A 57,671-nucleotide genomic window follows, 5' to 3' on the forward strand; every position below is an offset into this window, starting at 1 on the left:
CGAGTCGTCGATGATGCGTGTGTAGTCAGGTGAAACCTGATTGCAGGATGTCGAGTCGTCGATGATGTGTGTGTAGTCAGGTGAAACCTGAGTACATTGCGACAAACCGTATACATAACAAAACGCCCCGCGTAAGGCAAGAGATCCAAACTCTCTCCTCGTCCTCGCGGGGTGTTTTTTTACGTTCGTTTAAGCCTTAGGTTCCTCGCGGAATTGGCTAAGGAAAGGCTTTGGTACGTCCGTCTCGAACCGCATAAGCTTGCCCGTTACGGGATGCTCGAAGGCGAGCACTCGAGCATGCAGGCCGAGGCGGGAAAACGGCTTCGTCTTCGAGCCGTATTTCTTGTCGTTGGCGATCGGATGGCCCAGATCCTGCATGTGGACGCGGATTTGATTTTTACGTCCGGTTTCCAGATCGACTTCGAGCAAGGAGTAGTTGCGGCTGGCGCGCAGCACCTTATAATGGGTTACCGCATGCTGGCCGTCGTTCGGCGTGAAGCTCGAGTACATCTTGAGCGTGGAAGTTTCCTTGAGCCACGAAGTAATCGTGCCTTGGGTTTTCTTGACCATCCCTTCGACTAGCGCGACGTAGGTGCGTTCCTTCACGACGTCCTTCCAATTGTCTTGCATCTGCTGCTGAACTTTCTCGCTCTTGGCGAACATCATCAGACCCGAGGTGTCGCGATCCAATCGGTGCAGGACGAAAATCCGGTTAGACGGATTCGCGATCCTTACATGCGCCGTAAGTTGGCGGTAAGCGGTCAGCTCGGTTTCCTGCTCGGTCGCGATGGAAAGCAGGCCGGCATCTTTGTTCACGACGATGACCGCGTCATCTTCGTAGACGATCTTAAGGCCGACGAGCGGGGGAGCTACGGTCGTACGATCCTTGCGGACAGTGACGACTTGGCCTGGCTTCAGCGGATGGTTGTACAGCTTCTCTACCCGGTCGTCTACGGATATTTGTCCGTGGGCGAGCAGGGATTTGACGGAATTCCGTCCTTGCGGGGCGAGCTTGTCCAGGAGGAAAACGAGTAACTCTCCCGGTTCCGTTACCTTGAATGTCTTCGGAGGCGTGCTCGTGCCGCCTCTGTTAAAAGCCCCGCCACGCGGGCGGGGCGATGAATGGCCTTTTCTCATCGGAAACTATCGTTCCTTTCGCATACGCTCGCTATTGCACCATTATAACCTATTTAGCGGCGCTCACGAAATTAACGTTATAAGAGACGATCCGGCTTTTCCCGTCAATCCCCTGAAGCCCGGTCACGGTAACCGTATAACGGTCGCCCGCCTTGTATTCCTTCACCCCGTCCGGGCGAAAAATCAAGGCCGAACCCGAGCCGTAGCCGTTGTTTTCCACGTTGAAGTAAGCTCCGGTTTCCGTAACCTTGCGGTTTTTCAAGCCGAGGCTCCACATCTTGTTATCGCTTAATCTCTTCATATAGACCGTCACGTTCTTGTCGACGGGTTTCTTGAATTTCTGCATGTTCAAGCTGATCGACCAAGCATACGAAGGAGCGAACACCTCCGTCGGGAAAGCTCCTTGCGCGGGATAGGCGACGTAGTTATAGTCCACCTTCTTTTTCCGGCTCTGATCGAACACTTGCAGGGCGGAATACGTCCAATCTTCCGCGCCTTCCGCCATCCCGATGCCGATGTTCTGCAATTGCGGATTCAATAGCCATCTGCGATGGCCGAGCACCGGGAGATTGCCCTTATCGGAATCTTCCATATAAGCGTCGATAGAACGAGGGATAATCGGATCGTCATAGCCGAACGATGCGTAGATGTTGGCGCTGGAAGTGGACGCCAAACCTTTGTCGTAGAACGCTTGGGGCATCTCCGCCGGCTTCGGGGGCTTATGGCTGAAGTTGCCTTCCGAGGCGAGCAGCACGGAGCCGTACTGAGCTTGGGTATTCAGAACGGAGGAGGAGACGATATCGTAAGGCAAACCGCTAAGGAAGCGGTAGAAGTTAACGGCGTTTACGCCCTCTTGAATCCGACTCGTTTTCAAGGAACCCGGTGAATAAGTACCGGAAGCTTGAGGAACGACGACGTAAGGTTGATCATCATCCAAGGAAGGCTGCATAAGCTTCTTCCATTGGGCGGCGATTTCCAGAGCCGTATGAACGGGGAGTCCGCTGCTTACTGTCGAGGGAGTCGCAACCGCAGCAGCGGCGATAGCCTGGGGACTCGCGGTATAGCCGGACAGGGGGCATATGGTCAGAGTAAATGCGATTGCGAAAGAGATTCGCTTAAGGTTCATGTTGTCAGCTCGCTTTCGAAAAAGATACCTATACCCTGTATATCGGCTGCAAGAAAATTTTTCCTGTGGGCTTGACGACCTATTCCTGCATCCTGTATAGTGTGTATAACAATATACACACATGAACACTGTGTGCGAGGGGAGACGGCCATGGACCGGAAGCAAGGTAGAAGGTATATCGGAGCTTACTTGTGGAAACGCGAACGACACGGCATCGTTTTCACGTTTCTGTTCGCCCTCTATATCGGAGCGGTGTTGAGTCTTAGCATTAACGATCTCGTCGGAGGCGACGAGGCTCCGCAATATTACCATGGAATGATCGATTGGATTTACGTCACGATGTTGCCGGTATTCGGCACGGTCATGAACAAATCAGCCTTCGGGATGTGGAGAGACGACTTCTATTCGAAAAGGCTCGCCCACTGGCGCACGATGCCGATCCCGATCGCGTCCATCGTTCAGATCAGATACTTGCAAGTCGGTTGCTCGTTGCCGATCATCGGAGCTTGCTTTTTTTTCCTTCAATACGTCGTCTCCCCTCATTTGCGCGAAGCGGTAACGCCTTTGCAATGGGGCGCATGCGGATTGGCATGGCTCGTTTATGCCTTCGCCGTTAACTCGTTGTTCGTCTGGCTGGAACTCGGCTTCGACGGGAAACGATACGTAATCGGTTATCTCGGGTATATGGCACTTATGGCGGCCGTCTGTGCGTTGCTCGCTTGGCAAAAGGTGTACGTGTTCGAAAGCGTGTTGAAGCTCGTGAACGACGGTTACGTATGGCAATTGTTCCTGGTTACGACGGTTGCGGCATCAATCGCGACAGGGGCGGGTTATCGGACGACGGTCAAGCGAATTCGATCAAGGTCGCTGGCTTTGTAACGATACCTGATAGATATAGAAATGAGGTGAGCTTGTGTGGCTGCCGATACGCATAGACGAACAACGTCCCGAGCCTCTTTACCATCAGATTGAAGTGCAGCTTCGCGGGCTCATCCTCGGCGGGCAACTGCAGGAAGGGACGATGCTGCCATCGATTCGGGAGTTGGCCGTAGGTTTGAAATGCAGCGCGATTACGATTCGGAGAGTGTATCAGGATTTGGAGAACGAAGGGCTGATCCGAACCCGTCAGGGAACGGGGACGTTCGTGGCCGGCGTCGAGACGTCCGTTCGCGATGAGCACCGACTGGAACGCGCGAGCGAAGAGTTAGAGCGCGCATTGGAAGCGGGGTTGCAGCTGCACTGCACGTTCGATGAGTTGGAAGGCCTGTTTCGGGACTTGATCCGCAGGAAAAAGGATAGTAAGGAGGGCTCCTCTTAATGACGACGAATGTGACGGAAGCGGCAATCTCATGGCGCGGGGTTAAGCTGCGCAACGAGCAGTTCACGCTCGGCCCATTGGACATCGAGATTCCTCGCGGCATGGTGACCGCGATCGTCGGGCCGAACGGATCGGGGAAAAGCACCTTGTTCCGGTCGCTTCTGGGGTTGGAGCCGATTCGCGAAGGAGAGGCCACCGCTCTCGGAGTTAGGCTGAACGGATGCGAGGACGAGAGCTACAAAAGGGAAGTCGGCTTCTTGCCCGAGAATCCTTACGGGCACGAGAACTCGCTGACGGCGGACGAGAAAGCGAAGTTCGCGTCCGGCCTGTATCCGAATTGGGATTGGGAGAAATACCGCAAGCTGTTAAGGCATTTCGACGTGGACGGCAGCGTAAAGTTGTCTAAGATGTCCAAGGGGATGCGACGGAAAGCGGAACTCTCGATCGCGATGTCGCACGACCCCGAGTTGTTGCTCTTGGATGAACCGTCCTCCGGACTCGACCCATTCGCCTGGAAGACGATGCTGGAAGAGCTCCAGCGCTACATGGAGCCGGGAGACCGGACGCTCGTGCTGGCTACCCATATCCTGGAGGAAATCAGACGACTCGCGGACTATATTCTTTTCCTCTATCGCGGGAAAGTACTCGGATTATACGAGAAGGATCGTTTGCTGGACGATTGGCGCACGTTGGTCGTACAGCTGAGCGCTTCGGGGCCAGGCATCGAGAAGTTAGATGCAACTCCCGGTCTGCAAGGGCTGACGGAAGCGGGACCCGGCCTATACCGGCTGGAAGTCGATAGCCCCGAGCAAGGGGAGCAGTACTGCCGCGCTTGCGGATTCCAGGTGCTAGGCATTCAGCGCATGGAACTGGAAGATATATTAAGCTGTTTGATTCGGAAGGAGGAAGCTAGACGATGAAAGCATTGCAGGTGGAACGCATTATTAAGAACTTTGGGGACAAAACGGCCGTGAACGGCCTAAGCTTCGAGGTGTCGCAGGGCGAGATTTACGGATTACTGGGTGCCAACGGCGCTGGCAAGACGACGACGATGCGGATGATTCTTGGACTTATTTTGCCCGATGAGGGAGATATCCGTTACGCGGGAAAAGCTTATTCTAACGAGCAACTTAGCATGCTAGGCTACTTGCCGGAGGAACGCGGCATGTATCCGAAAATCAAGGTCAGCGATCAGATCATCTACTTGGCGCAGCTTCGCGGAATGTCGCGCAAGGATGCCGACCAGAATCTGAAACGGTGGCTGGATAAGTTCCAGGTACCCGAATATTACAACAAGAAGGTCGAAGAGCTGTCCAAAGGGAATCAGCAGAAAATCCAGTTCATCGCAGCAGTTATCCATAATCCTCGGGTTCTGATTTTGGACGAAGCGTTCAGCGGTCTCGACCCTGTTAACGTGGAGTTGCTGAAATCGACGGTCAAGGAGCTTCGCGACGGGGGAACGAGCATCGTATTCTCCACCCATCGGATGGAACACGTCGAGGAGCTATGCCGCAACATCACGATCATGCACAAATCGAATCCGGTTCTTCAAGGGCCGATCAAAGAGATTAAGAAGAAATTTCCTCAGGAGAGGGTCGTCGTCGCTTCCGAAGGCGATATCTCCGGTCTCGAAAATGTGGCCGGCGTAGTGAACGTGTTGCGGCATGAGCACGGAGGATACGAACTGAAGGTGGACGATCCACAAGCGGGGCAGCGTATTTTGCAGCATGCTTTGGCTCAAGGACCGATAAAGCGTTTCGAAGTATTGGAACCGACGCTGAACGAAATCTTCATTAAGACGGTAGGTGAGAACCATGAATAACAGCTTATGGACGGTGTTGGGATTTACGGTCCGCAATAAACTCCGCAGCAAAGCTTTTATTATTCTGACGGTTATTCTGGCCGTGCTGCTCGTCGTCGTGGGGAACCTCCCCTACTTGATCGATAAGCTCGGCGGCGGAGACAAGGCGACGAAGGTCGGTTATGCGGAAGGCCAACAGCCGGCGATCGTTCAAGGGTTGAAGGATTATTACGCGCATCTGCCCGAGCCGGCCGTCGAGCTCATAGCCGTGAAGGGCTCGGAGCAACAATTGAAGGATGCTCTGGAAAAAGGAGATATTAGCGGATATTTGGCATTCGATGAACCGTCCGAAATCCCGGCGGGTTATTTCCCGAAAGCGACCTATAGCTCGAAGAGCGCTTTCTCGGGCGGAACCTCTTCCTCGTTGACGGCCGCGCTTCAGAAGATCAAGACCGATAAAATCATCAAGGATGCCGGGATGACCGAAGAGCAGAAGCGGCAGCTATCCACTCCGGTTTCCCTCGCAACCCAGAAAGTCAGCTTCTCCAACGAGAAAGGCAAGACGGAAGAGGAGCAAGGCATGGCGATCGGTCTGACTTACGTCATGATCATTCTCTTGTTCATGTCCGTCATGATCAGCGGACAATTGATCGCGACCGAGATTACGGCGGAGAAGAGCTCCCGCGTCATGGAGATTATCGTCACGAGCGTCTCCCCGCTGAAGCAGATGTGGGGCAAGATCCTGGGCACGTTCATCGTAGCCATGCTCCAGCTAGTCATTCTGGTCGGCGCGCTCGTCATCAACCTTCTGAGTCCGCAGAACAAAGATTCGCTCGATAAATTAGGCATCGACTTAAGCTCGATCGATCCGACTCTGGTCGTCTACGCGATTGGCTTCTACTTGGCGGGATTTTTCCTATACGCGACTTTGTTCGCCGCCGTCGGCTCGATCGTTAGCCGCACCGAGGATCTCGGCCAAGCGGTGCTTCCGATCACCATGCTCACCCTCGTCGGCTTCTACGTCGCGATGTTCGGTCTTACGCATCCGGACCACATCTTGATCCAAGTGTGCCAATACGTTCCGTTCTTCGCGCCGTTCCTCATGTTCCTGAGAATCGGCTTGTCCGAACCGGCTTGGTGGGAGATCGTCTTGTCGGTCGGCATTCTATTCGTATCGATTCTGGCGATCGGCTGGCTGTCGGCGAAAATCTATCGCGTCGGCGTGCTAATGTACGGCAAACGTCCTTCGGTGAAAGAGATCGTTAAGGCTATGAGAGCTTATAAGGTTTAGGCGGTTCCTCCGCAGACTCATTGTTCTCTGATTGCATGGGTAACGTCTATAAATGAGACAAATGGTGGGACATGTTTGAGATAAAATGAAAAGTCTTGATTGCCAACAATGTTGGTATATCAAGACTTTTTGCTCTTTTTATACACAATTTTTAGGTGTTAGTCAAATGTGTTTAAATAAGATTGCACCAGATTGGCACACCATTGTTGCTATTGGTAAAAGCATTGATTTTTGAAAGCGAATACATTAAACTTAAATAATGATTAACCGCTTTACTTAATATAACTAAATGCGTTAAGTCTTTCTGAAGACTACTTTGGCAATGAGGTGATATATAAGCGGCTCTCCTAATTTTCCGGTTGATTTCACAATTCAAAGGACGGCGGAAGCTACACGACTGTAAAGACGGTGACGAATCAAGCCAATCCTGCAGATTTTCCTGTAGAATATAATTTTGCTGCAACTACAGGCAGATATGTCAGAATTCTGGTTACCAAGCTGAGAACTCCGGCTCTAGGCGAATCCAGTAGCTACCGCCTGCAACTCGAAGAGATTTCAAGCGATTCAATATTCCTATTAAATACTAACGAGGAGGAGTTTATTTGCGATATTTAAGAACCTTAATTCTAGTGCTTGGTATAAGCTTGATGCTTGGTATAAGCGCATCCTTGGCCATGGCCTCATCCTCACAAACAGCTAACATAGGTATAACCAGCTCTACCGGGTGGGATATATTCACTCCAAACAGCTCATTGAGTGCGGATTACCGTTACGGTCCTTCATTTATTGTGAATGCCGATGCAAGCATCGACATGTGGTCGTGTTCGCCAGGCAGTACAACGAATAATTACCCTTGGGACTACCTGCGTTATACGCGCTCGACCGATGGCGGACATACCTGGTCGGCAGATCAGCTTGTCAGCTTGCCGACTGCAGGCTCTATGGACGCGCTTTCTACGTGTGATCCTGGAATCATTAAGTTTGGCGGCTATTATTATCTGGCTTATGACTCTACAACCAATCGCGGCGGGGTGAACAACCAGATATACGTTGCCCGCTCAAGCAATCCCAATGGACCCTTTGATAAATGGAACGGAACCGGGTGGGGAGGAGAGACACAGAAGCCGCAGCCTTTTATTGCTTATGACGGCAGCCCGTTGGTTTATGGTGCAGGAGGAGTTTCGTTTGTGGTAAATGGAACTACACTCTATATTTATTATACCTGGGTCGATAATAATATGAATCAGACTAGATTGGCAACGGCTTCGACAACCGATGCCAATTGGCCGGGAAGCGTATCTCTTCAAGGCGTTGTACTTAATAAGGGACCGGGTGAAGATCATACCGATATTAAATATGTGGACTCGCTTGGTAAATTCGTAGCCCTTACGACTAATCAATGGGGGAGCGCCAATTCCTACTTGAATATGTATAGTTCAACCGATGGATATACGTTTACGAAAGAATACCAAATGAATGGCGATCCTGTTGCGAAGGCGAGCAATAGCGGTTTAAGCGGAGATGCCAGCGGGCATATTAAGGCAGCCGATCAAAAATTTCTTAGCTATGCAGTGGGTGATCCAACGAATTATCATTGGACGACCCGGTTGTCGCCCATTAGCTTTGCATCATTAAACAGCGGTTATGTTAAAGATGATTTCCAGGCGGGGCTAGGCAATTGGACGACTTATGGGGGGGCATGGACGGTAAGCGGAGGCGAGCTTGTGCAGAGCTCAACGGCGGCTGATCCCGGTTACGCGGCAGCGTCCAATTACGTGTTCGGCGATGCAACCTATGAGACTGATCTCCAAATAACAGCGGCCCCGGATACGGGGAACTGGGCCGGCATTCAGCTCGGTAAAACAATTGCGAATGATACCTGGAGCGCTAGCGGTTATCTTGTATTTTTGCGGGCGAATGGTAATTTGGGCTTGTATAAAGCGGGAACAGGTCAGGTGGTCAGCGATACAGCGACTGGATACAATCCGATGACCGGCAGGGTTCATTTAAAAGTCGTAAAAAGCGGAGATAATATTAAGGTGTTTGTCGGAACGGCAACAACCCCGCAAATCAATTATACGGATAGCGGTGTACCTTTCACTAGCGGTTTTTTTGGAGTCGTGACTAAATTGGTGGGTGCGCACTTCGATAATTTGACGGCTCAGAATAATATTGTCGAGGATTTTCAGACGAGCGCTGCGAATTGGACAGCGAGTGCAGGAACTTGGGCAGTTTCTAGCGGCGTGTATAGACAATCGAATACGGCTTCAGATCCGGGCTATAGCACCTATAATAAAGCGATTTATGGGGATAGTGTCATTGAAGCCGATTTAAAAATCAACAGTGTGTCGGCAGGCGGTTGGGTCGGTGTAAGCTTTGGGCAATCAAATATAGGGGATGCTTATTATACAAGCGGATATATGGTTTTTGTAGATGCCAGTGGCAATGTCTCTATGTATAAAGGAGGCATAGGAGGTAAGGTTGCGTACGTTCCTCAACCAACAGGCGTGAACCCGCTAAACTGGTTTCATCTCAAAATCGTAAAAAGCGGCAAAAACATTCAAGTTTTCGTGGGCAATGTTTCATCCCCTCAGCTTTATTATAACGACCCTGCGGATACACCGGTTTTCGGGAGCGGTTATGCCGGAGTTGTAAATGTCAAAAGTGATGCCAGCTTTGATAATTTCACGATCGATACGCAAAAATCCCCTGGAGGGACAACTGGCATGGGAGCATCGGATCTGCCCAATGTTGCACTTGGCAAAACAGTAACCTCTAACGATTCGTTGGTTCTAACAGATTGGGGACTTAACAAATTAACAGATAACATTGAAGCACCTGCATTTGGTTCCTACGGCTACACAAGTAGCGCGTATGGTTCAAATAATGTAAGCAGCAGCCCGATTTATTTGGAGGTCGATTTGGGCTCCAATCAAAGATTGATTGACATAAAGCTGTTTCCGAGAATTTATGTAGCTGCAGTGGGCGGAGGATCACCCAATTACCCGGTTGATTTTACGATACAGGTAAAACCGGATGGTGGAAGCTACAGTACGGTTAAAACAATTACAAACGGAGCCAATCCGGCCGATTTCCCAGTTGAATATTACATTACCCCAACAACAGCAAGATATGTCAGAATTGTCGTGACCAAGCTAGGCACGCCCTCGGTGGATGATCCAGGCAGTTATCGCTTACAGCTGGAAGAAATTCAAGTCATTCAGCATTTTGCAGATTAAGCTTGATGTTTTCACAAATAACCTAGCTGGCTGCAAGCTGGGTTATTTGTGGTAGGCTCATAATGGATTAATTGTAATCGTTTATGTAAGGAGTTAGTTGCCATTTTCCAATATAAATGGTATCTTAATTATTAGTAAAGCGGTTTAGGAGATGTGGATGATGGTTAAAATGCGTGATGTAGCAAGAGAAGCCGGCGTATCTGAAGCAGCGGTATCTTTTGCTATTAATGGCACGGGTTCTTTATCCGAGGAAACAAGGCAAAGCATACTAAGTGTAGTCAAACGACTTAATTATAAACCAAACTCTACAGCTCGGAAATTGGCTACTAAGAAAACAAACACCATTGGGCTTATTATTCCTAAGCCTGGTCAGGAATTTGTTGATTTTGTAGGGATGGATATTATAAGTGGCATCGGCAAAGTAGCCAGCGACAGAGGCTACAATATTCTGTTGGCGTGGGAAGACGAAATGGGCAGTTCCAAGGTATTGGAGCTTGTGGAGAATGGTTCTGTCGGAGGCTTGACTTTTTTTCTTCCGCTAAATGACCAGAAAACGTTTCAACATTTGAATGATATGAATTTCCCTTATGTTCTGATGAGCCGTGCTCCAAGTGGGTTGCCGTGCAACTGGGTCGATGTCGACAATGTAGATGCGTCCTATCAGGCAACACTCTTATTGATTAAAGCAGGTCATAGGCGCATTGCATTCATCGGCCCAGGCCCAACGGATTTATTAGTGAGCTCGGATCGGCATACAGGGTATCGCCAAGCTTTGCTCAACTATAATATACCTTATGATGAATCAATCGTCTTTCTGGGATTAGGCAATATTGAAAGCGGCAGGCTTGCTACCGAGGGCTTTATGGCTCTTTCTGAACCGCCTACGGCACTAATTACAGGCTCAAGCATGCCTGCAATGGGTGTAATTGAAAAAATAAAAGAGCTGGGGTTAGAGGTTCCTAAGGATCTGGTCATAATTACTTTTGATAATTCATATATCTCAGAAAACTATGGAATAACGGCAATTGATATTCCTACCCATGAGATTGCTCAACAATCCGCAAATCTCTTATTTAAGAAGATTCCAATTACGCACAGAACAGAACCGGAGAATATAGTAATTAAACATAAGTTGGTAGTGCGGAATACGTTTACACCTCTGGAATGAAGCCTTAAGCCTAGATGAAAGCTGTCCTATGAAAAATGGGGCAGCTTTTTTAATTTCCCTAAACAAAGCATTGACAAATGAAAGCGGTTCCCATAAACTTAAATTAAATAAACCGCTTAACTAAATTTATTCAAGGAGGCATGCAAATTAAACGATAGCGGTTTAAAATAGCAAATTAAATATATTTAAGGGGATGTAGTATGAAAAGAAAAATTGGAATATTTGTGATAGCGGCTATACTTGCGATTTCCATGGTTGGATGTAATAAAGCAACGAAGGACTCTGTCCCTTCTTCTTCTTCTTCTGTAGCACCTGCAACTAATGCAGCGGAAACATCGAAGCCCGCCGAGAAGAAAGAAACCAAAACGGTTGTGCTTGCAACCATATCGGGCTACTACAGCACTGCGTTGAAGGAAGCCGCCGAAGCCTATACCAAGCTTCACCCTGAAACGAAAGTAAAGATTGATATTATTAAAGATAATGCAGCCTATAAAACTAATTTTGATGCCAAGATGGCAGCAGGCGGAGATAATGCCCCGGATATTGTTCATACGAACCTGGTTGTTCAGCCCGATCCAACCGAATATATCAATAAAGGTTGGTTATTGAAGCTAAATGACTTTGTGAATGAGCCGAATCCATATAATGACGGAAAGACGGTTTTTGAAGGAATTGATCCGGCTTACCATCAAAATTCTTACGATAACAATGGCAATGTGGCTAACGTCCCATTTGATCTAGTCGGAACCGGCTTTTACTATAATAAAGATATTTTTGACAAGCTTGGCCTAGAAGCTCCGCAAACATGGGAAGATTTATTGGCGGACAGCCAGAAGCTTAAGGATGCAGGCTATATTCCGTTAGCCATGCCGTACCAGTCATCTGAAAGCTGGATGCATACCGCCTTTATTGACTGGAGTGCTCAATCCGTTTACCCTGAGCTGTTAATCTTGCCAGGGGACGCTCGTTATGATGAGAAAGTCGATAGCAAGAATACGTCGATTAAATATTCGGCGGATAACCCGATGTTTGATTTCGGTGCCGTGTATGACCCTGAAAAAGTGCTAAATGTGATTAAAGACAAAAAGTATGACAATCAAGGGCCAGCTGAGAAAAAATGGTGGACCACACTAAAGGATTTATCGCAATTCTATGAACCAGGTTATGCGACAATGGATGACAATTCCGTATATTCCTTGTTTATTTCGCAAAAAGCGGCAATGTTCTGGAGCGGAAGCTGGCAGGTGGGTACCTTGCTTGTAGATCAGCAGAAGCTTAAGGATAAATCATTTAAATGGGGGACCTTTAAATTTCCGAAATTTGCGGCAGAGGATCCATTGTTCCCTGGCAGTCCTCGAGGTATCTTGGTACCAGGCCATACGCTAGGGATAACAGCGAAAAAAGACCAAGAGCAGGTTGAACGCACGAAAGATTTTATGAAATACCTGTACTCCAAAGATGTAGCTCAGAAAATATTCGAACGTACGCTTGAGGTTGGAGAATTTGTACAAGGGCCAAGCTTGGTGCTGGGTGTTGAATTGCCTGCTGCCGTGAATGATTACTTAACAGGCTTCAAGGTTGCCGGAAATATGTCCTACGCGTTGACTAATATTTCAGAGGGTGTTTCCGATGACAAGCCAGCTTCGGATGCCAATCGCCTTGATTTCTATCAAGGAAAATTAACGGTTGAGAAATTCCTCGAGAATAAAGCAAAGTTCGCTCAAAAGCTTGCAGATAAGCAAATTGCTGAGAACAAATATGATCTGGATCCAAAAACAAATCCATAAATAACTAATGGGGTAGGTTATAGTTTAAGCCTGCCCCTTCAGGCTTGGTAAAAACAAATGCATTTAACGGTGGTGGTTTCTATGAAGAAATATGCGGTTTCCTATACATTAATTTCTCCTTCGGTAGCCTTTATTCTGATTTTTATGTACTATCCGCTTTTGTCCGCTTTGTTTCATTCCTTCACTAAGTGGGATATGGTGACTACCCATTGGATTGGGTTTGCGAATTTTGGGCGTGTATTCTCTGATTCTATTATGGGTCTAAGCGTGTCGCATCAGCTTATTTTTACATTGACAGATCTATTAAAAAGTATTATTCCTCCACTGATTGTCGCTGAGCTGATTCATTTATTGAAAGGCAAACGGGCCAAGTATTTGCTGCGTACGGGCTTTGTGCTCAATATGCTGGTTCCCGGCATGGTGGGAACGCTTCTCTGGCTATCCATATACAATCCGAGCTATGGTCTGCTCAATCAATTGTTGAAATTTCTCGGACTCTCGGAATGGACCAGAGCCTGGTTGGCTGAATCCGGTACAGCTTTATGGGCGATTGTAATGTCGGGTTTTCCGTTTATTTCGGGAGTATCGTTTTTAATTTTTTATGCAGCTATCGGGAGCTTGAACAATGAGGTAATTGAATCTTCGCGGATAGATGGTGCAAACGGCTGGCAGGTGTTTACGAAGCTTCATATTCCCATGCTGACGCCGCAGTTTAAAGTGCTGATCATCCTAACAATTATCGGAAGCTTGCAGGATTTTGTGAAAGTCATAGTGTTGACGAATGGAGGGCCCGGGACTGCAACGGTAATTCCGGCCTATACCATGTATGGCGCTGCATTTGCCAGCTCCGAATATGGGTATGCTTCGGCAATTGGCACATGTTTATTTGTAGTTATTTTGGGACTTACTCTGCTCAATATGAAATTTTTAAAAACGAAATGGTAGGGAGTCATATATGAAATTAGGCTGGTTTCCTAGAGGTATTGTTGTAGCTGTTTTGCTCATTCTGCTGATCTTGACTTTAGTTCCCTTATTTCTTTTGTTTTTCTTGTCGGCTAAAGACAATTTGGATGTGCTGATTGATTTCTGGGGCATACCGGCGAAAATTAAATGGGAAAATTATCAGCTTGCTTTTGAGGCGATTAAACTCAGCTTATGTCATTCTTTATTTGTTTGTATGGTTACGATTTTTGGATCGCTTTTATTCGGGTCTCTGACCGGATATGTGATGGCCAGACATACCTTTCCCGGCAAACAGCTGATTTATATTATGCTCCTTGGCGTTATGATGATTCCCGGCATACTTACCATTGTTCCCTTATATTCACTTATCGTTATGCTGAAATTGGATCATACATTCTGGGGTCTGATTCTGCCTTATGTTGCAGGCTCTCAATTATTAGGCATATTGCTTTGCCGCACATTCTTCGAGGGTATCCCTAATGAATTGTTTGAGGCAGCAAGAATGGATGGGGGAACTGAATTATATCTATATCGTAAAATTGCACTGCCGCTAAGTGTATCCATACTGATTACAATCGGTTTAGTAACCTTTCTCAGTGTTTATAACGATTATCTTTGGCCGCTGCTTGTGCTTGATCAATCGCAGCAAACCTTTACAGTTGCTGCGGTTAATCTTTCCAGCGGGGGCAGGCAGGATATAGGGTTAACCTTTGCGGCGTATGTACTGGGAAGTATTCCGACGATTATTTTATTCTCATTCGGGATGAAATATTATGTCAATGCGATGCTGAACGGTGCTGTTAAAGCTTGAAAATAGAAACGAAGCTGAGTAAAGCGGGGAAGCGAAATGGGAGTTGAGCGCTACGGAAATTATACGATGAAAGAGCTTTTATTGCCTATTTGGAAGAACGATATCATGTACTATGAATCTTTACTGCCGATGGCAGCTCTTGATGATCAGGATATTCCCTTTGGACGCCTGTTGTTTGAAGCATGTGAGATTGTCGAGGTTCGCAATGCGGCTTTGGATACGAGATACGAAGCGGGCAAAGATTTCATTTGTCGAGGAAATTTGCTTTTTTTTCCAGAGGGGTCGAGCATTCCTTTACTCACGAGCCAGGAGTTGTATCCAGAGGATAATAAAGAAGGCTGGGTTCAGGAGCGGGTTGGAGGCGGGTATGTCTTATTCAGGGAAGGGCATTTTTTTCATGATAAGCAGATTACCGTAACTTATAAGCATTTGAATAATGAATGGGCAGGACCTGTGCCAGTCTTTTCGAAGAATGGCCTGCTTAAAACTGTTCATAAATTGAAGTCACAAATTCCACTTAAAATCATGCTGTTTGGCGATAGTATTTCCGAAGGGGCAAACTCCAGCGGAATGATGAATACAGCACCTTATTTACCTATTTGGGGAGAGATGGCTGCCGGGTTTTTACGAGAGCATTACCATACGGAGATCAACTTGGTAAACCCTTCTGTAGGCGGAGTAAGCAGCGAATGGGCGGTGAATAACCTTCCCCAATTACTAGCCGAAGCTCCGCCTGAGCTAATTATCCTTGCTTTTGGGATGAACGATGGGACGAATAAAGTGTCGAAGGAGCAATTTACCGCTAATATCCGAGCTATGATACAGGCAGCGAAATCCCGAAATGCTGAAGTGGAGGTTATTGTAATTGCTCCAATTCTGGCGAACCCGGAGACGTTTTTTGCTGGAAATCAAGCATTGTATAAGAATGAATTGCTTCAATTGGCTAACGAGGATATAGCATTAGTGGATATGACCGGAATTCATGAAGAGCTGCTTCGCCATAAGTCTTATGCAGATCTAACAGGGAATAACGTAAATCACCCCAATGATTTTCTGGCTCGATTATATGCGCAAGCGGTTTTGGCCCATTTAATTGAAGAAATATAAGGGTATTCACAAGAAAAACAACATAGAGGAGCTGTACGATGACTAATCTGCCCATGGACGAGATTTTGAAGATCCCTAGGTGGATCTGGGATAAAGAAAAAGCAATGAATCTACATGTCACCTTAAAGACCAGCTTTTATGCAGAGAAAGAGATTAACCATTGCCGGTTGTTTCTTGCTATGACTGGTGGAGTTACAGTTAGATTGGATCAACAGGTCGTTGGACAGCTTGCAGAGGGCGGCGATCAGCTTGCTTCATTCATCCAACTGGATTCTTTTCCAGAAACCCTGAGCGAAGGAGAGCATGTAATTGAGCTGGAAATCAAATGCAGCGAAATCATGCCGGTATCCCCTGTCAGTATCCATCTTTCTGAGCGGCTAGTTGGGTGTGTGGGTTATTTGCAAGGAGACGGCTTCTGGATACCAACGGATGAATCATGGCAATCCAACGGGGAACAAGCTGCATTGGTTTGTGTCTATGGAGACGAACCCTATGGCGATTTGGAGAATAGCCCGGAGTGGTTTGCCAGAGGGGGATTTGAAGATATTGTCACAGAATCCATAGTAGATTTTGAGGTTCATGCTGCAGCTGGTTTGGCTAGCAAAAGAAAAAATGAAGGCCTAAGTGTGGAGGGTATCCATACAATGGAGCAGCGGCCAATTGAGATAACCAGAGTTGTAAAAGATATCTTCTATCATTTGCGCAAGCAAAGAGAATGGCAGGAGCTGCGGCTGCAAACCGCATCCTGGGAGTTGTCTAATTCACCTTCGTTAATCGTGGATCTGAACAAAGAGTACAATGCGCGGTTTCACTGCAAGAATAATTCCGATCACCCTGTTCAGGTTATTTGGCATGGAGCCGAGTCGTTATGGGAGCTGGAGCATTATGAGGGGTGTATTACAGAAGCTTTTACACTTCCGGCACGGGCAGATTTTGTGACTTTGCCTCAAGGAAACCGCTACTATAAAATACATCTGCTAGGCGAGATAAATCTTCCTTTCTCCCTTGAGTTTCAATTCGAAGCGCTGCAGGTTGCCTTAAACCAAAAAGGCCATATTCAATCCAATCTTCCCATGATTGATCAAATTTTTGAAGTATCCGTTCACACGAATCGGATTTGCCACCAGATCGGCTTATGGGACGGCGTCAAACGCGACCGGTTAAACTGGGCTTATGATTTCTACCTTGCGGGCAAGGCGGATTATGTACTGTGGGATGATCTTTCCGTACTGAAGAGGTCAATTACCGAAATCGGAAAAGGTACGCCTTATGGCTATTGGATGAATTCAATTGCCTCTTATACGTTATGGTGGATTAATAATCTGTGGGAGTATTATTTCTACACGGGCGATCGTCAATTTGTTATAGACAATAAAGCTGATCTGCAAAAACATATAAGTTGGATTGAAGCTAATATAGATGAAGAATCGGGCGGTTTAATTAAAAACCTGACGAATTTAATAGAGTGGATTCCGATTTCGGACGAAGAAATGCAGATAAGCATGGATGCTTTATTCAAGCTGACGAGCATGAATATCGAAAAGCTGATGAAATGGATTCCGGAGCTTGAAATTGAAGTCGATTGGAAGTTTCCGCTAATTAATGAAGCGCAATTCCTGCAAGCCGAGACGCTTATTACGCCATTATTAGGCATCTTAAGCGGTTATGTCTCTTCCGGTAACGCCCGGGCTTTTTTGCGGCAGCGTGAAATAAATGATCCTGTTACTCCCTTGTCGGCGTATTGGTTTGCCGAATGCTGCTCTCAATTTGGCTTGCACGAGAAAGCTTGGAGCACCATTGAGCTGGTGTGGGGTACGATGCTTAAAGAGGGGGCATCCACCTTTTGGGAAGGGATAACTTTAGCTAAAGGCAGCGACTATCATCGGGCATTGACAACATACACGGCTTACAGCTCCTATCGGATGAGCCTTTGCCACAGCTGGTCGAGCACACCCGTACAATGGATTTCAAAATATCTGATTGGCGTTGAGCCTTTGGAGCCCGGATACAGCAAAGCGCGGTTTCTTCCCAATTCTGTAGGGGGGATGAGTCGTTGCCAAGGTACGGTAAACACACCGTATGGCGTTATTCAGGTTTCGTGGCATATGAATGAGCAAGGAAGCATTTTATCTGATATCACGGCTCCCCCGGAAGTTGAGCTGCTGCAAGCTATTCCTACTAAAGGGTAAAGCTGTGAAGAAGGAGCATTCTTATGGACAAGCAATTATTCAATAGTCCAAGTGTAGATTTCCGCCCTGTACCTTTTTGGTCGTGGAACGGCAAGCTGTCCAAGGAACGGCTGCTTCAGCAAATCCATTCCATGCAGGAAGCGGGGATGGGCGGCTTCTTTATGCACGCGCGGTCGGGACTGAGTACCCCGTATCTGCAGGAGGATTGGTTTGCCTGCGTAAAAAGCTGTGTAGATGAAGCCGATTTGCTCGGGATGAAAGCCTGGATTTATGACGAAAATGGCTGGCCCAGCGGCTATGCGGGGGGAGCGGTTCCCAGGATGGATCGCGCCTTCCGGGCGAAGGCCTTGGTCATGGAAGCTGTGCAACGGGCAGAAGACGATGAATATCGCTTGATTGCCAGTCGGCCGGCCGAAGACGGAAAAGCTGCGAATTATTACTACGAGTGGGTACAGCCCTTGGGGCAGGAGAGATTTGAGTTAGCTTCTTACGTGGATTTATTGCATCCGCAAGTCACCCAAGCATTTATTGAAAGCACCCATAATCGATATAAAGACGAAGTCGGCCACGATTTTGCGGGTACGATTCCTGGTGTGTTTTCGGACGAGGCTTGTGCTTTACTCTGGTTGGATCCTTCACGACCGGCACTGCCATGGACGGAAGGATTTGCAGCCATTTTCTACAACAGCTATGGCTATGACTTGATTCCGCTGATTCATTATTTGTTTATTGAAGAGGAGTCTTATAAAAAGGTACGCTACGATTATTGGCGTCTGGTTATGGACCTGTTCGCAGAAAATTACGCAAAGGCTGTTTATCAATGGTGTGAAGCCGAGGGCTTGTTTTTTACCGGACATTTGATGGCTGAGGATAACCTGGTATATCAAATGGAGTGGGTTGGAGACGTCATGCGCCAATATGAATACATGCATATCCCCGGATTGGACCATTTGGGGCGCCAAATTCACAAAAGCAGCATGGAATTGAGCGAGGCTTCCTATACGACTGTCCTTTCCGCCAAGCAGGTGTCCAGCATTGCGCATCAATTGGGCAAAGAAAGATGCCTGTCTGAATTGTTTGCTTGCGCGGGTCAAGGGTTTGATCCCGGGCTGCAGAAATGGATGATCGATTGGCATCTGGTGCATGGAATTAATTTGTTCAGCCCGCATTTGCTGCCCTATTCGTTTGCGGGCGAGGGGAAACGCGATTATCCTCCGACCATTGGGCCTCAGCAGCCGTGGTGGAAGGATTACAAGGTGCTTTCCGATTATCAAGCCAGAATGTGTTACGCCCTCACCCGGGGAAAAAGGGTTGCTCATCTCCTGGTGCTTCACCCTATAGAATCAGCCTTTGCAGAGTACTCGCCGCTGAATGCCAATTCCGTGAATCAGAAGAATGCCGACCTTGAAAGGCTGTCTCTCCTTCTGTTGGATCATCATCTTGATTTCGATTTCGGAAATGAACATTTTATGGGGCGTTATGGTGAAGTGACTGAGGATGGGATTCGTGTGGGGGGTTGTGTTTACCGTACCGTCATTATTCCGGATTGCTCCAGGTTTCGTCCGTCCACGCTGCGGCTATTGCAGCTTTTTGCCGAGAAGGGCGGTAAGATCTGGGCAACTACGGCGCTTGAAGAGCTGCGAAATGGAATGCCTGATATAAACGGATTAGCTATACATCCTTTTTCCGTTTCCGAGCTGGCCGTTGAATATCCGCAGGGCGCAGTAATAGAAGGGGCAGACAGCCGGCATATTTGGATGCATGAAAGAATCGACGGCGATGATAAGCTGTTTTTCATGGCAAATCTATATTTAAGTCACGAACCCGTACAGGTAACGATTAAGCTTGAGGGGTATGTAAAACCGCTGCAATTAAATGCAGAGACTGGTGAGACACTGGAAGTGCCATTTCTGCATCAAGAGAATAAGACGATAATCGAATGGGTGTTCCTGCCAAAGCAATCGCTGCTTATTCAAGCTGTCCCATGTGAGGTACAGCTTAAATCTGCTATTTCCGGTAAAAAAAGAACGAATCATAGATCAGCAGCTTCTGCTGCGTTTACGTTCAAGCCCTTAGACCTGAACACGGTCGTACTGGATACATTCTTTAGAAAAAATCAAGCGGATCTGCAATGGGAAGCTTCGGCATCGCTGGCTCATTGGAGGCGAAATCAACAATCCGAAGTAAGCGGCGAACAATACAAAGCTTATTTTGCCGTTGATGATCAAGCCTTGTCCATCCCGCTTTATGCCGTAGTGGAAGCGCAGTTAGGGAATCGCATAAGCTGTAATGGGCAAGATTTGCAGCGCTCTTCTCTTACCTGGCTGGATGCAGATTGGATTTGCTATGAAATTCCCCGCGATTTATTAATTGCAGGCGACAATAGCTTGGAGCTGGAGCTCATTGGCAATACGTGCGGGCTAATGGAGAATATCTATGTGATTGGCGAGTTTCAAGTCTACTTCACCGGCGAAGGACTTCCGTTAATTGTAAAACCGGATTATTCCAGCCTAAGAGCGGGAAATTTAACGGATCAAGGCTTCCCTTTTTATGCGGGAAGAATGGAATTGCTTACTCTTTTGAATATAGAAGACTATGGTGTAGATCCTGAAGAGGAAAAATGGTGTATTCGAATTTCGCAATCATCAATTGCCTCTGCAGTGCTCTGGGTCAATGGAGTGGAATGTGGAGTAAGAGCCTGGGATCCATGGGAATGGGAAATTAACAAAGCTGAGTTGGGAAATAGCTGCGAGCTGCGTTTAGTCATCAGCAATACTTTGCGCAACCTGATCGGACCTCATCATTATCAGAATGATGATCAATTGAATTTTATAACTCCATCGCATTTTTGGGATATGGATCATTGGTCAGAAGAGAGGATTTTAGTGCCATTTGGAGTAGACAAGCTGTATTTGGAAAAGGAGATTTTGGAATGAGCGAGCTCCAGAATGATTTACTAATTGAGCATGAGAACATGTTCATCCGATATGTTAACAGTGAGAATGGACTTAAGCAGCTGAGCTTCAACCCTGAGAAGACGCCCAAGGAACCGGTGCAGGCTGTGCCATTTCCCAATTTCGAGGTTGCCGTTGCAGGAAGACCCTATGGACATGCTTCTGCACTCGTATCCGGGCTGACTAATCTCCCGTCAGAGATGGTACTGAAAGATATAAAAACGAGCTTAGAGAATGTTCAATTTACTTACATCCATCCGACACTTGGTTTGCGCATCCAGGTAGATATGCAGCTTATTCCGGGTTCATCCGTTATTCGCCAGCAGACAACAGCATACAATGATAGTCAAGCTCCTATTGTGTTGACCCACTTATCCTCCATGTGTATGCAAGGAATTGCAACCGACGGCTGTCGTCCTTGGCATCACAGCGATAAAATCAAAGTGCATTATTGTCTGCAGACTTGGAATGGCGAAGGCCAATGGCGTTCCGGTAGTTTGGAGGAGCTGGGACTGTACCCGACCTCTACCCATCCAAGCTCCTCAACCGTTCATTTCTCATCCATTGGCACTTGGAGCACAGGACGTTATCTTCCTATGGCAATAATTGAGGATTTGGAGACAAGCAAAACGTGGTATTTTCAAATTGAAGCCTCGTCCGATTGGCAGTTCGAAATTGGACATCGCGGTTCGTGGACAGACGAAAAAGGAGCCTTGTTCATTCATGCCGATGGAGCGGATGAGCGAAATGGGGGATGGACGAAAACGCTGGCTCCCGGCGAAAGCTTTACTTCCATCCCTGTAGCTTTCGGTTGCTGCAAAGGCGACTTGACAGCAGCCGTTAAAGAATTGACATCATATCGCAGGTATATTTTGAAACAGCAGTACTTGGACCAACGGCTCTGTCCGATCGTTTACAACGACTACATGAATACATTGTGGGGAAATCCAACGAGGGAAAAGCTTATCCCGTTAATTGATTCCGCTTCAGAGGCCGGGTGTGAGTATTTTTGCATCGATGCCGGATGGTTTGGGGGAAAAGAAGCTTCATGGGGAGACGGATTGGGTGATTGGAACCCCAGCGATGACAGATTTGGCGAAGATGGCCTTCAAGGAGTTCTGGAGTACATAAAATTGAAAAATATGCATCCAGGATTATGGCTGGAAATGGAAGTTTGTGGCGAGAAAGCGGAGCTGGCCAAAAAACCGGATGCTTGGTTTATTCAAAGGTACGGGGTTCGCATTGGCGGCGGTGCACGCTGGTTTTTGAATTATGAGAATGCTGATGTACGCTCTTATATGCATCATGTCATAGAGCGATTAGTCGCTATGGGCGTACGCTTTATCAAAAATGACTATAATTTGGGAATGAATGCAGGGGATGAAAGGGCCGGCTTATCCGCTTCAGAAAGTCTTATGAATTCTGTGCTGGCTTTTTATCGGTTTATAGATGAGGTTAGGTCACGGCACCCTGATCTGATCCTCGAGAATTGCGGTTCCGGTGCCATGCGTTCCGACTATGGAGTCTTGTCTCATTTTCATATGCAAAGCTCTAGTGATCAAGAGGATTATACCCAATATCCATCTATTCTCGGTGGCAGCTTGGCCGCTGTTTTACCTGAACAACTAGGGATCTGGGCTTATCCCTATCCGTTGCTGCATGGGGATATAGCACATCCAGAACGGATGGAGCAGGGTTATTACATGCAGTCTATGCAGGACGGAGAGCAAACTATTTTTAATATGATCAATGGCATGTGCGGCAGCTTGTATTTATCCGGACATCTCAATTATGCGGATCCCTTGAACAAAGCATTAATTCATGAAGCTGTCTCTTTATACAAAAAGGAAAGGGAGCATATTCAGAGCTCTTATCCGCTCTGGCCTCTGGGATTTACCCGAATTAATGCCAAAAATTCTTGGGCTTGTGTGGGCTTATCCTCTTGTAACAATGATCGTATTCTATTGGCGGTCTGGCGTTTGGGAAGCTCGGAAGCTTATCAAACCCTTCCATTGCAGATGTGGCAAGGTAAGTCAGCCACTGTTAAACAAATTTATCCTTCCCAAGGATACGAAAGCCAATATTATTACAATGAAGCTAAGGGCTGTCTGACTGTTCATCTGGATAAAACGTACCAAGCCCGCTATTATGAAATAAGGTATGATGGGATATATTTTCAACAAAATTGAAGAAGTGTTGAGAGCATGAAATCATCATGTTTATGTTCAAATTGTTCAGTGAAAACAAATCAAAAGATGAGTTTCAGGTCTCATTTATAACCAAAAAATCGCCTGTTATGGCAACCTTTTTGTCTCAGCTATAGACGTTACCCACAGGTACCTCAGTATGAGTAACGGGTATAGTTGATACTCTTTACCCCGATAATTGAGACATTTCAAGTCATATGTTTGAGATAAAATTCAAAACCAGTAACAGCAAGATTCCTTGCTATTACTGGTTTTTTTCTTTCGGATATAAGATGTTCTGGTATTGAATATCGATTCTAGAAGCACACGAGAAATTGATTCTTCTATTCTTGATTTGGGTTATACTTGTAAAAACAGATTTTGTTGGAGGTGCATTGTGAAGCGTTGTTTTCCATTTTTAATAGTTTCTGGTTATTTTTGGGCAGGTGCTATTTTTCAAGGTTACTTTTATGGGATTTCTTATCTGACAGCAAACATTATTCTGATTATTGGATTTATCATTACCGGACTATTAACTAATGAAATTAAAGTCCATCGATTTCACCTAATCCTATTCCTATTTGCGGCAATCTATTGGATTTCATTGTTATACGCGGCTGACTTTGAACAAGCTCTGCTGGAAGCCTCCAAAGTGAGCATTTTAGTATACCTGTCACTGTTTATTATGATGCTTGATCGTAAGGGGATGGAAAGTGTATACAAACACTTCATCTGGATCGGGTCATTTCTTACTGTCCTTGGCATTTTGTTTGATATGTTTCGGAACAACCGTCTCGAATCAACAATGCAGTATGCAAATTCGTTAGCGATTTTTTTACTCGTTTGTTTGAGCTTATCGATGCTTTTTTACCTATCCACCAAGAAAAAAATATATTTGTTATTCCTATCGATAAACTGCCTGGGGGTGTTGTTAACTTTCTCAAGATCTGTTTGGATTCTTTGGCTATTGGTTTTGATTGTCTTGGTATGCATATACCCTCAAATCAGGAAAAGAGCCCAATTAACTTATATTGCCGTTGCGCATATTACGGGCGTAGTATTAGCTTTCGTAATTAGAAAGGATCAATTCGCCTTTTGGAACAGAGTGAAGAGTATTCAACCTCAAACCTCAGAACTTCAATATCGCTTTTTGAATTGGCATGACAGCTTGAATATGCTTCGGGACTACTGGCTGACAGGTTCGGGTGGCGGTGGATGGAGTTTACTCATGCATCTTTACCGTTCTCAAGATTACTATGTGAAATATGTGCATAATCACTTATTGCAATTGTTACTGGATGTTGGAATTATTGGACTCTTTCTTTTTGGTTGCTTGATTGCAATGTTTTATTATCAATCGGCCACTTCTAAATACGTGGCTGAGCAAGACGCATTATGGAATTCTGGCGGTATGGTTATCACAGCTTTGCTTATTTTGCATGCCGGATTTGATTTTGATTTTAGTTTTCCTTTTATCTTCGGCACATTCATTTGTATCATGACTTCGGCGTTTAGGAACGATAATGCAGAAAATGTCGGGTACAGAATCAAGATCCGCTCCCAATGGGGGTATGTTGCGTTCGGTGTCAGTTGTACTCTTATTATTTTGTTCATTTGGTTGTGTGTTGGATACTACAACAAAGAACGCGGAATGCAACTTATTGAAGGAAAAGAGTGGGCACTGGCTCAAAAACACTTCACTCAGGCAGAATCCATTATTCCATGGGCGAATACGGTTTATTACGAATCCGCAAAAGGATATGTGATACTTGGAAACGAAACGCAAAAAATAGATATGTATAAAGCAGCTGAGGAACAATTGCAATCGGCACTAAAGTTTGTACCAGAAAATGACCTATATCGAGAATTATTGAATGATGTCGAAAAAACACTTCACAATAAGTAGATAGCCATGATAAATTGTAAAGGATAAATATTCCAAATTAGATAAGGAGAAGATGCATTTGAAAGGATTGCTTAGAAAGATATCTGCACTAACTGCTTTTACAATTCTAGGAATTATGCTGTTCCCGTTATTTGCTTCAGCAGCAACTATGATTCAAACTACTTATAATCATGACGCAAAAAAGCTTTATACCAGCGTGTATAGTACGGATCCATCAAAGGTCAAAGTTGAATATAAAGACCAGAATGGATTATTGCATCAAATGTCAAGCTCTAATACAGATTCTAGCACTGATATTGTCGGATATGATGATGCGAATGTACCTTATTACTCCAAGAATTATCAAGTAGATTTGAATGTGGCTCCGGAGTGCGTCAAGGCCACGGATGGAAATACCGTTTATGTGCCCAAGAAAGAATATTCTGAAAACCCTTGGGGAAAGTTTACTACTTATGATTATTCCAATGTGAATTTGGATGCCTATCGTATATCGGGAGAGCAATATTTTACTGAAGATCAAATGGGATATTATCTTAACCCAGGAGATGATTTATTTAGCTTTACTCCAAAAATAAGCAATAACGAAACCTTTGACGCTATTCAAGTAGAGTTTCCGTATGACTATATACAAGGCATTGAAACTGAAGTGGATTTTGAAAATATAAACGCAGATGATTTTGTGTTAGAAGATGTGACAGATGGTAAAACTGTTCTGATAGACGATTTGATTCGATACAGTGAAGGTTATAATAATGTCTTAATAATCAAATTTGCTGATGAATTAGTCGATGGCCACGAATATAAATTGAGTTTATCGGAAGATAGCATGAATGATAGCTTAATCTATCTGCCTGATGCTTCCGGTCTTGCAGCAAATGTTTATGCGGGGAAATATATTGAAGGTAACTACGAGATCAATGGTGAAATTTACTCCTACCATTTTGTCGACGGATATAATCTAGCTCGTTTTGCAGATGTTCCGAATACGCAGGGATCAGTACCTCTTGCTGAAAATGGGGAAACTACGGGGTGGGGCGAACTTGAGCAGCCCGGCAGTTGTGTTCAAACTTATACATCGCCAATCACGACAACTCCGACAGACACGACTCCCCCCGTGTCTAAAGATAATCAAGTAATTAGCGAGAAGGATTTAAAAAATTCGCAAAATGGTAAAGTGAAAGTCGAGCTAGAAAACGGCAAGAAAGAAGTAACGCTGCCTGCCAACGTCACGACCGCGCTTGGAGATAATAAACTCGAAGTGCGTAACGATAAAATTTCAATCGAAATTCCAACCGATGTATTAAAGCAGCTTGAAGGATTGGTCACCCCCGAGGAATTGAAAAATGCCAGCATCTCTTTTAAGTTCGATCAAGTCTCACAAGAAGATGCCGGGAAGCTGATTAAAAATAAAGACGGCATAACATTAGCTGGGGATATTTATGAATTTCAGATCTCCATCACGACAAAGGATGGTAAGGAATCTAAACTTAGCAGCTTTAATAAACCGATTTCAATCAAGCTGAAAGTAAATAACAATACAGACAAGAACTTACTTGGTATTTACTATATATCGGATAGCGGTCAATTTGAGTATGTTGGAGGGGAAGTCGTTGGCGGTGAAATCGTTGCCAATATCCAACACTTCAGCAAATACGGGGTATTGGAATACAATAAAATATACGTTGATGTTCCTTCCTCTCATTGGGCAAATCAAGCGATCAAAATTTTGTCTGCCAAACATATCATTTCAGGGGTCAGCACAACGGAGTTTGCACCATCCCGAAATACGACACGAGCCGAATTCGTATCATTGCTTGTTAATGCATTAAATCTCAAAGCTTCCGGAAAAGCTGCGTTTACGGACGTGGATTCGTCCAAGTCGTATGCTTCCGCAGTGGCGGCCGCGTATGAAGCTGGAATCGTAAGAGGAAAAAGCGAAAACCTGTTTGCGCCTGACGCTTTAATCTCCCGTGAAGAAATGGCCGTGATGATTACTAAAGCGTTCGAAATTAAATCCGGCAAAAAAGCGGGCGAAGCTGCTCAAAGTTCTTTTACTGACAATGCGCAGATCAGCTCTTGGGCGAAATCATATGTTAATGTAGCAGCCGAGTTGGATTTAATGAAAGGAAGCGGCGGCAAATTCTCGCCTCGAAATAACGTAACTAGAGCAGAATGCGCACAGATTATTCTAAACTTCATAACAAAATAGATATTTGCAAATAATCTTCGAAAATGATGAAAAGTGGTTGAGTAGGATTGAATTCCATTCAACCGCTTTTTCAATTGCCGATATATTCACAACTAGTAATGCTACTGAGCAGGAAGTGAAACCAACGCTTCTAAGAAAAGTGGCGATCCATCATGCCAGGAGTGGCAGACCAAAAGATATATTCCCCTTATTAGGACAAAGAAGCAGGTGTAACCTGCTTCTTTGTCCTTTTTCGCTTCCAACTTTCGGCTTCTTTATAAACTGTCTTCAGTCGATTATGCCTTTACGCGGAGGTTATTTCTTCATCGGCAGAAGAATTTCCACTGTAGTGCCTCGTCCTGGTTCACTACTGAAATGAGAATGGTGCCTTGTTCTTCATCGCTTTCCAGAATTCCATGAACAATAGCATTCTCCACGATCGGCTGCAAGGTAATTTTGGAGATGGGGCAGTCGAGGAGTTTTTCGGGCACATCGATAATCAGACGGATCGAATCGGGATATCTCAGATTTTGAATGGCCGCGTAAGCTTTCACATGCTCGAGTTCATCCTGCAAACTTACGTAATCCTGACCTTTGTTCAGCCCCAGCTTATAGAAAGAGACGAGCTTCTGCACCATGTCCGAAATGTCCGGCAGCCGATGATTGATAGCTACGCAATTGATATAGTCCAGCGAATTATAGAGCAAATGAGGATTGATCTGGGCTTGCAGCGTGCGCAGTTCGGAATGTTTCAGTTACTGGCCGAGTTGAAATTGCTCCGTCAGCAGGCCGGATATTTTTTGCGACATATAGTTATAAGTTCGTACCAGCTCCCCCAGTTCATCTTTGCTGGAATATCCTTGTAAAAACGATTCACCCTTGCTACAATAAATCGTGTACGATATATGAGAGAGGTACAAAGAAATGAAAAAAATGCTGAATCGCTACGTACTGACGGACGAAATCTATTCCCTCTTGAAGGACCGTATTTTGAACCACGATATAGCACCAGGCGACAAAATCAATATCGATCAATTGGGCCGCGATCTAGAAGTCAGTAACATTCCGATTCGAGAAGCTTTATCCAGACTCGCTGCGGAAGGTTTAGTCGATAACGTTCCGTTTAAGGGCATGTACGTGGCCAAAATGTCGTTGCAGGAATTGGACGAAATGTTCGAGCTTCGCATGGAATTAGAAGGCTTGGCTATCAGAAAAGCCGCGTCGAGAATACCTGTTTCCGAGTTGGAAAAACTGCAATCGGAAATGCAAAGACATTCTAACGTGGAAATCGCGGAAACCGAAGAGAGAATTCAATTTGTGGCGGATATGAACCGAGGGTTACACGGCTTAATATTAGAATACTGTAACAATGAATCCTTAAAAAATCTTGTCGAAATGTATATTGAAAAAATCCAAAGATACTTGTCGATGTGTCGGAAGGATCTGGGTCAAAAGCTGATTCATGACGAATGGGATGAACATATGCTTATCGTCCGGCAACTGATAAATAAGGACATTCAAGCGGCAGAGCAAGCTCTGAAGAGGCATCTGGAAAACTCGTACAAACGGACAAGAGAGTTCTTTGTATAAGTTTTTTTAGGATAAATCATGTACGATATATTATAAAGGAGAGTGTGCTCATGATTCTATCCGGGAAAACGACTATCGTAACCGGAGGCGCATCCGGAATAGGCGAAGCCATCGTCCGTTTATTCGCGGCGCAAGGGGCAAACGTTGTAATCGCCAATCGGACGGAGGCGGATGCCTCCCGTCTTACCGAACAATTGCTCTCCTCGGGAGCAAGCGTCATGGCCGTAAGAACCGACGTTTCCAAGGAAGAAGACGTTAAGGAACTCATACGTCAGACGATTGAGCGATTTGGTCAAATCGATAGCGTGGTGAATAACGCCGCAGCGATCATGCCCAAATACTTAGAAGAGTTTGAAGAAGAAGAATGGGACCGGATCTTCAACGTGAATTTGAAAAGCGTGTTTTTTATGATTAAACATTCAATCGCCGAGCTAAAGAAGACGCGAGGTTCGATCGTCAATATGTCCTCTCTCAACGGGTTAATCGGGCAAAAAATGAATCCCGTTTACGCGGCGACAAAAGGTGGAATGAATGCTTTGACGAAGGCATTGGCGTTGGATTATGCCCCTTATGGCGTTCGCGTAAACTGCATTTGTCCAGCTGGCGTTACAACGCCTTTACTGGATAAATGGATTCAACAACAGGATGATCCGATAGCGACCATACAGGACTTGAACGACATGCATCCGCTTGGGAGGCCGGCAACTTCCGAAGAAATCGCTCAAGCAACGTTATATCTTGCAAGTAGTCAATCCGGTTTCGTTACCGGCGTTGCTCTTCCCGTAGACGGCGGAGCATCGCTCGGTTATTAATAGATTTTACTTTACCAGCAAGGGAGATGGATCAGATGAAAATCACGAAAGTGGAAAGTTTTGTCCTACACGTACCGATTACGCCTCCGATTACGGACGCCATTAACGTTGCGACGCATTGGGGATTATCCGGCGTTCGCATCTACACGGACGAAGGGTTCGTAGGATACGGTTACACGGGAACTTGCGCGCATGGCGACGATATGATCGTGGATACGATCGAGAAGTATTACGCTCCGTTGCTTATTGGCAAAGATCCGTTCATGGTTAAAGAGCTCTGGGACGACATGCGGTTCGGCAAAATGCACTGGATCGGACGGTCGGGCGTGACCCATATGGCGCTGGCGGCGGTCGATATCGCGTTATGGGATATTATGGCAAAAGCTTCGAATAAGCCGCTTTGGCAGCTTCTCGGAGGCGCTAAGTCTAAACCGATTAAAGCTTATAATACGAACGGCGGCTGGTTGAACTGGTCGAAGGAACGGTTGTTGAAAGACGTTACGGAAATCGTAGAGCAAGGTTTTACCGGAGTCAAAATCAAAGTCGGCAAGCCGGACCCGCGCGAGGACTACGATCGGTGCAAAGCGGTCCGCAAAGCGATCGGCGACGACGTTATTTTCATGATCGACGTGAACCAACAATGGAACATCAATACCGCGATGACATGGGGTAAGAAGCTGGAGGAGTTCGACTTGTTCTGGCTGGAAGAACCGCTTAATCCGGACGACATTATGGGCCACAAAAAGTTGGCGGACGAGTTAAATGTTCCGATCGCGCTGGGCGAACACGTATATAACAAGTATGCTTTCCGTGATTATATCCACCAAGGCGCCGTCGAATATTGCCAAGTCGACGTTACGCGGGTCGGCGGGATTACGGAATGGTTGCAAGTCGCCGGACTCGCTGCGTCTTATGATGTCCCGATCTGCCCGCATGTCGGGGATATGGGGCAAATCCACCAGCATCTCGTCGCCTCTACGCAAAACGCAATCATGCTAGAGTACATTCCGTGGATCAGACATATTTTCGTAGAGCCTGCTACCGTGAAAGACGGCCATTACGTACTTCCCGAAATGCCGGGAGCTTCGACCGAAATCATGCCTGAGTTGTTTAAACAATATCGCGTAAGATAGGCTGGTGAAAGGCGATGAAAATCGATGCGCACCAACATTACTGGAAACTTTCGCGAGGCGACTACGGATGGTTGACTCCGGATCTTTCGATTCTCTACAAAGACTTTTTGCCGGGTGATTTGGAGCCGATTTTAAGTGAGTGCGGGTTCGATAAGACGATTGTCGTCCAAGCAGCGGCTACCATTGAAGAAACGGAATTTCTTCTCGGCTTAGCTGAACGGTTCGATACGATTGCCGGCGTGGTCGGATGGGTGGATATCGAAAGCGACTATTTCGAATATCAAATTAATACATTAATGAAACATCCCAAGTTTGTCGGTGTGCGAATCATGCTTCAGGACATTGAAGAACCCGATTATGTCCTGCAGCCGCAAATCGTTAAGGGGCTTCGCTTGCTTGCGGATCGTGATTTTCCAGTCGATTTGCTTGTGAAGGAGCATCAGCTTCCTTCAATCGCCAAGTTGGTGAAACTCGTTCCGCATTTGAGGGGCGTAATCAATCATATCGGTAAACCTAATATTGCCTTGAAAGCGCTGGACCCATGGACGAAGTGGATCGATGAGATTGCGGCAAACCCGAATATTTATTGCAAATTATCGGGCATGGTGACGGAGGCAGATCATCGGCAGTGGACTCCCAGCGATATCGAGCCGTATATCCTTCATGCATTGAAAGCATTCGGAACAAAAAGACTTATTTACGGGAGCGATTGGCCCGTCTGTTTGTTGGCCGCTTCCTACTCGCAAGTCGTGGACGTCGCGGAACGCGCATTGCCTAACTCGACAGCTGCGGAGAGGGAAGATTTTTACGGCAATAATGCGTTGAGGTTTTATAAGCTATAAAAATAAAATGTTGCGTAAAGCCCAAGAGACCCGGGAAATCACCGGTTCCATTGGGCTTTTGCTGTACACTCTCCGGTACACGGATGGCGTGGAAGAGAATTGATGGGCCAGTCCAAAGTCGTTTTCCTTCGAGTCAACGTCGTTTTAGATAAAAAATCTTGTTCTGAGCTAAAGATTAAGGCGGATTAGATCCCTACAATTATAATGAACGCGTTTAATTACTTTCGAGGAGGAGAACAAAATAGAATTCAAAGGGTTTCAGTTATATTTGGAGAATAATCCAACAAGGATGTAGGGATTTGGCTACGAGCACTTGTTTATCAATTAGCACGAGCATGGATGAAGATGGGGGAACGAGCGATGGAAGCATGGATGAATACCATTTCTCCGCACGCTAGGATGGTTAAAATCGTAAAGTCCTCTACTCTTTCGGGAGAATGGGTCGATTTCGACCATGTGTTTACCTATATAGAACAGGGAGAAGCGGAATTTATTCTTAACGGGGTGAAGTATCTTGCGAAGGAAGGGGATATTTTCCTGATGCCTCCATTCATGCCGCATATTATTCGGACTACCTCGGCCGTTCCCTTAATTCAATACATCGTGCACTTCGACCTGAATTATGATGATGCCCGAAGCCGTTGGAAGGTTACCAGTCTCATTGATGAGGAAACAAAACAAATATCAGAAAATGAGATGGTGCTTGCAGACGTGGTCCCCGTCTCGCATTTACGAACAGCGGACCGTATCGAATTGAAAAGAAGATTTTTAATGTTGCAGAAAGTATTTCTGGACGAGAAACCTAATCATTTTTTGGTTGAAAAAGCGTTTTGTATTGAACTTCTCCACTTTTTCTTTTTGGGACAAGAGGGCGAGGCGAACCAAGAAGGTAAGCTTACCAAAGGATGGGGCTTACTCGAGAAGTCCATCCATTTCATTAATCGGAATTATTCGAACCCGGGTTTGGACAATCACACTATTAGTAAACATATCGGAGTATCAACTAATCATTTATCCTTTTTGTTTAAGGATCAGCTTAATATCACGATTCATAAATATCTCACTCACGTTCGTATCGAACAAGCTAAGCTCAGAATTATCGAAGGGAATCGATCGTTGACGGCCGTTGCCAAGGAAGTCGGGTTTTCAAGCATTCATTTATTCAGTAGGTCCTTTAAAGCGACGGTTGGCATTACGCCAAGTCAATTCTATGCCGCGCATTCTAATATCCGTACGGGCGGTTAAAGTTTAACAAAAGAGGAGCTTACTGAAATGAAGAATAAACAAATCGTATTTACGGCACCTTGGCAGGTTGAGGTGCGGGAAGTCCCGATGTCCGTTCCGGAACTTGGAGAGTTTGAAGCGATTGTGAAAAAGAGGTATACGTTAATTAGTCCAGGTACCGAGTTGGCGTGTTTATCAGGGAATGAAGGATGGTTTGGAATGCCCGGGATTCCGGGATATTCTTCGGTTAGTGAAATTGTTGGCGTGGGCAAAAGCGTGACCGAGTTTAAGAGCGGCGATCTAGTTTTTCATTATGGCGATCACTCGGCTTATCAAGTCGTCTCTACTAAAGGCGTATTTATGAAAGCCCCGTCAAATGTGCCGATAACGTGGGTTCCTTTCACGAGAATGGCGACGGTGGCGTTTACTTCGGTACGGGTATCGAATATCGAGTTAGGAGATCATGTTGTCGTTACCGGATTGGGGTTGATTGGGAGTATGGCTTCCCAATTGGCTAAACTGCAAGGGGCGAACGTTATTGGCATCGATCTATCCAACCAACGCTTGAAGATGGCGGAATCGTTTGGGATTGATGCTGCGTTGCATGCTGGAAGAGAAGATATACGGGAGGCAGTGTTACAGCTTACACACGGCCAAGGGGCATCGTCCATTATCGAGGCAACAGGAGTTCCGAAAGTTGCCGTTGATAATTTGCCTTTGCTTGCAAAGTTCGGAGAGTTGATTCTTCTAGGTAGTCCCCGAGGTGAATATAGCACTAACGTAACGGAGATGTTGAATTACGTTCATCTTATCAATTATGGAAGCGTCTCGATCAAAGGTGCGCATGAATGGCGTTATCCAGTTGAACAGGATTCTTTCTTGAAGCATTCCTTAGTCAGGAATTCGCGGATCGTATTCGATTTAATGGCGAAGAAGAAATTGCTTATCGTGCCTCTTATCAGTCATATTCTTAAGCCGGAAGAAGCGCCTAAAGCATATGAGGGGCTGAGAAATGATAAAGAAAATTACTCCGGCGTGTTATTTGAATGGATCTAATCTGAGCAAGTGGAGGTGAATGCAATGCTAAAAGGATTAACGCGAGCGGGTATTGGAGAATTGAGTTCCGATAAACAGTTCATAGAGTTAGCTAGTAAATATGGGTTTCAATCCGTTGAAGTTGATGCCGAGGCCTTGATCAACGAACATGGATTGAAGGGAGCGCAAGAGTTACTTGAGACGAACGGAATGGTTATCGGATCAGTTAACTTGCCGGTCGAGTGGCGTAACTCTGAACAGGAGTTTCTTGATGGACTGACAAAGCTGACGGTTCAAGCCCAAGCAGCGGTGTCCTTGAGTTGCCGAACATTTTGCACCTATATACTCCCGTCAACGAATCGTTCCCCTGCCGAGTTTGCTATACAAACGATTCGCCGCTTAAGATTGTGCGCGCAAATCATCGGAGGGTTCGGAATCAAGCTAGGAATAGAATTCGTCGGTCCGCATCATTGGAGAACGGCATTCAATCATCCGTTTATCTACAAGTTGGAAGATACTTTGGCTTTGATCGATGCGATTGGCTGTTCAAACGTTGGATTACTTCTGGATTCCTATCATTGGCACTCTAGCGGCTTAACTACGGCAGACATTGATCAATTATCGGCCAATCAAATCGTGTACGTGCACATAAACGATGCTAAGGCGCTTCCGATAGAACAATTATTAGATAACGACCGATTATACCCAGGAGAAGGCGTTATTGATTTGGTAGGCTTTTTGAGGAGCTTGCAGCGCATCGGTTATCAAGGAGTCGTAGCACAGGAAGTGATTGTGCCTAATACGATAGCGATGACGGCTGAAGATTCATTGATTCGCTCGCAACTTGGTTTTGAGCGGGTATTTTCAAACATTGAAGAATAGTATCGGGAAATTAGGAGGTCAACCTGAAGAAGGGTTGGCCTTTACTTTATTTAAATGAAAAAACATTATTGACATATACATATGACTATATTTATTATGGTTTTTATATATCAAATATAATCATCAGTGAAGGAGTGAACGGAGGCGAAGGCGGTGTCGCAATACAGGCCGATCTATCATTTCATGCCGGAAAGCAATTGGATGAACGATCCGAACGGACCGATTTATTATCAAGGGGAATATCATCTGTTCTATCAACATAATCCGGATAAGCCGGAATGGGGAACGATCCACTGGGGGCATGCGAAAAGCAAGGATCTCGTTCGTTGGACACATGAACCCATCGCTTTGTACCCTTCCATCGAGTTGGGGGAAGAACACTGCTATTCGGGCTGTTGCGTAATTAACGATGAAGGTATTCCTACGATATTGTACACGAGTATCGGCCCGGGGGATCGCAATGCGACAACAGGGGCTCAGCTATGGGTGGCGCACAGCTTGGACGGGATGAGAACCTGGACGAAATCGAAGTTAAATCCTATAGTCCCGGCACATATTCATGGATCCTTGCGCGTAACCGAATGGAGGGACCCCAACGTTTGGAAGGAACAAGACGGTTGGAAAATGGTACTGGGCGGCACTTCGGAAGGCAAGGGAGGCGCATTGCTTTACGTTTCCGATAATCTGGAAAGCTGGACGTTCCAAGGACATTTCTACCGGTCGGACCGAGACGAAGCGCTCTGGGAATGTCCTCACGTATTTCGTTTCGGCGAGCGTTATGCTCTGATCTACTCGCCAAACGGACCTGTTCGTTATTATACGGGAACGATCGGTAACGACAACGAATTCGTTCCCGAATACAGCGGGATCGTCGATCACGGCGGCTGGGAAGGGTATTACGCCGCGACCGGTTTCGTAGATGGATTAGGACGCCGGATCCTATGGGGATGGCTGCCCGAAGGGGCTAGAGGAAACGATTTCCCGGTCGAAATGAATGCAGCGGGCATCCTGTCGTTGCCGAGACAAGCCGAGCTTAAACCGAACGGCAAGCTGGGGTTCCGTCCCGTAATCGAGCTAGAGCAGCTCCGGGGAGAATGCTATCATCGCGAAAATATGTTATTGACCGGAGAGGTTATGGATACGGGAGTAAGCGGGCGGGCATTGGAGCTGCAGGTCGATATCGAACCGGGCGATAACCGTTCCTCCTTTCAAATGGCGGTTCTTCGCTCGGCCGATGGAGAAGAACAAACGACCATCCGTGCGGATTTCGTTACCGGTACGATTTCGATAGATAGAATGCGATCCAGCTTATTCCCGGGCACGCATAAGAGCGTGATTCAGGGGCAGCTTCCTGCGGGATCGGGGGATTCGATCCGGCTGCGAATTTTCGTTGACCACTCAGTTGTCGAAGTGTTCGCCGGCGACGAGACTTGCCTGACGACGCTCGTCTATCCTTCCAGGGATGACAGTATCGGGGTAGCTTTAAGCGCCGAGGGCTCCGCCGTGCATGTGAGTCGATTGCTAATATGGGAAATGCGTTCGATTTGGTAACCTATCATACCTAATGAATGAGAAGGAAGGGTGTTGTTGCATGACGCAAAGACAAACTACGCTTCGACCGCCTGCGGTCCCGCTTGTGACGGTAGACCCTTATTTTAGCGTTTGGTCATCGGCCGATCGTCTCACGGACGATTTTACGCGCCATTGGACGGGGCAAAGGCAAGCGATGACCGGATTGATCCGAATCGACGGGAAATGTTGGCGCTTTGCCGGATTAGTAGAACCTAGCGCCGATAGATACTTTACGGAACCGCCGGCTATGAAACAAACCCGGTTGACGGTCACTCCGCTCAGCAGCGCTTATACCTTCGAAGCTTCCGGAGTGGCGCTGGACGTTCGGTTTACGACTCCGTTGCTGATGGATGATCTGGATGTGATGTCGCGTCCCGCGTCCTATATTTCTTTGAAGGTCCGTTCGACGGACGGAAACCCTCATGACGTGAAGATCTATTACGATGTTACGGGCGAGTGGTGCGTAGACCATCCGCGACAATCCGTCGTCTGGGAACAAGGGAAGAACGAAGGAATCGTCTGGCAGCGGATGAGCCACGACCAACAGCGGGTTTTGAACAAGTCGGGAGACGATTTGCGGATCGACTGGGGCGATTTCTATCTCTGCGCGCGGAGCTCCGATGGCGTTACGGTTCATACCGACTCGGCCGAGATTCGCAAATCGTTCGCGAGAACCGGAGAGGTAATTGCCGGAAAAGCGATTGAAATGCCGCTCGAGGTCTCCGAAGGAAAACCTGTGATGGCTATCGTATTCGAAGTCGGGGAATTGCGCGAGGAGACGGTGGAGAACCTGATCGTGCTCGCATACGACGATATTGATGCCGTTGAATATTTCGGGGATAAGCTTCAGGCGTATTGGAAAAGAAACGGGAAAAACGCCATGCAGATGATCGCCGACGCTTTCTCGGAATACGAGAATCTCGCGAAACGATGCGAGGAGTTCGACGATCGGGTAATGAAAGACGGCTTGAAGGCCGGCGGGGAGAAATACGCGGATATTCTCGCGCTGTCCTACCGGCAGGCGATCGCCGCTCATAAACTCGTAACCGATTCGAACGGGGAAGCGTTGTTTCTGTCCAAAGAGTGCTACAGCAACGGCTGCATGGCTACCGTGGACGTAAGCTACCCTTCAGTTCCGTTATTCCTTCTGTATAATCCGGAGCTCGTGGTAGCGATGATGCGGCCGATTTTCAAATATGCCCGAAGCGAAGCTTGGCCTTTCGAATTTGCTCCCCATGACATCGGGCAGTATCCGCTCGGCAATGGCCAGGTATACAGCGATAACGCAAGGGAAGGCCAAATGCCCGTCGAGGAATGCGGAAATATGCTGATTATGGCAGCGGCTGCTTGTTTGGCGGGTGGCGGTCGATCGAATTTCGCGCTTGAGGATATGGAGTTATTGGAACAGTGGACACAATACTTAACGGAATTCGGTCTTGATCCGGACAATCAGCTTTGCACGGACGATTTCGCCGGGCATTTGGAACGAAACGCCAACTTGTCCGTTAAAGCCGTTATGGGCGTTGCGAGTTACTCCATTCTTATGGCGAATAGGGGGAACGCGGCGGAATCCGATCGTTATATGAACGTCGCAAGGGATATGGCCGCTCAGTGGAAAGTCCTTGCGGACGACGGCGATCACTCGAAGCTTGCGTTCGGGCAAGAGGGAACATGGAGTTTGAAGTATAACCTGATATGGGACTCCGTGTTCGGTACCGATTTGTTCGGCGAGGAGACGACCCGCAGGGAAGTGGAGTGGTATTTGGGCAAGCGAAACGAATACGGCACTCCGTTGGATAACCGGGAAACCTATACGAAAGCGGATTGGCTTATCTGGTCGGCTGCCCTGGCAACCGAACGCGAAGATTTCATAAAGTTAATCGAACCGCTGTGGAAGATGTTGAACGATACTCCCGATCGGGTCGCTTTCTCCGACTGGACCGACACGGTTACCGCCCGCCAGCTGAATTTCCAGCATCGCAGCGTCGTCGGAGGGTTTTATATGAAATTGTTGAAAGACAGTGGAGTTAAACGAACAGAGTCCGTGTAATGCAACGTAATTCTCTGAGGGCCGCTTTTCCGGAATTTCCGGGAAGGCGGTCTTCGTTGGTGGTTAGACCCAATCCGGCGGGGGTATTGACTAAGGTTGTCGGTTTGCTATAATTGACATAATAGATTTCAGCAAATAGGGGCAAAGATGATGAGTAACGAAAGACAACCATTATATATGCGGATTCAGGAGCATTTTAGGGATAGGATTACTTCCGGAAAGCTGACGGATGGCGACAAAATCCCTACGGAGAAAGAACTGATGGAGGAATTTAACGTTAGCCGGATTACGGTTGCGAATGCCCTTACCCAGTTGGCTAAGGATGGCTGGATATACAGAATTCCGGGCAGGGGAAGCTTCGTCCAAGGTAAGTCGGTCCCCCAGCCTGTCGAGCCATCCCTTTCTGCCGGGGAAGAGGTAAACGACATTCAACCGCAAGCGGCGCCGGCGGCGGAAGCCTTCAAATCGGTATCGGCGAACAACCGCCAAATGATCGGCCTGTTAATTCCGTCGTTAGAGGACCACTTCGCGCTTCGGTTGATTCAAGGAATTAATTCAATTCTGGACGAGAGTCGCTATTATTTAGCTATCGTCCTCACGAATCATAGCAAAGACAGGGAAAAAGAAGCGATCATGGAGCTGATTCAAAAAGGCGCGGTAGGTTTGCTGATTTTTCCGATCGATGCGGAAACTTATAACGAAGAAATTCTCGCGTTGAAAATGAAAAATTATCCGTTCGTATTGATCGATCGGAATTTGCCGGGAGTCGAGACGAATGTAGTAAGCTCCGATAATTACTTGGGAGGACAATTGGCGGTTTCTTACTTGTGGGATCTGGGACATCGGGATATCGCCATCGTAACGGATTCTCCGCTTTCCACGATTACGGTCGAAGGGCGTATCGCGGGTTATATGGAGGCGTTAAAGCAGAAAAACGCTTTGATCAATCCGACGCTGATCTTGACCGAATTCACGATCGATTATAAAAAAGGCATCGACGACCGTCATCCCTTGTATCGATATATTCGGAATAAATTAGCTACGGCTTACATCACGTTAAACGCGAAGTTGGGCCTTCATATTGCCGCGATTGCCCAGAGGTTGGATCTTCGCGTTCCCGAGGATCTATCCATTCTGACTTTCGACGACCCTTCTTCGGGAATCGACGAGTCGGGAGCCTACACGCATATCGCTCAATCCGAACTGGAAATTGGCAAACAGGCCGCCGAAGTGTTGGTAGGGCTGCTGGATCATAACGATGCTCCGCTAGGGAAATACAGTAAGATTATTTTGCAGCCGAAGCTGGTCGTGCGTAAATCGACAGGGCCGACAAGCAAATAAGAAGCATTCAATCGACATAAAGCGAAACTCTTTGTCACCCCATAGGGGCGTGGCGAAGAGTTTTTTTATTTTCGGGAGTGGCTTGACGAGTAATGCTATACTTTTCGAAAAAATGAATTGAAATATCAGATATATATGATATATTTATATCATTGAATAATAAGTAAGGGTTCTAATCGAATGTCTTATCAGCTTAATGGGGATGGTGCAGCGTATGCCTTACGAAACAATTAAGATCGAAAAACTGAAAGCGACACTCAATCGGATTCAAAAACATATTTACACGCCTATTGCTTCTTTGGAAGTTACGGCTTACGTAACTAAGGAGCCGGTTGCGTTCGATCAGCGAAGAAGCGGATTGGAGATGGGACTAAAACCGGGAGATAAATGGGGTGAATTGTGGGATTGCGCATGGTTTCGTTTTACCGGGTCCATGCCTGGTACGGCGGTTGGAAAAAAAGTCGTGCTTCTCATTGACGTCAATGGCGAGCTCTGTTTGGTAGACGACGAGGGCGCGCCGGTTCAGGGACTGACGAATGTGAATTCCGAATTCGATTATTCGCTTGGTTTGCCGGGCAAACGGGTCGTGCACATAAGCTCTTGCGCAACGGGCGGAGAGTCGATCGATCTGTGGGGGGATGCCGGGTGCAACGATTTGTTCGGCCATTATCGCAGCGGTACTTTGAAGGAAGCGGACATCGCGATCTGCAATGAAGAAACCAGGCGGCTTTATTATGATTTCGAGGTGCTGCTGGAGTTGGTAGAGCATCTCCCGGAACAATCCGCGAGACGAATTCGCGTGCGGCACGCATTATATGAAGCGACGCTTGTGCTTGCGGAGATGGCGGAAGAAAATATTGTTGCGGCGCGGGAAATTCTTGCGCCGGAATTGGCTAAGCAAGGAGGGGATTCGTCGCTATCGATCAGCGCCATTGGGCATGCGCATATCGATCTTGCTTGGTTATGGCCCATTCGCGAAACGATTCGCAAAGGTGCGCGGACATTCTCCACCGCTTTGCGGATGATGGAGCAGTATCCGGACTACGTATTCGGCGCAAGCCAGCCGCAGCTGTATTTATGGATGAAGCAATATTATCCGAAATTGTACGACCAGATCAAAGCGCGTGTCGAGGAAGGGCGCTGGGAAATACAAGGAGCGATGTGGGTGGAGCCCGATTCCAATCTGGCCGGCGGCGAAGCGCTCGTTAGGCAAATTTTATACGGCAAGCGGTTTTTTCTTCAGGAGTTCAATCGGGAGATGAAGATTTTGTGGGTCCCCGATATATTCGGTTATAGCGCAAGCTTACCACAGTTATTAAAGCAATCGGGTGTTCCTTATATGGTCACGCAGAAGCTTTCGTGGAGCGAATATAACGATCATCCTCATCACACTTTTATGTGGGAAGGATTGGATGGCAGCAAAGTGCTGACGCACTTGCCTCCGGAGGATACTTACAACAGCCCGGCGGCGCCGAGATCGATCGTTAAAACGGAGCAGGATTATTTGGATAAAAATATTTCCGGTCACGCTTTGATGTTGTTTGGAATAGGCGACGGCGGCGGCGGCCCGGGAGAAGAGCATCTAGAGCGGTTGATGCGCGAAAAGAACTTGCAAGGTTTATCTCCCGTGACGCAAGAGCCGGCATTGGATTTCTTCGAAAAGCTGGATTCGCAAGCGGAGCGGTACAAAGTCTGGCGGGGCGAGCTTTACCTGGAAAAGCATCAAGGGACTTTGACCAGTCAAGCCAGGAATAAAAAATACAACCGACAAATGGAGAAGGCATTAAGGGAGTTAGAGTTCGCGGCTACTATTAGCTTGTCGCTCGGGAGGGCTTACCCGGCGGATGAATTGGAGCTCATATGGAAAGAAACGCTCTTGTATCAATTTCATGATATATTGCCCGGCTCTTCCATTGCGCGCGTCTATGAAGAATCTCTTGCGAGATACGAGGAGCTGCTGTCGCGGGTAGAGGCGCTGATTGGCGAGTATTACGGGCGACTGGCTGCTGGGATTGATTCGCGATCGTTCGATCGGCCGGCCGCGGTCTTCAATTCCTTGCCGTGGGAAAGGAAAGAATGGTTGCAAATTGACGGTAGCTGGATTCGGGCGACGGTTCCTTCTATGGGCTATCGAGTCATCGAAACGGCAGTCGCTGCTCCTTTGGAGGAGTTCAATCTTGCGGCTACGCCCGATATGCTTGAGAACGAGTATCTAAAGATTAGCTTTCACGCCGATGGCAGTATCCTCTCCATCTTCGATAAAGGCTTGGAACGGGAAATCGTCGCCGAGGGAAGCCGGGCGAACGTGCTGTCGCTCTATCATGATAACGGGGACGCTTGGGACTTTCCGGCCGATTACTCCCGAATGAAGGCGATGGAAATGGGTTTGCCGTCCGACATCAAAGTTTATGTAGACGGCCCGAAAGCGGTCCGAGAACAAACCTATCGTTTCGGCGAATCGACGCTCGTTCAAAAAATCCTCCTGACTTCGCAAAGCAAAAGGGTGGATTTCGAATCGTCCGTCGATTGGCTGGAGAACGAAAAGATGTTGCGGGCTTCCTTCCCGGTTCGGGTGTTTACGGATGCCGTTAATTGCGATGTCCAATTCGGTCATATCAAGAGACCGACGCATCGCAATACGTCGTGGGACAGCGCGAAAGACGAGATATGCGCCCATCAATGGATCGATTTATCGCAGCATGATTTCGGGGTCGCCTTATTGAACGATTGTAAATATGGATTCAAGGCCGAGGGGAACGTGCTTGACATTAACTTATTAAGAAGCCCATCGGCCCCGGATCCGACATGCGATCGAGCGCGGCATCGATTCGTGTACTCCCTGCTTCCGCATGGCGGCGATTTCGTGCAAGCGCAAGTATACAAAGAAGGTTATGCGTTAAACGTTCCGCTTCGCGTCATTGGGATCTCTTCGAGCGGCGGGGATGAGGCGCAAAGCAATTCGTACTACCAAATCGATTCGCCTCACGTCATGATCGAAACGGTAAAAAAGGCTGAGGATAGCGATGCCATTATTATTCGCCTCTACGAAACGTCCGGAACAAGCCTTACGACGGACTTCCATGTAAAAGCGCCGTACGGCAAAGCGGATTTGGTTGATTTAATGGAGCGTGAGCTCGAAGAGATCGCGCAAGGCAAGGGAACAATGACTCTTAGCTTTACTCCTTTTGAAATCAAAACGATAAGGTTGTCGGGATCCGAATGAAACTGGGAAGGAAGCGGATTATCGAGGGGGGAGGGATTGCTTTGATTAACGAGGTCAGAGTACCGCTGTATCTGCAGATTCAAGAGCATTTCAAGACTCGGATTCTGACGGGGGATCTTAAGGGGGAAGATCAAATCCCCTCGGAGAAGGAACTGATGGAGCTCTACGGGGTGAGTCGAATTACGGTGGCCAACGCTTTGGGGGAGCTTGCGAAGACGGGGTGGATCCATCGGATTCCGGGGAAGGGGAGCTTTGTGCGGACGAGGGAATTGGCTAACATCGAGGAATCCAAGTCAATCGAGCGGGCCGGTGCAAGCGCGGATCGCGCGATGTTGAATAAACGAATCGGGCTGATCATTCCCAAGTTGGAGGATTTTTTCGCTATTCGTCTATTGAAAGGAATCAATAAAGTTTTGAATGCCAGCGGATGCGAGTTGGTTATTTATTTGACCGAAAACTCGGGCGTTCGGGAGAAGGAAGCTATCCAACAGCTGATTCGTATAGGCGCGGAAGGTTTGTTGATCTTTCCGATCGACGCGGAACAATACAACGAAGATATTATCAAATTGAAAATGGAAAATTTCCCTTTCGTGCTTATTGATCGCTATTTGCCCGGTATCGAAACAAGCTACGTCAACTCCAACGGCGGCTTAGGGGCGGAAATGGCCGTGAATTACTTGTGGGAGCTTGGACATCGGAATATTGCCATCTGTTCGGATTCCCCATCTATGACCGTGACGGTTCAAGATCGGATTAACGGGTATATTCAAGCCTTGAAGCTGAAGGAATCCATGATTAACCCGACGCTCATTCTTGCGGACTTTACGATCGAAGAAAGCGAGAGTGACGAAGAAAATCATCCGTTATTTCAATTGATGAAGAAAAAAATGGCTACCGCGTATATTACGTTGAATTCCCGCCTCGGGATTCGCGTATCGGAGTTGGCGGAACGAATGGGTCTTCGCGTGCCGGACGATATCTCTATCCTGACTTTCGATAATCCTTACATGGAGATGGGTCAAGAAGGCGTTTTATCCTACGTTTCGCAATCCGAAGAAAAGATCGGCGCCGAGGGGGCTGAAATCTTGCTGCGGTTATTGGGCGGACGCGGAGAACCTACTGCCCAGCCATCCTACTTCAGAAAAACATTGAATCCGAAGCTGGTTATTCGGGATACGACGGGGCCCCAAAATAAAGGATATGAGGTGAGACAGTGAGTGAGTACAAGTTGAAAAAGAGTGCATCCTTGACTTCGAAGCTTGCGGCACCGGTGGGATGGAAGCGGTTTCGCAGAAGGCATGCGGACGCGATCACGGCAACGATTATTTTGGGGCCGATGATCTTATGGTGGGTCGTTATGTATGGAATTCCGTTTTCTTTTTCTTTCTTTTTAGGATTTTTCGAATGGATCGGAATTAACGATCATCCGAAGTTTGTCGGCCTTCATAATTTCGTGCTTTTTTTTCAAGACGAATCCTACGTTTCCGATTTATTGCGTTCGATTTGGATGGGCGGCCTAATCATGTTGTTGGCCATGATAGCCGGTCTGGGCGCGGCTTTGTTAATGAATTTGCCGCTATTCGGCAAAGGCATTTACCGTACGATGTGGTATGTTCCCGTGGTTACTTCGACGGTGGCGACGACGCAAGTGTTGATCATCTTATTGAACCCGATTAACGGCGCTATCAATCAAGCGATAGAGGCATTAGGGTTCGAGCCGATCTTGTGGCAAACTTCCGTCTTTTGGGGCGTCGTGCAGATTTGTATCTACTCTATGTGGAAGGGGGTTGGCACTCAAGCGCTTCTCTGGTTAGCCGGCTTGCAATCCGTCGATCCCGTCTTGTACGAAGCCGCGGAAATAGACGGTGCCGGACGAGTCGCGAAATTTATCCATGTCACGATACCCGGCGTTAAACCGATCGCGACATTTATCGTCATTACAGGATTGATATCGGCCGTTCAGATCTACGAGCAAGTCGCTTTTTTGACCAATGGAGGCCCTTACGGTCAAACGGAAGTATTGGTCTATCGGATTATCGCGGACGGCTTCTTCAACTTTAACTTAGGTATGGCTGGCGCATCCTCGGTCATTCTGGCTTCTATCGTTTTTATTGCCTCTATTTCTTACTATAGGTTATCCAGAGATAAGGATTAAGCGAAAAAAGAGAGGAGGAATGATATGCTAATCGCGATTAAGAAACAGCTGAAGCCGCAATATTTGATCGCTCATGTTATTTTGCTTGGCGGAGGGTTGATATTGGTTTATCCGCTAGTCTTCATGTTCATGGCGAGCTTGTTTACGAAAAATGAATACAACACCTCGGCAATCGGTCTATTACCGATAGCAAAGCATCCTACATTAAGCAATCTGAAGCTGCTATTCTTCTCTTCCGTCGATAAACAAACGAGTTATTTATACGTCAACTCGATATACCGAACGCTTTACGCCACGTTTTTTGCCGTTCTGACCTCTTTATTAGGGGGGTATGCATTTGCGCGATTGCGTTTCAAGGGAAATGGCGTATTGTTCATGGCGCTATTGGCTACGCAAATGATTCCCGGCGTAATCGGGTTGCTGCCTACTTACTTGGAGCTATACCGTTTTCCATTCGCGGGGGGGAATCATATTTTTACGGGAGGTAAAGGGTTATTCGATACATGGTGGGTGTATATCCTCTTGAATGGCGGGTCCATCTATATTCTGGGCGTATTCCTGGTCAAGCAGGCTCTGGAGAGCGTGCCGAGAGAATTGGATGAAGCGGCTAAAGTAGATGGCGCCAGTACAATAAGGCTAATATTTCAAATATTAATGCCATTACAGAAGCCTGTACTCGCATATATAGCAATTAAGGTATCTATCGATACATGGAATGATTGGGCGGTTCCTTTCTTTTATACGAACAACAGCAAGCTGCAAACGCTAGCTTCCGGATTGTCTAAGCTTACGGCATTTGCCGGAGCGCCGGGCTCCACGGCCAATTATCCCCGTATGATTTCGATAAGTCTATTGCTTACGGTTCCGAGCGTGCTTTTGTTTTTTATTTTCCAAAAGTTGATCGTGCAAGGCTTGGCTAATTCGGGAGTAAAAGGGTAATTATCGATTAGTTATAATAAATATAACGTATTGTGCATTAATGAATTATATGATATATTTAATTCGAACTTACTTTGGGCTTAAATATGAGAGGGGAATGAAAATGGTCTTGAAGAGAAAAACGTCCTTTTTTCTATCTGTAGCACTCATTACATGTCTTACGTTAGCGGCTTGCAGCAATAATAATTCCAAATCGGATTCTAGCGCACCGGCTTCTTCCGATACGCCGGCCTCCTCCGAAGCTGCGCCTTCTTCAGAAGCGCCTCCTGCCGACCCCGTCAAGTTAACGGTCCTATTGGACGGAGCGATGATGCTCGGCAACTACGATGACCCGGAAGAACGGCTTAAACAATATGACCAAGACTTGAAAGACGGCAAAATTACGGGCAACAAAAACGATGAAATGCAACGTGATAACCTCAAATACTTATCCGAGAAGCTTAAAAGTCAAAATATTCAGCTTGTAGCGCCGGATTGGGGTTGGGCCGAGCCGTTGATTCAAAAAGAGTCGGCCGCGTTCCTGGCTAATGACGGCCCGGATATTATCGTAGGAGAAACGCAAATGCCCGGTTTTGCTTTAGCGGGTAATCTCGAACCGTTCCCGGAAGATCTTGCTGCTAAGATTAGAGCAAACGTTGCGGAAGCCGCTTGGAAGCCGATGGAAGTCGACGGAAAAATATACGGATTAGCTCCGGATCCAGGCGTTAACATTCTCTATTGGAATAAAAAGATCGTTGCGGAAGCGGGACTTGATCCTGACAAAGCTCCGGCGACTTGGGATGAATTGTTAGCGAATTCGAAAGCTATTTTCGAACACGGCAAAGCATCCGCCGGCGGCGTTTATGGCGGTCCGAACTTTGGGGGGTACTTACGTTTTGGCGCGTTTATGAAATTAGCCGGAGGAAACTTCGTTGATAGCAAAGGCGCGCCGACTATCAATTCGCCGGAAAACGTAAAGGCATTCGAATTCCTTCGTCAAATGAACAAGTACAACAAACCGGGCATCGTTTCCGCTCTTGAAGAAGGAACGTTCTTCCAAGCGTTTGACAAAGATCAGATCGCTTATCAAGTAAATGGACCTTGGGTTATTTCGGGATGTATCGAACAGAAGAAAGAATGCGGCGTTGCTCCGCTTCCGATTGGACCTGCCGGCACGCCGGGTAACGTTACGATCGGAGCCGCGTTCCAAAGCGTTCCGAAGTATTCGAAGCATAAAGAAGAAGCGTTTATGGTTATCGAAGAACTGATGGGCGACACCATTCAACAAAATATCGCTAATGCGGGCGTTAGGGCTCCGATTTTGAAGTCCATCACGGAATCCGATGCTTATAAAGCGGCTCAACCGGAATTGTATGTATTCGCCAAAGGATTGCAAGGCGACGTAGTCGGATTGCCGACCTTTAGCGGTGATGCGAATAAAGCTTGGCAAGCCATTGGAGAAGCGATGACGAAGACGATGGTTACGGACAAACCGATTGCCGACTTGCTGCGGGATGCGCAGGATAAAATCGTCGCGGCCGGCAAGAAGTAATTTTTATTGAACGGGTTCTATTGAATGAAGGCTTAGGAGATATGGCGTTTATAGCATATCCCCTAAGCCTTCTTCATTAAAGCTAATAATATTTGAAGAGGAGGTAGATAATCGATCTCGAATGCAGTGCTTCGTTTGTGGAGGAAGTAGATTGCGCTTGCGTTTAAACCTAACCATTAGGAGGAGAGTTAATGAAGTCGAAAAGAATGTTAATGATGTCGCTGATCGTTACGCTGATAGCGGCAACCGTTCAATTCTCCGTATCCGTGTCCCATGTCGCTGCTGCGATCAATTGGCCTTCGAATCAGGTTCTTCCCTCGTTTTCCGCTCCCGCAGCTACGCTTGACGTGATGGATGTGACGACGGAATTCAAGTACCAGGCGGAAGGCACGCAAGTGGGTCACGGGACGGGGCGCTTAGACGGGAACGGGTGGCTGGTGCAAACGGGTATCGATGCTCCCCTTCAGCATATGGTTTACGGACCTTATGCAACGAATATACCGGTAGGAGCAAATACGGCGTTCTTTGATATAAGCATCGATAACAACACCGCGAACAACGCGGTGATGGTAACGGTGGATGTTCGGGATAATACGAACGGAGCGATTCTGGCTACGAGGGATATTACAAGGCAAGAATGGACGGGCGTCTACTCGTTTCAGAGATTCGAACTGCCTTTCAATAACGCTACGGCGGGGCATGCTCTCGAATTCAGGGTGTACTGGTGGGGCGGATCGTATATCAAAGTAGACGATGTAGGAACGAATCCTAAAATATTGGGAGACGAAGCGGTCTTATTCACGACGCTGAAAGGCCTCGTCAACAAAACGCAGCCTCGAATTTACACGTATGACGATGCCGTGCGGGGAGAAGACGGAAAGTACAATTGGTTGAATTCGCTAGGGATAGGACACACGGACGTAACGGACAACTACAGTCTCATTACCAAGTACAAAAGCGAGATCGGCGGTATCGTCATCTACGATGAAGCAGTCCCGGATACGATCAATCTAGCGACTACGTTTGCTTCCCTTAATAAAGGAATCGTCGCTTCGCCTTCATTGGTAACGAAACTAACCTCTGCTCCGTATAGCCTGCCCATACTCAAGGACTTCCGCGGCATGTTTACGACTAAGGTCCAAGTATACCAGTACTTATACAACAACTATTGGTCGTTAGTGACGCACAAGATTCTCGCCGGGATAAACCCGCAGATTAAAGGTTTCCTGCGCGATTATGCAACTGCGGTCGGGACTGCGGCGGTATGGCTTAATCCGGCCGTGCCTGCCGAAGATACGATACTAAGACAGTTTCTGACGGATATGCCGCATGACGGAACCGGAACGTACATGGGGTGGTGGCCGGATGAAGGGCAAGGCGTAACGAGGACGTCGGAATACGGGGTTACGACGATCGCGAGCGATTTCGCGTCTAACTTGACTGTATTCGGCGGAACTTCCAGAACGGTGAACGTCAAGCCATTGGCGAATAAGCCTCCGTTGCGCAACAAAATTTATGTATCCTTGATTCTGAGCGATGGAGATAACTTGCAGTATTTGGAGCATCGGTTCAAAACGCCGTGGCTATGGGATAGCGCGAATAGAGGGACGATCCCTCTCGGTTGGACGGTGTCTCCCGCCATGTTGGACGCGATGCCCGGAGTGTTGAACTATTTATACAATACGGCAACCCCGAATGACAACTTGATCGGCGGACCTACGGGGGTTGGCTATACGTATCCGAACTTATGGACGAATCAAAGCTATCTGAATAACTATGTTGCGCTGAGTAACGATTATGCCAATCGATCGGGCTTGAAGGTCATTACCGTGTGGAATACGATCGTCGGCGGAATCAATCCGAACGTGGGCAGCAGCTTCGCCGCGTATGCGCCCTCGCTCTTGGGCTTAACGGGTATGCAAGCGGGCGGTCAAATTACGCAATATAACAATATATTGCCTACTCAGGCGCTTAACGCCACCTATTGTTATTCCCAGGCTACCGTCATCTCGGAAATTAACGGCGCGATCGCCGGATGGAGCGGAACGGCTCCGAGATTCGTATCGATCCAAGCCAATCCGTGGGATGTATCTTATCAAATGCTCGTCAATGCCGTCAATAATTTCAGCGGCAATAGTAACATCGTGTTCGTGACGCCGGATAACTACTTCCAGCTCATGAGAGAGTATAACAATTTGCCCGTAGACCCATCGACCGTGGTCAAGACGTACGAGGCGGAAAATACGAGCTATGCGACTTCGCCGTTTAATCATAGCGTGGGTCGGGCGGACGGCGACGCCTGGTCGGCGAACGTTGCCCAAGACGCCGCGGATTTCATGCTGTGGGGGCCGTACGTAACGACATTGCCGGCGGGCCAGCTCACGGCAACGTTTAAGATGAAGATCGATTCTATTACGGGAGTTAACGACAATGTCGTAAGGTTGGATGTTCGCGATAGTACGACGGGGCAAGATCTGGCGGCGTTTGACGTTTACAGGAATCAGTTCAAGGCTGCGAATACGTACCAGGATTTCAGTCTGAATTTCACTAACGTTACCGGCCATCAGCTCGAGTTCAGGGTAGGGTACAAAGCTAAAGCGAAAATCAGCGTCGATAAGGTAACGGTAACGACCAGCATAGGCAAATATGAAGCCGAAGGAACGGTTGTAGGCCATGCCACTGGGCGCGCGGTCAGCGATGGGTGGCAAGCGAATCCTACTCAGGATACGGCGATCCATATGTCCTATGGACCGTACGATGCGAACTTGCCGGTTGGTAATCGCAAGGTTACCTTCAGGCTGAAGGTGGATAACAACACGCTTAACAATCTGCAAGTGGCGGCAATCGACGTTTGGGATGCGACGGCGGGTACGACCGTTGTTTCGCAAAATATATTAAGGCAGCAATTTACCGCCGCGAATCAATATCAGGATTTCAGTTTGACGTTTAACAATACGACGCTTAATCATCAGTTGGAATATCGGGTTTATTATAATGCCGTCGCAACGATAACGTTGGATAAGATTACGATTAACTGATGGGTTCTCGTCTCTCTTGTTGAATTTTGAAATAACGTGACTTTACCGAGCGTATAAGGAAGCCTTAGTTTTCAACGTGAGTTGAGACTAAGGCTTTCTTAATGATCAAGTATACGAATTGGAGGATGGACAAATTGTCTCTCATAATTAAGCAGGCCTCGGCTCTTGGAATAACAATTATCCTAAGCGTTGCCTTAGCAGGGTGTTCGTTCTTGCCAAAGGATGAAGGCACTTTGAAACCGCCTTTGGTGAAGCCTGCTCAAGAAAACTACAGCACCGAGAAAGTAACAAGAGGATCGATCGTGAAGTCGATCAACGCGAGCGGAACCTTCGAATCCACGGATACGGATTTGGCCCAGTTCAGGGGGCAAGGCGGCCGGTTAGGTAAAATCGTCGTGCATCCTGGCGATATTGTGAAAAAAGGGGACGTTCTGGTTCAACTCGTATTAGACGACTTGGATGTTCAATTAAAGGAACAGCAATTGACGCTAGAGCGCGCGAAATATACTTATCAGCAAGCAATCAACGCGGATAAGCAGGCCCTTAGGATCGCGGGGCTGCAGCTCGAGATCGAGCAGATCAAATACGAGAAGTTATCGAAGCAATTCAACAGTAAGCAGTTGACTTCCCATATCGACGGAGAAGTCGTGTTCAAAGAAGATCTTAAAGAAGGGGATATGGTCGAGCCTTATCAGACGTTAGTCGCAGTTGCCGATCCGTCCAAGCTTAGAGTCGCCATTAGAGTCGATAATGCCAACGATATCAAGGAGATTGATGTAGGCGTGCCCGCATCCGTGACCCTGAAGGATGACGAGGTCATGGGGAAGGTCGTCCAAACGCCTTCTTCTTCTCCGGAAACCTTAAATAAAGATTTAGCGGATAAATATGCCAAAACTTTATATATCGAAGTTTCGAAGTTGCCTGAGGGCGCCGAGATCGGTTCGATGGCGGATGTGAAAATCATTACGCAGCAGCGCGACCATGTGATCAAAATTCCGCGCAGCGGCTTGCGCTCTTACCTTGGACGGAACTTCGTAAGAATACTGGAAGAAGGCAAACGACTGCGAGAGATCGACGTCGAACCGGGGATTGTCGGATCCACTGAAGTGGAGATCATCAAAGGTTTGGAAGAAGGCCAAGTCATCGTACTTCAATAAACGATTTCGTATTCCTGGTGTTGGGGAGGCTAAGAAGTGGCCTTATTCGTCATGATCATCCGTAAAATGGTTCAAAATAAGTGGCTTATGTCCAGCATGTTTTTGGGTATTTTGATGACCGTTGCGCTTGTCGGGACGATGCCGATCTATTCGGAAGCGATATTATCCCGGATGCTGGTCAAAGATTTCGAGGCGAGTCAGAGCGAGAAGGGGGTCTACCCCGTTACTTACTGGTCCAAGATCGAATTCGCTAAAGAAACAAATGAGAAACGGACTAAAATAATCACTCAGTTGGACCGCTTCATGGCGACCGAAGCGGCTCCGGGCTTCGGGATTCCGGTTAAGGAACTCGTCCATGAGCGGAGCACGAAATACTTTAGCTTTACGCCTGCGGGCATGGCGCTAGAGACTGGAAAGTCGCAAGACACAAGCTTTCGGGCATTTAACGGGCTTGAAGATCACATTATGCTCAAGGACGGAAGAATGCCGGCCAAGCAGCCCGTTGACGGCGTTTACGAGGTGCTCGTAACCGACAAAGCTTTAGGGAATTTCAAAGCCGTATTGAATACGGTATTTCTAATAAAGGACGATAAAAATTCAAAAGCGCTTAAATTCAAGCCTGTAGGCGTGTTCACGAAAAAGGAAAATGACGACCCTTATTTTCGCAACTCGGACTTAAGCGAATTGAATTCCGCCTTCGTGATCGATGACTCGCTCTTTGCCCAAGAATTCATCGCGGGCAACCGAATTTCCGTCACGAACAGCAGTTGGTTTATCGTTCTTGACTATTCCAAGATGGAACTTAGAGACGTTGATCATTATCTCGCAACCGATACTAAGATCCGTAAGCAGGTGACGGGAACAATCGCGAGAAGCGAATTCGTCACGCCGGCATTGCCTATCATCACGGAATATTTCGAGCGAGCGAAGCGATTAAATAAGCTCATGTGGTCGCTTAACGTACCCGTAATCATCATGATCGGCTTCTATATGTTCATGGTGTCCAATTTAATCGTAAGCCGACAGAAAAACGAAATCGCCATTCTGCGCAGCAGAGGCGCCACTAGATGGCAAGTTATGCTTTCCTTTGCTATAGAGGGGGCGTTGCTATGCGTTATTGCATGGGTAGCAGGACCATTCATAGGTATGGGGCTTACGAAAGTGCTTGGTGCTTCCAACGGATTCTTGGAGTTTGTCCAGCGTTCCAAGATGCCCGTTCATCTCAACAATCAAGCTTATCTTTACGGAGGCATCGCGGCGGGAGCCTCGTTCCTTATGATGCTCATTCCCGTATTTCTGGCCACGCGAGTGTCTATTGTCGGGCACAAGCAGGAGCTTGCCCGTATGAATAGGATGCCCTTCTGGCACAAGACTTTTCTCGACTTGGCGGCTTTGGCAGTGTCCATTTATGGACTTATGACATTCAATAGCCGTCTGAAGGATTTGAAAAGCCTGGGCTTAGACAGCGACGATCTCAGGGTGGACCCGCTACAGTTCGTTATGCCGGCTTTATTCGTCCTGGGCGCGGGATTGTTGCTGCTCAGGCTGTACCCCTACGTACTTAGACTGGTTTATTGGATCGGCCGCAAATGGTGGCCCCCATCCGTGTACGCCACACTGATTCAGGTAGGGCGTTCGAACAGCCAATATCAATATTTGATGGTATTCCTTATCATGACGATCGCGATCGGCGTTTTCAGCTCGGGGGCTGCGAGGACGATAAACAATAATACGGAAGACCGGATACGTTACGGCAGCGGGGCGGATTTCGTCTTGCAAACGCAATGGCAGAACGATAAACCTCCGCTGAACGCTCCATCTACGGAATCGACGGCAACGCCTAAGATCGTTCATTACTTGGAACCTTCGTTTGATCCTTATACGAAATTACCGGGCGTGGAGCAAGCGGCCAAAGTATTCGTGAAGGAGAAGGCGACTTTCGAGAGCGGCGAGAAGACAGGCACCGCGACGCTTATCGGGGTAGACAGCGACGATTTCGGTAGAGTTTCCTGGTTTCCGAATAAGTTGCTTGATTATCCATTCTATGAATATATGAACTTAATCGCCGCGGATTCACGGGCAGTGCTTATTTCCAAGACGCTAGCGCTTCAAAAAAAGCTTAAACAAGGCGACACCATCTACGTCGGATGGGATAACGTTAGTCCGCAACCGTTCGTCGTATTTGGCATCATAGACTATTTTCCAACGTTTAACCCGAACCCTCCGATTGGCTCCGTCGATGCTTCCAAGGAGGATGCAAAGGAGAATTCGCCGATGCTGATCGTCGGCAGCCTAAGCCGCATCCAGTTTCAATTGGGGCTCGAACCTTATCAAGTATGGCTCAAGATGAAGCCTGAGTATTCCACTTCCGAACTTTACGAGGGTATCGAGAAATCGAAGATTTCGCTGATCGGAATCGTGAATACTAGGGAAAATCTAAGCAAGGCAAAGAACGACCCGTTCCTAATGGCACTAAACGGAATATTGACGCTAGGTTTTATGATTTCGATTTTGATCAGCTTTGTCGGCTTTTTGCTTTATTGGATCTTGTCGCTTAAAGGACGGGCTCTGCAGAACGGGATCTTAAGGGCCATCGGCTTATCGCTTCGTCAACTGATCGGAATGTTGGCGATCGAGCAGCTTCTGACCTCGGGAGTCGCCATCTTGATCGGCGTTGCGATCGGGAACACGGCGAGCCGATTGTTCGTTCCGAACTTTCAGATCGTCTTTAACCCGGCCAGCCTGGTCCCGCCTTTCCGGGTTATGTTCGATGCCGTGGATTTCATCCGTCTCTATTCGATTGTCGTTTTCATGCTGCTGTTGGGACTGGGCATACTGTCGGTCATGCTCTCGCGCATTCGCGTCCACCAAACGCTGAAACTAGGGGAGGATTAAGCGATGATTCATTACGAAGGGATTCACAGAATTACCTAAGTAGTAACTTCATAATCAGTATAAGCTTAGTATATAACCCTCTACGATCAGTGACTAAAATGAATATGAATACACAATCAAGTCATAAATCGGAGGCGTATGTCGTTGCAAAGGAAACAGATTCATCTTGTAATCCTGTCGGTACTTATCTCAATTATACTTTTAACCGCTTGTCGTGCAGCCGATCATCCACCGGAACGCTTCAACATCGAGTGGGAAGAGAAGACCGTAGTCGTGAATGATGATCCGCTGTTCGATAGTGCTTCCGTGGATGCGCGCAATATTCCTCCGGGGAGTTTTGGGTCCGAGTATGCTAGGATGACCCGGTTGTCGAAAAAAGAATGGATGATCGTCTACACGGTTTATCGCAATCAAGGATACTTCCAGGATGAAAAAGGCGGGACGTCGCTTGAAGTGGCGATAAGCAACGACAACGGGAGAAGCTGGACTGCTTTATCGACGATAAGCGACCCGGGCAGGGATTTAGACAATGGACAAATACTCAAGCTAAAGAACGGAGATTTGCTTCTTGCATGCCGATCCGTTCGGTGGCAGGAATCCTACCGATTACCGGTGTTCAAAAGTTCGGATAAGGGAAGTACTTGGGAAAAAGTTAGCGAAATCGATCGAAACGAGGGTACGTCTGGGAGTCTGGGCAATCCCGATAAGGGTCTGTATGAGCCGTATTTTCAACTATTGGATAAAGGAGATATAGCGGTCTTTTACGCAAATGAAAAACATGTAACGGAAACCCCTTCGTTTAGCCAAACGATTTCGGAAAAGGTTTCGAAAGATAACGGGAAATCCTGGGGGGAGGAGAGGTTTGTCGCTTGGGCTCCGGACGATCCCGAGGCAAGACCGGGAATGTCGATCGCTACCCCCATGAAGAACGGTAAGATCATGGTCGCGTATGAAGTCTGCGGCACTAACAATTGCGAGATCTATCAGAAAACATCGGATGACGGTTTAAAATGGGAACCCGGAATAGGCACGCAGGTACCCTTTCAAGCCGGGGGGCCTTATGTAACCTCTCTGAAAGACGGCAGTTTGATTCTGACATCCAATGCGAATGATGTTTCAATCAGTATTGATAATGGAGCAAGCTGGGAACTGAATCCCGTTGCCCCGTGGAACGGAACTTTCCCGCAATACATTTGGGCAAGCCTTTATCAGACCGGGACGGACGAAATTGCAGCAGTTACCTCAACCCCGCGCGAGGCAGGCGGGCATCGAGTCGAAATTCGCTTTGGACGGATTTCGAAACTTCCTTCCCCAACGCAATAAAAAAAGCAACCCTTATCCATTCGCCGTGAGGATAAAGGTTGCTTTTCATTTCTGGCTTTTCTCTTATAACCCTTCCGGAGAAGGATAGCGAACATCCCGTATGAAGGTTACGGGAATGATTTCGCGTCGAGGCGCGTAGGTGCCTTCCATCTGTTGAATGATCATTTCGACAGTCTTATCCGCGATCGCCGGGATGTTCTGTTCAATGTACGGGACGAAGGGCAGCTTGGGGTCGTCGAAGGAGACGAGCGTCATGTCATCCGGGATCCGCTTGCCGATTTCATAAACGGAAGCGTAAACGAGACGAGCGAGAACCGTATCGATTGTGATGACCGCGGTAATCTGAGGATAAGTCCGGAGAAACGACTTGATTCTCTCTTTGAGCGCTTCGTCGTCCAGTTTGGTATTTCGTTTGAGGTAAAGCCAATACTTTTTGTCGATAGATAGCGCCCGTTCAAGGAAAACCTTCTCGAAGCCGGCCTCGCGCTCTCGCGTATTGGAGTTGGAGTCTGCTTGCGTAATTAGCGCGATGTGCTCGTGCCCGGCGCTGAGCAAGTAGTCGACAACATCCATCGTTCCATTGAAATTGTCCGAGGTGACGCTGCTGTTCGTAATGCTGGGCAAATAACGGTCGACTAAAACATGGGGAAATCGATTGAGGGACAACTTCAAAATTTCCTCGTTATAATTTTCGTCTATAACGGGGAAAACGATAAAACCTCGCACGCCGAACAAATGAAACATCCGAATCGCTTCGACTTCTTTTTCCATAATATCTTCGGTTACCCGGATAAGCGTTTGATACCCTTTCACATGAAGGCGGGATTGCACTTGGAAAAAAAGCATGCTTTCTATCGGCATCGTAATAGACGGGAAAATAATGCCGACGATGCCGTTGAAGCCGGAGTGGATGGAGTGCAAAATATCCGTGCCGTTTCGCCCCGCGACAAATGTGCCTTTGCCTTTAAGCCGAATGACGAGGTTCTCGTCGCTCATCAAAGATAGGGCCTGTTTGGAGGTAATTTGGCTGACGTTAAAATAACTCGCGATTTCCTTCTCGGAAGGTACGCGATCGCCGGGGCGAAGCTTGCCGGACATAATTTGCTCCCTCAAATGGAAGGCGATCTGCTTATACAAAGGGGTCGATTTGTCGTTTGCCAACGAGAATTTCTTGTCGCTCATAGGAGCCATCTCCCACAATAAATATACTAAGTTAATTTGTTAGTACAATCATATCGGTGAAATGAAGGCGTTGTCAAAGCTTTAATTTTAGCGGCTAACACAAAAATATACTAAGAATAGTATATTATATTTTGATTAATCTCATTAAGATGTAACGTATGAAGAAAACGCATTCTTGGAGTGGAGGTTCGCATTTGAAACAGACAGCGATTAGAGCAGAATACCCGAGGCCTCAATTTGTTCGATCGGATTGGTTGAGTTTGAATGGGGAATGGGATTTCGACTACGACGATAACAATGTCGGAATGAATGAAGGTTGGCACAACGAGCATCCGTATTCGAAGAAAATCGTTGTTCCGTTCTGTTACCAAAGCAAGCTGAGCGGAATCGGGGAGACGGCCTTCCATGATATCGTCTGGTATCGCAGAACTTTCGAGATGCCCGATCGTTGGGAGAGGCGCCGACTTATCTTGCATTTTGGAGCAGTTGATTATAGCGCCTCCGTATGGGTGAATGGCGTGCTTGTGGCCCAACATGAGGGGGGACATACGCCGTTTTCGGCGGATATTGGATTGG

40 protein-coding genes (1 of these 40 running past the window's edge) are annotated in these 57,671 nt (G+C 47.2%); 36 read left to right on the forward strand and 4 right to left on the reverse strand.

What is annotated here, in order from left to right; genetic code table 11:
• Nucleotides 1-189: 189 nt before the first annotated feature.
• Nucleotides 190-1,137 (reverse strand): RluA family pseudouridine synthase, encoded by a 948-nt coding sequence (locus D7Z26_RS14085; RefSeq protein ID WP_120977625.1) that lies wholly within the window; start codon nucleotides 1,135-1,137, stop codon nucleotides 190-192.
• A 49-nt stretch (nucleotides 1,138-1,186) separates the two neighbouring features.
• Nucleotides 1,187-2,263: a CAP domain-containing protein gene (locus D7Z26_RS14090; RefSeq protein ID WP_120977626.1), complete on the reverse strand. Its 1,077-nt coding sequence runs from the start codon at nucleotides 2,261-2,263 to the stop codon at nucleotides 1,187-1,189.
• Nucleotides 2,264-2,413: 150 nt separating this feature from the next.
• On the opposite strand from D7Z26_RS14090, the gene D7Z26_RS14095 reads away from it, so the two are divergent.
• From D7Z26_RS14095 to D7Z26_RS14170, 16 genes are all read left to right on the forward strand, one after another.
• On the forward strand, nucleotides 2,414-3,142 hold the full coding sequence (locus tag D7Z26_RS14095) for a hypothetical protein (RefSeq protein ID WP_120977627.1): 729 nt from the start codon (nucleotides 2,414-2,416) through the stop codon (nucleotides 3,140-3,142).
• A 34-nt stretch (nucleotides 3,143-3,176) separates the two neighbouring features.
• The gene (locus tag D7Z26_RS14100; protein WP_120977628.1) at nucleotides 3,177-3,581 is read left to right on the forward strand and encodes a GntR family transcriptional regulator; all 405 of its coding nucleotides are present in this window, start codon (nucleotides 3,177-3,179) and stop codon (nucleotides 3,579-3,581) included.
• Entirely contained in the window at nucleotides 3,581-4,501 is a 921-nt protein-coding gene (locus tag D7Z26_RS14105) for an ATP-binding cassette domain-containing protein (protein ID WP_120977629.1), read from the forward strand. The genes D7Z26_RS14100 and D7Z26_RS14105 overlap by 1 nt, the downstream gene beginning before the upstream one ends.
• The gene (locus D7Z26_RS14110; protein ID WP_120977630.1) at nucleotides 4,498-5,403 is read left to right on the forward strand and encodes an ABC transporter ATP-binding protein; all 906 of its coding nucleotides are present in this window, start codon (nucleotides 4,498-4,500) and stop codon (nucleotides 5,401-5,403) included. Before D7Z26_RS14105 ends, D7Z26_RS14110 begins: the two co-directional genes overlap by 4 nt.
• Complete coding sequence (locus tag D7Z26_RS14115) at nucleotides 5,396-6,673, forward strand: ABC transporter permease (RefSeq protein WP_120977631.1); 1,278 nt, start codon at nucleotides 5,396-5,398, stop codon at nucleotides 6,671-6,673. The genes D7Z26_RS14110 and D7Z26_RS14115 overlap by 8 nt, the downstream gene beginning before the upstream one ends.
• 602 nt (nucleotides 6,674-7,275) lie before the next feature.
• Nucleotides 7,276-9,912, forward strand: coding sequence for a galactose-binding domain-containing protein (locus D7Z26_RS27480; RefSeq protein ID WP_199731710.1), 2,637 nt, complete (start codon nucleotides 7,276-7,278; stop codon nucleotides 9,910-9,912).
• 160 nt (nucleotides 9,913-10,072) lie between these two features.
• Nucleotides 10,073-11,080 (forward strand): LacI family DNA-binding transcriptional regulator, encoded by a 1,008-nt coding sequence (locus D7Z26_RS14125; protein WP_158602309.1) that lies wholly within the window; start codon nucleotides 10,073-10,075, stop codon nucleotides 11,078-11,080.
• Nucleotides 11,081-11,280: 200 nt separating this feature from the next.
• Nucleotides 11,281-12,867 (forward strand): ABC transporter substrate-binding protein, encoded by a 1,587-nt coding sequence (locus tag D7Z26_RS14130; protein WP_120977633.1) that lies wholly within the window; start codon nucleotides 11,281-11,283, stop codon nucleotides 12,865-12,867.
• 81 nt (nucleotides 12,868-12,948) lie between these two features.
• Nucleotides 12,949-13,812 (forward strand): carbohydrate ABC transporter permease, encoded by an 864-nt coding sequence (locus D7Z26_RS14135; protein WP_158602310.1) that lies wholly within the window; start codon nucleotides 12,949-12,951, stop codon nucleotides 13,810-13,812.
• 10 nt (nucleotides 13,813-13,822) lie between these two features.
• Complete coding sequence (locus D7Z26_RS14140) at nucleotides 13,823-14,641, forward strand: carbohydrate ABC transporter permease (RefSeq protein ID WP_120977635.1); 819 nt, start codon at nucleotides 13,823-13,825, stop codon at nucleotides 14,639-14,641.
• Between the two features lie 36 nt (nucleotides 14,642-14,677).
• Nucleotides 14,678-15,748: an SGNH/GDSL hydrolase family protein gene (locus tag D7Z26_RS14145; protein ID WP_120977636.1), complete on the forward strand. Its 1,071-nt coding sequence runs from the start codon at nucleotides 14,678-14,680 to the stop codon at nucleotides 15,746-15,748.
• A 38-nt stretch (nucleotides 15,749-15,786) separates the two neighbouring features.
• The gene (locus D7Z26_RS14150; protein WP_120977637.1) at nucleotides 15,787-17,937 is read left to right on the forward strand and encodes an alpha-L-rhamnosidase C-terminal domain-containing protein; all 2,151 of its coding nucleotides are present in this window, start codon (nucleotides 15,787-15,789) and stop codon (nucleotides 17,935-17,937) included.
• A gap of 23 nt (nucleotides 17,938-17,960) precedes the next feature.
• Nucleotides 17,961-20,873 carry a glycosyl hydrolase gene (locus tag D7Z26_RS14155; protein WP_120977638.1) on the forward strand — a complete coding sequence of 971 codons (2,913 nt, stop codon included), beginning with the start codon at nucleotides 17,961-17,963 and terminating at the stop codon, nucleotides 20,871-20,873.
• Entirely contained in the window at nucleotides 20,870-23,080 is a 2,211-nt protein-coding gene (locus D7Z26_RS14160) for a glycoside hydrolase family 36 protein (protein ID WP_120977639.1), read from the forward strand. The genes D7Z26_RS14155 and D7Z26_RS14160 overlap by 4 nt, the downstream gene beginning before the upstream one ends.
• Before the next feature lie 394 nt (nucleotides 23,081-23,474).
• Nucleotides 23,475-24,983, forward strand: coding sequence for an O-antigen ligase family protein (locus tag D7Z26_RS14165; protein WP_120977640.1), 1,509 nt, complete (start codon nucleotides 23,475-23,477; stop codon nucleotides 24,981-24,983).
• A 58-nt stretch (nucleotides 24,984-25,041) separates the two neighbouring features.
• Complete coding sequence (locus D7Z26_RS14170; protein WP_158602311.1) at nucleotides 25,042-27,192, forward strand: S-layer homology domain-containing protein; 2,151 nt, start codon at nucleotides 25,042-25,044, stop codon at nucleotides 27,190-27,192.
• A 302-nt stretch (nucleotides 27,193-27,494) separates the two neighbouring features.
• Here D7Z26_RS14170 and D7Z26_RS14175 read toward each other — a convergent pair whose 3' ends face one another.
• Nucleotides 27,495-27,926: a sensor histidine kinase gene (locus D7Z26_RS14175; protein WP_120977642.1), complete on the reverse strand. Its 432-nt coding sequence runs from the start codon at nucleotides 27,924-27,926 to the stop codon at nucleotides 27,495-27,497.
• A gap of 169 nt (nucleotides 27,927-28,095) precedes the next feature.
• Here D7Z26_RS14175 and D7Z26_RS14180 point away from each other — a divergent pair, with 169 nt between their 5' ends.
• The 19 genes from D7Z26_RS14180 to D7Z26_RS14270 all read left to right on the forward strand — a co-directional run bounded on the left by D7Z26_RS14180 (nucleotide 28,096) and on the right by D7Z26_RS14270 (nucleotide 55,913).
• The gene (locus D7Z26_RS14180) at nucleotides 28,096-28,761 is read left to right on the forward strand and encodes a GntR family transcriptional regulator (RefSeq protein WP_120977643.1); all 666 of its coding nucleotides are present in this window, start codon (nucleotides 28,096-28,098) and stop codon (nucleotides 28,759-28,761) included.
• A gap of 50 nt (nucleotides 28,762-28,811) precedes the next feature.
• Complete coding sequence (locus D7Z26_RS14185; RefSeq protein WP_120977644.1) at nucleotides 28,812-29,573, forward strand: SDR family NAD(P)-dependent oxidoreductase; 762 nt, start codon at nucleotides 28,812-28,814, stop codon at nucleotides 29,571-29,573.
• A gap of 35 nt (nucleotides 29,574-29,608) precedes the next feature.
• Entirely contained in the window at nucleotides 29,609-30,706 is a 1,098-nt protein-coding gene (locus D7Z26_RS14190; RefSeq protein ID WP_120977645.1) for a mandelate racemase/muconate lactonizing enzyme family protein, read from the forward strand.
• A 14-nt stretch (nucleotides 30,707-30,720) separates the two neighbouring features.
• Complete coding sequence (locus D7Z26_RS14195) at nucleotides 30,721-31,548, forward strand: amidohydrolase family protein (RefSeq protein WP_120977646.1); 828 nt, start codon at nucleotides 30,721-30,723, stop codon at nucleotides 31,546-31,548.
• A gap of 360 nt (nucleotides 31,549-31,908) precedes the next feature.
• A complete protein-coding gene (locus D7Z26_RS14200) occupies nucleotides 31,909-32,793 on the forward strand; it encodes an AraC family transcriptional regulator (protein ID WP_120977647.1) in 885 nt (294 codons plus the stop codon).
• Nucleotides 32,794-32,820: 27 nt separating this feature from the next.
• Nucleotides 32,821-33,828 carry a zinc-dependent alcohol dehydrogenase gene (locus D7Z26_RS14205; RefSeq protein ID WP_120977648.1) on the forward strand — a complete coding sequence of 336 codons (1,008 nt, stop codon included), beginning with the start codon at nucleotides 32,821-32,823 and terminating at the stop codon, nucleotides 33,826-33,828.
• 24 nt (nucleotides 33,829-33,852) lie between these two features.
• A complete protein-coding gene (locus D7Z26_RS14210) occupies nucleotides 33,853-34,689 on the forward strand; it encodes a sugar phosphate isomerase/epimerase family protein (protein ID WP_120977649.1) in 837 nt (278 codons plus the stop codon).
• 153 nt (nucleotides 34,690-34,842) lie between these two features.
• Nucleotides 34,843-36,240, forward strand: coding sequence for a glycoside hydrolase family 32 protein (locus D7Z26_RS14215; protein ID WP_120977650.1), 1,398 nt, complete (start codon nucleotides 34,843-34,845; stop codon nucleotides 36,238-36,240).
• Nucleotides 36,241-36,253: 13 nt separating this feature from the next.
• Nucleotides 36,254-38,311, forward strand: a complete 2,058-nt coding sequence (locus D7Z26_RS14220; protein ID WP_120977651.1) for a glutaminase family protein — start codon at nucleotides 36,254-36,256, stop codon at nucleotides 38,309-38,311.
• Nucleotides 38,312-38,461: 150 nt separating this feature from the next.
• Nucleotides 38,462-39,652, forward strand: coding sequence for a GntR family transcriptional regulator (locus tag D7Z26_RS14225; protein ID WP_199731711.1), 1,191 nt, complete (start codon nucleotides 38,462-38,464; stop codon nucleotides 39,650-39,652).
• Between the two features lie 214 nt (nucleotides 39,653-39,866).
• Entirely contained in the window at nucleotides 39,867-42,875 is a 3,009-nt protein-coding gene (locus D7Z26_RS14230) for an alpha-mannosidase (protein WP_120977653.1), read from the forward strand.
• A 41-nt stretch (nucleotides 42,876-42,916) separates the two neighbouring features.
• A complete protein-coding gene (locus tag D7Z26_RS14235; RefSeq protein WP_233566909.1) occupies nucleotides 42,917-44,092 on the forward strand; it encodes a GntR family transcriptional regulator in 1,176 nt (391 codons plus the stop codon).
• A complete protein-coding gene (locus tag D7Z26_RS14240; protein WP_233566911.1) occupies nucleotides 44,089-45,030 on the forward strand; it encodes a carbohydrate ABC transporter permease in 942 nt (313 codons plus the stop codon). The genes D7Z26_RS14235 and D7Z26_RS14240 overlap by 4 nt, the downstream gene beginning before the upstream one ends.
• Before the next feature lie 24 nt (nucleotides 45,031-45,054).
• Entirely contained in the window at nucleotides 45,055-45,969 is a 915-nt protein-coding gene (locus D7Z26_RS14245; RefSeq protein WP_120977654.1) for a carbohydrate ABC transporter permease, read from the forward strand.
• A gap of 109 nt (nucleotides 45,970-46,078) precedes the next feature.
• Complete coding sequence (locus D7Z26_RS14250) at nucleotides 46,079-47,500, forward strand: extracellular solute-binding protein (RefSeq protein ID WP_158602313.1); 1,422 nt, start codon at nucleotides 46,079-46,081, stop codon at nucleotides 47,498-47,500.
• Nucleotides 47,501-47,691: 191 nt separating this feature from the next.
• Nucleotides 47,692-50,538: a GxGYxYP domain-containing protein gene (locus D7Z26_RS14255; RefSeq protein ID WP_120977656.1), complete on the forward strand. Its 2,847-nt coding sequence runs from the start codon at nucleotides 47,692-47,694 to the stop codon at nucleotides 50,536-50,538.
• A 233-nt stretch (nucleotides 50,539-50,771) separates the two neighbouring features.
• Nucleotides 50,772-51,695, forward strand: coding sequence for an efflux RND transporter periplasmic adaptor subunit (locus D7Z26_RS14260; RefSeq protein ID WP_158602314.1), 924 nt, complete (start codon nucleotides 50,772-50,774; stop codon nucleotides 51,693-51,695).
• A gap of 36 nt (nucleotides 51,696-51,731) precedes the next feature.
• Complete coding sequence (locus D7Z26_RS14265; RefSeq protein WP_120977658.1) at nucleotides 51,732-54,590, forward strand: ABC transporter permease; 2,859 nt, start codon at nucleotides 51,732-51,734, stop codon at nucleotides 54,588-54,590.
• 366 nt (nucleotides 54,591-54,956) lie between these two features.
• The gene (locus tag D7Z26_RS14270) at nucleotides 54,957-55,913 is read left to right on the forward strand and encodes a sialidase family protein (RefSeq protein WP_158602315.1); all 957 of its coding nucleotides are present in this window, start codon (nucleotides 54,957-54,959) and stop codon (nucleotides 55,911-55,913) included.
• Nucleotides 55,914-55,976: 63 nt separating this feature from the next.
• Here D7Z26_RS14270 and D7Z26_RS14275 read toward each other — a convergent pair whose 3' ends face one another.
• Nucleotides 55,977-57,095, reverse strand: a complete 1,119-nt coding sequence (locus D7Z26_RS14275; protein WP_158602316.1) for a GntR family transcriptional regulator — start codon at nucleotides 57,093-57,095, stop codon at nucleotides 55,977-55,979.
• 158 nt (nucleotides 57,096-57,253) lie between these two features.
• On the opposite strand from D7Z26_RS14275, the gene D7Z26_RS14280 reads away from it, so the two are divergent.
• Nucleotides 57,254-57,671 carry the start of a glycoside hydrolase family 2 protein gene (locus tag D7Z26_RS14280; protein WP_120977661.1) on the forward strand. The gene runs 1,373 nt beyond the window's last position, so 418 of the gene's 1,791 nt are visible here — the first part of the coding sequence; the start codon lies at nucleotides 57,254-57,256; its stop codon lies off the right edge, out of view.

Origin of the sequence: Cohnella endophytica, from assembly GCF_003628305.1 — a bacterium.
GTDB classification, from domain to species: Bacteria; Bacillota; Bacilli; order Paenibacillales; family Paenibacillaceae; genus Cohnella; species Cohnella endophytica.

Excerpts from the sequence above, each read along its gene's own strand:
- D7Z26_RS14085 (WP_120977625.1), bottom strand. The coding sequence starts at position 1,137 with ATGAGAAAAGGCCATTCATCGCCCCGCCCGCGTGGCGGGGCTTTTAAC.
- D7Z26_RS14135 (WP_158602310.1), top strand. The coding sequence starts at position 12,949 with ATGAAGAAATATGCGGTTTCCTATACATTAATTTCTCCTTCGGTAGCC.
- D7Z26_RS14190 (WP_120977645.1), top strand. The coding sequence starts at position 29,609 with ATGAAAATCACGAAAGTGGAAAGTTTTGTCCTACACGTACCGATTACG.
- D7Z26_RS14105 (WP_120977629.1), top strand. The coding sequence starts at position 3,581 with ATGACGACGAATGTGACGGAAGCGGCAATCTCATGGCGCGGGGTTAAG.
- D7Z26_RS14160 (WP_120977639.1), top strand. The coding sequence starts at position 20,870 with ATGAGCGAGCTCCAGAATGATTTACTAATTGAGCATGAGAACATGTTC.
- D7Z26_RS14245 (WP_120977654.1), top strand. The coding sequence starts at position 45,055 with ATGCTAATCGCGATTAAGAAACAGCTGAAGCCGCAATATTTGATCGCT.
- D7Z26_RS14145 (WP_120977636.1), top strand. The coding sequence starts at position 14,678 with ATGGGAGTTGAGCGCTACGGAAATTATACGATGAAAGAGCTTTTATTG.
- D7Z26_RS14140 (WP_120977635.1), top strand. The coding sequence starts at position 13,823 with ATGAAATTAGGCTGGTTTCCTAGAGGTATTGTTGTAGCTGTTTTGCTC.
- D7Z26_RS14090 (WP_120977626.1), bottom strand. The coding sequence starts at position 2,263 with ATGAACCTTAAGCGAATCTCTTTCGCAATCGCATTTACTCTGACCATA.
- D7Z26_RS14125 (WP_158602309.1), top strand. The coding sequence starts at position 10,073 with ATGGTTAAAATGCGTGATGTAGCAAGAGAAGCCGGCGTATCTGAAGCA.
- D7Z26_RS14095 (WP_120977627.1), top strand. The coding sequence starts at position 2,414 with ATGGACCGGAAGCAAGGTAGAAGGTATATCGGAGCTTACTTGTGGAAA.
- D7Z26_RS14155 (WP_120977638.1), top strand. The coding sequence starts at position 17,961 with ATGGACAAGCAATTATTCAATAGTCCAAGTGTAGATTTCCGCCCTGTA.
- D7Z26_RS14225 (WP_199731711.1), top strand. The coding sequence starts at position 38,462 with ATGAGTAACGAAAGACAACCATTATATATGCGGATTCAGGAGCATTTT.
- D7Z26_RS14255 (WP_120977656.1), top strand. The coding sequence starts at position 47,692 with ATGAAGTCGAAAAGAATGTTAATGATGTCGCTGATCGTTACGCTGATA.
- D7Z26_RS14110 (WP_120977630.1), top strand. The coding sequence starts at position 4,498 with ATGAAAGCATTGCAGGTGGAACGCATTATTAAGAACTTTGGGGACAAA.
- D7Z26_RS14275 (WP_158602316.1), bottom strand. The coding sequence starts at position 57,095 with ATGAGCGACAAGAAATTCTCGTTGGCAAACGACAAATCGACCCCTTTG.
- D7Z26_RS14185 (WP_120977644.1), top strand. The coding sequence starts at position 28,812 with ATGATTCTATCCGGGAAAACGACTATCGTAACCGGAGGCGCATCCGGA.
- D7Z26_RS14205 (WP_120977648.1), top strand. The coding sequence starts at position 32,821 with ATGAAGAATAAACAAATCGTATTTACGGCACCTTGGCAGGTTGAGGTG.
- D7Z26_RS14230 (WP_120977653.1), top strand. The coding sequence starts at position 39,867 with ATGCCTTACGAAACAATTAAGATCGAAAAACTGAAAGCGACACTCAAT.
- D7Z26_RS14210 (WP_120977649.1), top strand. The coding sequence starts at position 33,853 with ATGCTAAAAGGATTAACGCGAGCGGGTATTGGAGAATTGAGTTCCGAT.
- D7Z26_RS14220 (WP_120977651.1), top strand. The coding sequence starts at position 36,254 with ATGAATGAGAAGGAAGGGTGTTGTTGCATGACGCAAAGACAAACTACG.
- D7Z26_RS14150 (WP_120977637.1), top strand. The coding sequence starts at position 15,787 with ATGACTAATCTGCCCATGGACGAGATTTTGAAGATCCCTAGGTGGATC.
- D7Z26_RS14180 (WP_120977643.1), top strand. The coding sequence starts at position 28,096 with ATGAAAAAAATGCTGAATCGCTACGTACTGACGGACGAAATCTATTCC.
- D7Z26_RS14195 (WP_120977646.1), top strand. The coding sequence starts at position 30,721 with ATGAAAATCGATGCGCACCAACATTACTGGAAACTTTCGCGAGGCGAC.
- D7Z26_RS14200 (WP_120977647.1), top strand. The coding sequence starts at position 31,909 with ATGGAAGCATGGATGAATACCATTTCTCCGCACGCTAGGATGGTTAAA.
- D7Z26_RS14130 (WP_120977633.1), top strand. The coding sequence starts at position 11,281 with ATGAAAAGAAAAATTGGAATATTTGTGATAGCGGCTATACTTGCGATT.
- D7Z26_RS14115 (WP_120977631.1), top strand. The coding sequence starts at position 5,396 with ATGAATAACAGCTTATGGACGGTGTTGGGATTTACGGTCCGCAATAAA.